58 protein-coding genes and 5 pseudogenes (1 of these 63 running past the window's edge) are annotated in these 54098 nt (G+C 69.6%); 33 read left to right on the top strand and 30 right to left on the bottom strand.

Features of this window, described 5'->3' with window-relative positions; translation table 11 throughout:
* Nucleotides 1-245, bottom strand: the 5' end (the start) of a protein-coding gene (locus ACIBB8_RS29560) for an HAD family hydrolase (RefSeq protein ID WP_398957236.1). The gene continues 712 nt to the left of window position 1, outside the view; 245 of the gene's 957 nt are visible here — the first part of the coding sequence; its start codon is at nucleotides 243-245; the stop codon falls past the left edge of the window.
* A gap of 158 nt (nucleotides 246-403) precedes the next feature.
* Here ACIBB8_RS29560 and ACIBB8_RS29555 point away from each other — a divergent pair, with 158 nt between their 5' ends.
* From ACIBB8_RS29555 to ACIBB8_RS29535, 5 genes are all read left to right on the top strand, one after another.
* Nucleotides 404-679 carry a glutaredoxin family protein gene (locus ACIBB8_RS29555; protein WP_398957233.1) on the top strand — a complete coding sequence of 92 codons (276 nt, stop codon included), beginning with the start codon at nucleotides 404-406 and terminating at the stop codon, nucleotides 677-679.
* Between the two features lie 272 nt (nucleotides 680-951).
* Entirely contained in the window at nucleotides 952-1725 is a 774-nt protein-coding gene (locus ACIBB8_RS29550) for a redox-sensing transcriptional repressor Rex (RefSeq protein ID WP_398957231.1), read from the top strand.
* On the top strand, nucleotides 1722-3224 hold the full coding sequence (locus tag ACIBB8_RS29545) for a glutamyl-tRNA reductase (RefSeq protein ID WP_398957229.1): 1503 nt from the start codon (nucleotides 1722-1724) through the stop codon (nucleotides 3222-3224). The genes ACIBB8_RS29550 and ACIBB8_RS29545 overlap by 4 nt, the downstream gene beginning before the upstream one ends.
* Entirely contained in the window at nucleotides 3221-4207 is a 987-nt protein-coding gene (gene hemC / locus ACIBB8_RS29540) for a hydroxymethylbilane synthase (RefSeq protein ID WP_398957227.1), read from the top strand. Before ACIBB8_RS29545 ends, hemC begins: the two co-directional genes overlap by 4 nt.
* Nucleotides 4204-5871, top strand: coding sequence for a uroporphyrinogen-III synthase (locus ACIBB8_RS29535; RefSeq protein WP_398957224.1), 1668 nt, complete (start codon nucleotides 4204-4206; stop codon nucleotides 5869-5871). The genes hemC and ACIBB8_RS29535 overlap by 4 nt, the downstream gene beginning before the upstream one ends.
* A 260-nt stretch (nucleotides 5872-6131) precedes the next feature.
* On the opposite strand, the gene ACIBB8_RS29530 is transcribed toward ACIBB8_RS29535, so the two are convergent.
* Nucleotides 6132-7316 (bottom strand): RNA polymerase sigma factor, encoded by a 1185-nt coding sequence (locus tag ACIBB8_RS29530; RefSeq protein ID WP_398957248.1) that lies wholly within the window; start codon nucleotides 7314-7316, stop codon nucleotides 6132-6134.
* Nucleotides 7317-7324: 8 nt separating this feature from the next.
* A complete protein-coding gene (locus ACIBB8_RS29525) occupies nucleotides 7325-7732 on the bottom strand; it encodes a YciI family protein (protein WP_398957222.1) in 408 nt (135 codons plus the stop codon).
* A 297-nt stretch (nucleotides 7733-8029) separates the two neighbouring features.
* Between ACIBB8_RS29525 and hemB the strand changes: the two genes are divergently transcribed.
* The gene (gene hemB / locus ACIBB8_RS29520) at nucleotides 8030-9028 is read left to right on the top strand and encodes a porphobilinogen synthase (RefSeq protein ID WP_398957220.1); all 999 of its coding nucleotides are present in this window, start codon (nucleotides 8030-8032) and stop codon (nucleotides 9026-9028) included.
* Nucleotides 9029-9055: 27 nt separating this feature from the next.
* Here the strand turns inward: hemB and ACIBB8_RS29515 are convergent, their stop codons facing one another.
* A complete protein-coding gene (locus ACIBB8_RS29515) occupies nucleotides 9056-9223 on the bottom strand; it encodes a hypothetical protein (RefSeq protein WP_398957218.1) in 168 nt (55 codons plus the stop codon).
* Nucleotides 9224-9278: 55 nt separating this feature from the next.
* Between ACIBB8_RS29515 and ACIBB8_RS29510 the strand changes: the two are divergent.
* A pseudogene (locus ACIBB8_RS29510) lies at nucleotides 9279-9392 on the top strand (MarR family transcriptional regulator); the annotation flags it as partial.
* A gap of 38 nt (nucleotides 9393-9430) precedes the next feature.
* On the opposite strand, the gene ACIBB8_RS29505 reads toward ACIBB8_RS29510, so the two are convergent.
* The 3 genes and pseudogenes from ACIBB8_RS29505 to ACIBB8_RS29495 all read right to left on the bottom strand — a co-directional run.
* Nucleotides 9431-9781 carry a hypothetical protein gene (locus ACIBB8_RS29505; protein WP_398957216.1) on the bottom strand — a complete coding sequence of 117 codons (351 nt, stop codon included), beginning with the start codon at nucleotides 9779-9781 and terminating at the stop codon, nucleotides 9431-9433.
* A gap of 219 nt (nucleotides 9782-10000) precedes the next feature.
* Nucleotides 10001-10129, bottom strand: a complete 129-nt coding sequence (locus tag ACIBB8_RS29500; protein WP_398957214.1) for a DUF4253 domain-containing protein — start codon at nucleotides 10127-10129, stop codon at nucleotides 10001-10003.
* A 103-nt stretch (nucleotides 10130-10232) separates the two neighbouring features.
* Nucleotides 10233-10301, bottom strand: a pseudogene (locus ACIBB8_RS29495) (transcriptional regulator); the annotation flags it as partial.
* 196 nt (nucleotides 10302-10497) lie between these two features.
* On the opposite strand from ACIBB8_RS29495, the gene ACIBB8_RS29490 reads away from it, so the two are divergent.
* The 3 genes and pseudogenes from ACIBB8_RS29490 to ACIBB8_RS29480 all read left to right on the top strand — a co-directional run.
* Nucleotides 10498-11727, top strand: a complete 1230-nt coding sequence (locus ACIBB8_RS29490; RefSeq protein ID WP_398957212.1) for an NAD(P)/FAD-dependent oxidoreductase — start codon at nucleotides 10498-10500, stop codon at nucleotides 11725-11727.
* 22 nt (nucleotides 11728-11749) lie between these two features.
* The gene (locus ACIBB8_RS29485; protein WP_398957210.1) at nucleotides 11750-12703 is read left to right on the top strand and encodes a sigma-70 family RNA polymerase sigma factor; all 954 of its coding nucleotides are present in this window, start codon (nucleotides 11750-11752) and stop codon (nucleotides 12701-12703) included.
* Between the two features lie 152 nt (nucleotides 12704-12855).
* Nucleotides 12856-12969: pseudogene (locus ACIBB8_RS29480) on the top strand (ATP-binding protein); the annotation flags it as partial.
* Here the strand turns inward: ACIBB8_RS29480 and ACIBB8_RS29475 are convergent.
* From ACIBB8_RS29475 to ACIBB8_RS29460, 4 genes are all read right to left on the bottom strand, one after another.
* Nucleotides 12960-13283, bottom strand: coding sequence for a HEAT repeat domain-containing protein (locus ACIBB8_RS29475; protein ID WP_398957208.1), 324 nt, complete (start codon nucleotides 13281-13283; stop codon nucleotides 12960-12962). The pseudogene ACIBB8_RS29480 and the gene ACIBB8_RS29475 overlap by 10 nt on opposite strands.
* Nucleotides 13284-13367: 84 nt before the next feature.
* A complete protein-coding gene (locus ACIBB8_RS29470; RefSeq protein ID WP_398957206.1) occupies nucleotides 13368-14012 on the bottom strand; it encodes a GNAT family N-acetyltransferase in 645 nt (214 codons plus the stop codon).
* A gap of 71 nt (nucleotides 14013-14083) precedes the next feature.
* Complete coding sequence (locus tag ACIBB8_RS29465) at nucleotides 14084-14797, bottom strand: hypothetical protein (protein WP_398957204.1); 714 nt, start codon at nucleotides 14795-14797, stop codon at nucleotides 14084-14086.
* Nucleotides 14798-14913: 116 nt separating this feature from the next.
* Complete coding sequence (locus tag ACIBB8_RS29460) at nucleotides 14914-15642, bottom strand: DUF4232 domain-containing protein (protein ID WP_398957202.1); 729 nt, start codon at nucleotides 15640-15642, stop codon at nucleotides 14914-14916.
* Nucleotides 15643-15955: 313 nt separating this feature from the next.
* On the opposite strand from ACIBB8_RS29460, the gene ACIBB8_RS29455 reads away from it, so the two are divergent.
* Nucleotides 15956-17449 (top strand): helix-turn-helix domain-containing protein, encoded by a 1494-nt coding sequence (locus ACIBB8_RS29455; protein WP_398957200.1) that lies wholly within the window; start codon nucleotides 15956-15958, stop codon nucleotides 17447-17449.
* A 44-nt stretch (nucleotides 17450-17493) separates the two neighbouring features.
* Here the strand turns inward: ACIBB8_RS29455 and argS are convergent, their stop codons facing one another.
* Nucleotides 17494-19269: an arginine--tRNA ligase gene (gene argS / locus ACIBB8_RS29450; RefSeq protein ID WP_398957198.1), complete on the bottom strand. Its 1776-nt coding sequence runs from the start codon at nucleotides 19267-19269 to the stop codon at nucleotides 17494-17496.
* A gap of 134 nt (nucleotides 19270-19403) precedes the next feature.
* Here argS and lysS point away from each other — a divergent pair, with 134 nt between their 5' ends.
* Nucleotides 19404-21167 carry a lysine--tRNA ligase gene (gene lysS / locus ACIBB8_RS29445; protein ID WP_398957196.1) on the top strand — a complete coding sequence of 588 codons (1764 nt, stop codon included), beginning with the start codon at nucleotides 19404-19406 and terminating at the stop codon, nucleotides 21165-21167.
* A 100-nt stretch (nucleotides 21168-21267) separates the two neighbouring features.
* Here lysS and ACIBB8_RS29440 read toward each other — a convergent pair whose 3' ends face one another.
* The 3 genes from ACIBB8_RS29440 to ACIBB8_RS29430 form a co-directional block, all read right to left on the bottom strand.
* Entirely contained in the window at nucleotides 21268-22623 is a 1356-nt protein-coding gene (locus tag ACIBB8_RS29440) for a DUF2637 domain-containing protein (protein WP_398957194.1), read from the bottom strand.
* Nucleotides 22624-22822: 199 nt separating this feature from the next.
* Nucleotides 22823-23692 (bottom strand): DUF3558 family protein, encoded by an 870-nt coding sequence (locus ACIBB8_RS29435; RefSeq protein WP_398957192.1) that lies wholly within the window; start codon nucleotides 23690-23692, stop codon nucleotides 22823-22825.
* Between the two features lie 152 nt (nucleotides 23693-23844).
* Entirely contained in the window at nucleotides 23845-24621 is a 777-nt protein-coding gene (locus tag ACIBB8_RS29430; protein ID WP_398957190.1) for a DUF3558 domain-containing protein, read from the bottom strand.
* 169 nt (nucleotides 24622-24790) lie between these two features.
* On the opposite strand from ACIBB8_RS29430, the gene ACIBB8_RS29425 reads away from it, so the two are divergent.
* Nucleotides 24791-25984, top strand: coding sequence for an RtcB family protein (locus tag ACIBB8_RS29425; RefSeq protein WP_398957188.1), 1194 nt, complete (start codon nucleotides 24791-24793; stop codon nucleotides 25982-25984).
* Nucleotides 25985-26063: 79 nt separating this feature from the next.
* Here the strand turns inward: ACIBB8_RS29425 and ACIBB8_RS29420 are convergent, their stop codons facing one another.
* The gene (locus ACIBB8_RS29420) at nucleotides 26064-26822 is read right to left on the bottom strand and encodes an SDR family NAD(P)-dependent oxidoreductase (protein ID WP_398957185.1); all 759 of its coding nucleotides are present in this window, start codon (nucleotides 26820-26822) and stop codon (nucleotides 26064-26066) included.
* Nucleotides 26823-27094: 272 nt separating this feature from the next.
* Nucleotides 27095-27430 (bottom strand): YnfA family protein, encoded by a 336-nt coding sequence (locus ACIBB8_RS29415; protein WP_398957182.1) that lies wholly within the window; start codon nucleotides 27428-27430, stop codon nucleotides 27095-27097.
* Between the two features lie 117 nt (nucleotides 27431-27547).
* Here ACIBB8_RS29415 and ACIBB8_RS29410 point away from each other — a divergent pair, with 117 nt between their 5' ends.
* A complete protein-coding gene (locus ACIBB8_RS29410; RefSeq protein ID WP_398957180.1) occupies nucleotides 27548-28072 on the top strand; it encodes a hypothetical protein in 525 nt (174 codons plus the stop codon).
* A 68-nt stretch (nucleotides 28073-28140) separates the two neighbouring features.
* Here the strand turns inward: ACIBB8_RS29410 and ACIBB8_RS29405 are convergent.
* Nucleotides 28141-28482 (bottom strand): annotated as a pseudogene (locus ACIBB8_RS29405) (hypothetical protein); the annotation flags it as partial.
* Between ACIBB8_RS29405 and ACIBB8_RS29400 the strand changes: the two are divergent.
* Nucleotides 28372-28875, top strand: coding sequence for a MarR family winged helix-turn-helix transcriptional regulator (locus tag ACIBB8_RS29400; protein ID WP_398957178.1), 504 nt, complete (start codon nucleotides 28372-28374; stop codon nucleotides 28873-28875). The pseudogene ACIBB8_RS29405 and the gene ACIBB8_RS29400 overlap by 111 nt on opposite strands.
* Nucleotides 28876-28932: 57 nt before the next feature.
* Here ACIBB8_RS29400 and ACIBB8_RS29395 read toward each other — a convergent pair whose 3' ends face one another.
* Both ACIBB8_RS29395 and ACIBB8_RS29390 read right to left on the bottom strand, forming a co-directional pair.
* Complete coding sequence (locus tag ACIBB8_RS29395; protein ID WP_398957176.1) at nucleotides 28933-29682, bottom strand: Mut7-C RNAse domain-containing protein; 750 nt, start codon at nucleotides 29680-29682, stop codon at nucleotides 28933-28935.
* Nucleotides 29683-29816: 134 nt separating this feature from the next.
* Nucleotides 29817-30656, bottom strand: coding sequence for an SDR family oxidoreductase (locus tag ACIBB8_RS29390; protein ID WP_398957174.1), 840 nt, complete (start codon nucleotides 30654-30656; stop codon nucleotides 29817-29819).
* A 332-nt stretch (nucleotides 30657-30988) separates the two neighbouring features.
* On the opposite strand from ACIBB8_RS29390, the gene ACIBB8_RS29385 reads away from it, so the two are divergent.
* Nucleotides 30989-31432: a GNAT family N-acetyltransferase gene (locus ACIBB8_RS29385; protein WP_398957172.1), complete on the top strand. Its 444-nt coding sequence runs from the start codon at nucleotides 30989-30991 to the stop codon at nucleotides 31430-31432.
* On the opposite strand, the gene ACIBB8_RS29380 is transcribed toward ACIBB8_RS29385, so the two are convergent.
* Nucleotides 31401-31997 carry a GNAT family N-acetyltransferase gene (locus ACIBB8_RS29380; RefSeq protein WP_398957170.1) on the bottom strand — a complete coding sequence of 199 codons (597 nt, stop codon included), beginning with the start codon at nucleotides 31995-31997 and terminating at the stop codon, nucleotides 31401-31403. The two genes, ACIBB8_RS29385 and ACIBB8_RS29380, sit on opposite strands and share 32 nt — an antisense overlap.
* A 29-nt stretch (nucleotides 31998-32026) precedes the next feature.
* Nucleotides 32027-32833: a DUF6597 domain-containing transcriptional factor gene (locus tag ACIBB8_RS29375; RefSeq protein WP_398957168.1), complete on the bottom strand. Its 807-nt coding sequence runs from the start codon at nucleotides 32831-32833 to the stop codon at nucleotides 32027-32029.
* Between the two features lie 88 nt (nucleotides 32834-32921).
* Between ACIBB8_RS29375 and ACIBB8_RS29370 the strand changes: the two genes are divergently transcribed.
* Nucleotides 32922-33494, top strand: coding sequence for a TIGR03086 family metal-binding protein (locus ACIBB8_RS29370; RefSeq protein WP_398957166.1), 573 nt, complete (start codon nucleotides 32922-32924; stop codon nucleotides 33492-33494).
* Here ACIBB8_RS29370 and ACIBB8_RS29365 read toward each other — a convergent pair.
* Together ACIBB8_RS29365 and ACIBB8_RS29360 are read right to left on the bottom strand one after the other, a co-directional pair.
* Complete coding sequence (locus tag ACIBB8_RS29365; protein ID WP_398957164.1) at nucleotides 33427-33789, bottom strand: hypothetical protein; 363 nt, start codon at nucleotides 33787-33789, stop codon at nucleotides 33427-33429. The genes ACIBB8_RS29370 and ACIBB8_RS29365 overlap by 68 nt on opposite strands.
* 243 nt (nucleotides 33790-34032) lie before the next feature.
* Entirely contained in the window at nucleotides 34033-34614 is a 582-nt protein-coding gene (locus ACIBB8_RS29360; RefSeq protein ID WP_398957162.1) for a hypothetical protein, read from the bottom strand.
* A gap of 129 nt (nucleotides 34615-34743) precedes the next feature.
* Between ACIBB8_RS29360 and hemL the strand changes: the two genes are divergently transcribed.
* From hemL to ACIBB8_RS29320, 8 genes are all read left to right on the top strand, one after another.
* The gene (hemL, locus tag ACIBB8_RS29355) at nucleotides 34744-36060 is read left to right on the top strand and encodes a glutamate-1-semialdehyde 2,1-aminomutase (RefSeq protein WP_398957161.1); all 1317 of its coding nucleotides are present in this window, start codon (nucleotides 34744-34746) and stop codon (nucleotides 36058-36060) included.
* Entirely contained in the window at nucleotides 36057-36770 is a 714-nt protein-coding gene (locus ACIBB8_RS29350; RefSeq protein WP_398957159.1) for a histidine phosphatase family protein, read from the top strand. Before hemL ends, ACIBB8_RS29350 begins: the two co-directional genes overlap by 4 nt.
* Before the next feature lie 209 nt (nucleotides 36771-36979).
* Nucleotides 36980-38230 carry a hypothetical protein gene (locus ACIBB8_RS29345; protein ID WP_398957156.1) on the top strand — a complete coding sequence of 417 codons (1251 nt, stop codon included), beginning with the start codon at nucleotides 36980-36982 and terminating at the stop codon, nucleotides 38228-38230.
* Nucleotides 38231-38297: 67 nt separating this feature from the next.
* Nucleotides 38298-38909, top strand: a complete 612-nt coding sequence (locus tag ACIBB8_RS29340; RefSeq protein ID WP_366689079.1) for a TlpA disulfide reductase family protein — start codon at nucleotides 38298-38300, stop codon at nucleotides 38907-38909.
* Nucleotides 38910-38955: 46 nt separating this feature from the next.
* Nucleotides 38956-39678, top strand: a complete 723-nt coding sequence (locus tag ACIBB8_RS29335) for a cytochrome c biogenesis CcdA family protein (RefSeq protein ID WP_398957246.1) — start codon at nucleotides 38956-38958, stop codon at nucleotides 39676-39678.
* 6 nt (nucleotides 39679-39684) lie between these two features.
* The gene (locus tag ACIBB8_RS29330; RefSeq protein WP_398957154.1) at nucleotides 39685-41430 is read left to right on the top strand and encodes a cytochrome c biogenesis protein ResB; all 1746 of its coding nucleotides are present in this window, start codon (nucleotides 39685-39687) and stop codon (nucleotides 41428-41430) included.
* The gene (ccsB, locus tag ACIBB8_RS29325) at nucleotides 41427-42515 is read left to right on the top strand and encodes a c-type cytochrome biogenesis protein CcsB (RefSeq protein WP_398957152.1); all 1089 of its coding nucleotides are present in this window, start codon (nucleotides 41427-41429) and stop codon (nucleotides 42513-42515) included. The genes ACIBB8_RS29330 and ccsB overlap by 4 nt, the downstream gene beginning before the upstream one ends.
* Nucleotides 42516-42566: 51 nt before the next feature.
* A complete protein-coding gene (locus tag ACIBB8_RS29320) occupies nucleotides 42567-43106 on the top strand; it encodes an SRPBCC domain-containing protein (RefSeq protein ID WP_398957150.1) in 540 nt (179 codons plus the stop codon).
* Between the two features lie 91 nt (nucleotides 43107-43197).
* Here the strand turns inward: ACIBB8_RS29320 and ACIBB8_RS29315 are convergent.
* Nucleotides 43198-43341, bottom strand: a pseudogene (locus tag ACIBB8_RS29315) (nucleoside deaminase); the annotation flags it as partial.
* An 83-nt stretch (nucleotides 43342-43424) separates the two neighbouring features.
* Nucleotides 43425-43829 (bottom strand): PLD nuclease N-terminal domain-containing protein, encoded by a 405-nt coding sequence (locus ACIBB8_RS29310; RefSeq protein ID WP_398957148.1) that lies wholly within the window; start codon nucleotides 43827-43829, stop codon nucleotides 43425-43427.
* A gap of 89 nt (nucleotides 43830-43918) precedes the next feature.
* On the opposite strand from ACIBB8_RS29310, the gene ACIBB8_RS29305 reads away from it, so the two are divergent.
* Both ACIBB8_RS29305 and mqnP read left to right on the top strand, forming a co-directional pair.
* Entirely contained in the window at nucleotides 43919-45376 is a 1458-nt protein-coding gene (locus ACIBB8_RS29305) for a menaquinone biosynthesis decarboxylase (RefSeq protein WP_398957146.1), read from the top strand.
* Nucleotides 45373-46290: a menaquinone biosynthesis prenyltransferase MqnP gene (gene mqnP / locus ACIBB8_RS29300; protein WP_398957144.1), complete on the top strand. Its 918-nt coding sequence runs from the start codon at nucleotides 45373-45375 to the stop codon at nucleotides 46288-46290. The genes ACIBB8_RS29305 and mqnP overlap by 4 nt, the downstream gene beginning before the upstream one ends.
* Here mqnP and ACIBB8_RS29295 read toward each other — a convergent pair.
* On the bottom strand, nucleotides 46280-46852 hold the full coding sequence (locus tag ACIBB8_RS29295) for a rhomboid family intramembrane serine protease (protein ID WP_398957243.1): 573 nt from the start codon (nucleotides 46850-46852) through the stop codon (nucleotides 46280-46282). The genes mqnP and ACIBB8_RS29295 overlap by 11 nt on opposite strands.
* Nucleotides 46853-47011: 159 nt before the next feature.
* On the opposite strand from ACIBB8_RS29295, the gene ACIBB8_RS29290 reads away from it, so the two are divergent.
* Nucleotides 47012-47683, top strand: coding sequence for a UbiX family flavin prenyltransferase (locus tag ACIBB8_RS29290; RefSeq protein WP_398957242.1), 672 nt, complete (start codon nucleotides 47012-47014; stop codon nucleotides 47681-47683).
* Nucleotides 47684-47706: 23 nt separating this feature from the next.
* Here the strand turns inward: ACIBB8_RS29290 and ACIBB8_RS29285 are convergent, their stop codons facing one another.
* Nucleotides 47707-47841, bottom strand: coding sequence for a hypothetical protein (locus ACIBB8_RS29285; protein ID WP_266984549.1), 135 nt, complete (start codon nucleotides 47839-47841; stop codon nucleotides 47707-47709).
* Between the two features lie 132 nt (nucleotides 47842-47973).
* Between ACIBB8_RS29285 and ACIBB8_RS29280 the strand changes: the two genes are divergently transcribed.
* The 5 genes from ACIBB8_RS29280 to ACIBB8_RS29260 all read left to right on the top strand — a co-directional run bounded on the left by ACIBB8_RS29280 (nucleotide 47974) and on the right by ACIBB8_RS29260 (nucleotide 52483).
* Nucleotides 47974-48429 (top strand): Lrp/AsnC family transcriptional regulator, encoded by a 456-nt coding sequence (locus tag ACIBB8_RS29280; RefSeq protein ID WP_366136140.1) that lies wholly within the window; start codon nucleotides 47974-47976, stop codon nucleotides 48427-48429.
* 103 nt (nucleotides 48430-48532) lie between these two features.
* Nucleotides 48533-49696 carry an aminofutalosine synthase MqnE gene (gene mqnE / locus ACIBB8_RS29275; RefSeq protein ID WP_366689086.1) on the top strand — a complete coding sequence of 388 codons (1164 nt, stop codon included), beginning with the start codon at nucleotides 48533-48535 and terminating at the stop codon, nucleotides 49694-49696.
* Between the two features lie 121 nt (nucleotides 49697-49817).
* The gene (locus tag ACIBB8_RS29270; RefSeq protein WP_398957139.1) at nucleotides 49818-50342 is read left to right on the top strand and encodes a GNAT family N-acetyltransferase; all 525 of its coding nucleotides are present in this window, start codon (nucleotides 49818-49820) and stop codon (nucleotides 50340-50342) included.
* Nucleotides 50343-50443: 101 nt separating this feature from the next.
* Entirely contained in the window at nucleotides 50444-50737 is a 294-nt protein-coding gene (locus ACIBB8_RS29265; RefSeq protein ID WP_398957137.1) for a DUF4229 domain-containing protein, read from the top strand.
* A 420-nt stretch (nucleotides 50738-51157) separates the two neighbouring features.
* On the top strand, nucleotides 51158-52483 hold the full coding sequence (locus ACIBB8_RS29260; protein ID WP_398957135.1) for a dicarboxylate/amino acid:cation symporter: 1326 nt from the start codon (nucleotides 51158-51160) through the stop codon (nucleotides 52481-52483).
* Between the two features lie 195 nt (nucleotides 52484-52678).
* Here ACIBB8_RS29260 and ACIBB8_RS29255 read toward each other — a convergent pair whose 3' ends face one another.
* Together ACIBB8_RS29255 and ACIBB8_RS29250 are read right to left on the bottom strand one after the other, a co-directional pair.
* Nucleotides 52679-53116, bottom strand: a complete 438-nt coding sequence (locus ACIBB8_RS29255; RefSeq protein ID WP_398957133.1) for a cytidine deaminase family protein — start codon at nucleotides 53114-53116, stop codon at nucleotides 52679-52681.
* A gap of 46 nt (nucleotides 53117-53162) precedes the next feature.
* Nucleotides 53163-54098 (bottom strand): IS110 family transposase (locus ACIBB8_RS29250; protein WP_398957131.1); only part of this gene is annotated, 936 nt, incomplete at its 5' end.

The raw sequence follows: 54098 nt of genomic DNA, 5'->3' as shown, positions 1-54098 counted from the left end.
ATCGCCGCGCCCTGCATGACGGTGTTGTCCAGGTCGAAGAAGGCGGCGGCTCGTTCGTCGCCGACGACCGGGAAGGCCGGTTCCGGCTCCTCGGTCCTGGCGGGGGCCGTGCCGGTGGATCTTCCGGCGGGCTGTCCGGCGGGGAGTGACGACTTCCGCGCTGCCTCGGCTGCTGCCTCGCCTGCCAGCACGCTCAGTGCTGTCGCGGAACGCCTGCGGGGTGTGAGCCATCCAAGAGCGGCCATGTCGTGAGCATAGCCAGTCCGTTCGGCCTTTCCCGACGTGCCGGGATGCGATGGCGTGAACTCTCGCGGACCGAATTGTTAAGCGGGCGATTCCGGACGTAACGGATCGGCGCCCGACAGGCTCCGGAAACGGCGGGCGGGCGGCGCAGAATAAAGGCATGAGTGCCTTGCTGCGTCGTACGAAGAAGAAGCCTGCGGACCGTGTCGTGACCCTGGTCGGGAAGCCCGGTTGTCACCTCTGTGACAACGCGCGGCTCGTGGTGAGGGAGGTCTGCGAGGAGACCGGCGCGTCCTGGGAGGAGAAGGACATCACCCAGGACGAGGAGCTGCACCGGGAGTACTGGGAGCAGATTCCGGTCGTCCTCATTGATAACGAACAGCACACGTTCTGGCGGGTGGACCCGGCGAGGCTGCGCAGGGCGCTGCTTTCCTGAGCGAAACCCGGTTACCATCATGGGCGTTTTGGGTGATCTCGGGGGTGTAGTTGTGAGGAGTGTGTACCGTCTTGCCCCCTTCGGGCCTGCAACGGGCTGATGCGATCCATGGTTCCGGGATCGCGCGACGCATGTGCGTGACGCCGGTCACTTTGACCGGACAAAACGGACACTATCTTTGTGCACACGTTCACAAAGACATAGCCTGCATTCGACGGGGCGGTCTTGGAACATGCGGCCGCCTGCAGCCCCGCTCATCCCGCAGGAGCACCGTGGCAACTGGCCGAACTCACCGACCGGCGACCCGTAGCCGAGGAATTCCCGAGGCCACCGTCGCCCGGCTTCCGCTGTATCTCCGCGCACTGACCGCGCTCTCCGAGCGCTCGGTTCCCACGGTCTCGTCCGAGGAACTCGCCGCGGCGGCGGGGGTCAACTCCGCCAAGTTGCGCAAGGACTTCAGCTACCTCGGGTCGTACGGGACGCGCGGCGTCGGTTACGACGTCGAGTATCTCGTCTACCAGATCTCCCGCGAACTCGGGCTCACCCAGGACTGGCCGGTCGTCATCGTCGGTATCGGTAACCTCGGCGCCGCGCTCGCCAACTACGGCGGCTTCGCCTCCCGTGGCTTCCGGGTTGCCGCGCTGATCGACGCCGACCCCGCGATGGCCGGTACGCCCGTCGCCGGGATCCCCGTCCAGCACGCCGACGAGCTGGAGAAGATCGTCAGGGACAACGGCGTGTCGATCGGTGTCATCTCGACCCCCGCCGGTGCCGCACAGCAGGTCTGCGACCGGCTCGTCGCCGCGGGCGTGACCTCCATCCTGAACTTCGCGCCGACGGTGCTCTCCGTGCCCGACGGCGTCGACGTCCGCAAGGTCGACCTCTCGATCGAGCTCCAGATCCTTGCTTTCCACGAGCAGCGGAAGGCGGTCGATGAAGCCCCCGGCGGGAACAGTGTCGACCCGGCCGAGCCGCCCGTGCGTGCCGCCACGGACAGCAGCCGGAAGGGACCCGACGGGGACGTTCCCGCCGTGATGCCGGCATGAGTCTTCTTGTCGTCGGACTGAGCCACCGCAGCGCCCCCGTCTCCGTACTGGAGCGGGCCTCCCTGGCTGCCGGGACGCAGGCCAAGCTGCTGCAGGACGTCCTTGCCGCGGAGCCCGCGGCCGAGGCCGCCGTGCTGGCCACCTGCAACCGCATCGAGCTGTACGCCGACGTGGACAAGTTCCACGCCGGTGTCGCCGAGCTGTCCACGCTCCTCGCCCAGCACAGCGGGGTCGGGCTGGACGAGCTCACTCCGTATCTCTATGTGCACTACGAGGACCGGGCCGTCCACCACCTCTTCTCGGTGGCGTGCGGGCTGGACTCGATGGTCGTCGGCGAGGGCCAGATCCTCGGCCAGATCAAGGACGCGCTCGCGCTGGGGCAGGAGCTCCACACCGCCGGCCGGCTGCTGAACGACCTGTTCCAGCAGGCCCTGCGGGTCGGTAAGCGTGCCCACAGCGAGACCGGGATCGACCGGGCCGGGCAGTCGCTCGTCACTTTCGGTCTGGAGCAGCTCGCCGAGGGCGCCGATGTCGCCGTCTGGGCGAAGGGCAAGCGCGCCCTGGTGATCGGCGCCGGTTCGATGTCCTCGCTGGCTGCCGCCACGCTGGCCCGTACCGGTGTCGCCGAGATCGTCGTCGCCAACCGGACCCGGGCCCGCGCCGACCGGCTCGTCGAGATCCTCCAGCAGCCCGGTGGAACGGGAGTGACTGCCCGCGCCGTGGAGATGGCCGCGGTTTCCGGCGAACTGACACGTGCCGATGTCGTCGTCTCCTGCACCGGTGCGACCGGTCTCGTGCTGACCGCCGAGGCCGTCGCCGGAGCGCTCGGGCTGCCCTTCGACGCGGCCGTCACCGCGCCCCCGGCGCCCGCCGTGCCCGCCGCCGACCTGGACCAGCACGCCGCGTGGGTGGAGAACGGCTCCGCCACCACGACCGCGCAGGTACAGGCCGTCCGCCGGGCCACCGTGCCCGCGCAGTCCCAGTCCGCCGGACCGGTCAGGCTCGCCCTGCTCGACCTCGCGATGCCGCGCGACATCGATGGCGCCTCGACGCGCCTCGACGGTGTCCGCCTCGTCGACATCGAGTCGCTCGCCGAGGCATCAGCGGATGCGCCGATGGCCGCCGATGTGGACCAGGTGCGCACCATCGTCGCCGACGAGGTCGCCGCGTTCGGTGCCGCCCAGCGCGCCGCCCACATCACACCGACCGTCGTCGCCCTGCGCACGATGGCAGCCGATGTGGTGGCCGGCGAGATCGCACGGCTCGACGGGCGCCTCCCCGACCTGGACGAGAAGCAGCGCGCCGAGATCACGCAGACCGTGCGCCGCGTCGTCGACAAGCTCCTGCACGCGCCCACCGTGCGGGTCAAGCAGCTCGCCAGCGAGCCCGGCGGCGCCGGGTACGCCGATGCGCTGCGGGAACTCTTCGACCTCGACCCGCAGACGGTCGCCGCCGTCTCCCGGGCAGACCTGAACGACCCGAATAGAGGGCGGTCATGACCGACAACTCATCCCAGCGCGCGCAGTCCGACGCGCCGCTCCGGCTGGGCACCCGGCGCAGCAAACTCGCCATGGCGCAGTCCGGCCTCGTCGCCGACGCGGTCAGTGAGGTGACCGGGCGCGCCGTCGAGCTCGTCGAGATCACCACGTACGGAGATGTCTCCCGCGAGCACCTCGCGCAGATCGGTGGCACCGGTGTGTTCGTCGCGGCGCTGCGCGAGGCGCTGCTGCGCGGCGAGGTGGACTTCGCCGTCCACTCGCTGAAGGATCTGCCGACCGCACAGCCCGAGGGCCTCGTCCTCGCCGCCGTGCCGGTGCGCGAGGACCCGCGCGACGCGCTGGTGGCGCGGGACGGGCTGACCTTCGAGCAGCTGCCGTCCGGTGCCCGCGTCGGCACCGGTTCGCCGCGCCGCATGGCGCAGCTCAACGCGTACGCCCGCAGTCACGGCCTCGACATCGAGACCGTGCCGATCCGTGGCAACGTCGATACGCGTATCGGATTTGTACGAAGCGGTGAACTGGACGCGGTGGTTCTCGCCGCGGCCGGGCTCAGCCGCCTCGGCCGGACCGGTGAGGTGACCGACTTCCTGTCGGTCGACACCGTTCTGCCCGCTCCCGGCCAGGGAGCACTGGCGATCGAATGCGCTGCAACCAGCGCGGACCTCGCCGCAGCACTCGCCGAGCTCGACGACCCGTACACCCGGGCCGCCGTGACCGCCGAGCGCGCCCTGCTCGCCGCCCTGGAGGCCGGCTGCTCCGCACCTGTGGGTGCGCTGGCCGACCTCCTGGTCGACGGACAGGTTGTCAACGAACTGCGCCTGCGCGGTGTCGTCGGTTCCACCGACGGTTCCTCGCTCGTACAGATGTCCACCACCGGTCCCGTCCCCACGTCGCCCGACGACGCGGCGGCCCTCGGTCGCGAGCTCGCGACCGAGATGCTTGCCAAGGGTGCGGCCGGTCTTATGGGGGAGCGAGCACTTTGAGCCCCACCGGCCCCGCCGCATCCGACTTTCCGGTCCTGTCCGCAGGGCACGTCACCTTCCTCGGCGCCGGTCCCGGCGATCCGGGACTGCTGACTCTGCGCGCTGTCGAGGCGCTCGCGAGCGCGGACGTCCTTGTTGCCGAGCCGGACGTTCTCGGCGTCGTCCGCGGCCACGCGCGGGCAGGCGTCAGCACGCCCGAACTGACTGTTGTTGACATGACGTCAACAGCCGCCGGGGTACCCGTTCTCAGGGACGCGGCCAATCTTGTCATGGAGGCCGCGAAGGGCGGCAGGCGGGTCGTCCGTGCCGTCTCAGGGGACCCGGGCCTGGACGGGAACGCAGGCGCGGAGATGCTCGCCTGTGCCGCCGCCGGCATTCCCTTCGAGGTCGTGCCGGGTGTCGCGAACGCCGTGGGCGTGCCCGCGTACGCCGGCGTGCCGCTGCGTGATACGCAGGGGGCCGACGTCCGGTTCGTCGACGCCCGGACCGCCTCGGACCGCTGCTGGACCGAGGTCGGCGCGAGCGACGCCACGGCGGTCGTCTCGACGACGCTGGACTCGGTCGCGGCCGCCGCGGGCGAGCTGGTCTCTGCGGGCCGCAAGCCCGACACCCCGCTGACCGTGACGGTCGCCGGCACGACGACGCGCCAGCGCACCTGGACGGCGACCCTCGGGACGATCGCTCAGGTCCTGAAGCAGGCGAAGGTGCTGCCGTCGCCGGACGGGCACCAGCCGGTCATAGCCGTGGTCGGTGAGTGCAGCTCCGCCGCCCAGCGCGACCAGCTCTCGTGGTTCGAGTCCAAGCCGCTCTTCGGCTGGAAGGTGCTCGTGCCGCGGACGAAGGAGCAGGCGGCGTCGCTCTCCGACCAGCTGCGTTCGTACGGCGCCGTGCCGCACGAGGTCCCGACGATCGCCGTCGAGCCGCCGCGTACGCCCCAGCAGATGGAGCGCGCGGTCAAGGGCCTCGTCACGGGCCGCTACGAGTGGATCGCCTTCACCAGCGTCAACGCGGTCAAGGCGGTCCGGGAGAAGTTCGAGGAGTACGGGCTCGACGCCCGTGCCTTCGCCGGGATCAAGGTTGCCGCGGTCGGCGAACAGACCGCCGCCGCACTGATCGATTTCGGTGTGAAGCCGGACCTGGTGCCGTCCGGTGAGCAGTCCGCCGCCGGTCTGCTGGAGGACTGGCCGCCGTACGACCCGGTCTTCGACCCGATCGACCGCGTCTTCCTGCCGCGCGCCGACATCGCCACGGAGACGCTCGTCGCCGGCCTCATCGACCTGGGCTGGGAGGTCGACGACGTCACCGCGTACCGCACGGTCCGCGCTTCGCCGCCGCCGTCCGACACCCGTGAGGCGATCAAGGGAGGCGGGTTCGACGCGGTGCTCTTCACCTCGTCGTCGACCGTCCGGAACCTGGTCGGTATCGCGGGCAAGCCGCACAACGTGACCGTCATCGCGTGCATCGGCCCCGCCACGGCGAAGACCGCGGAGGAGCACGGCCTGCGGGTCGACGTGCTCTCCCCGGAGCCGTCGGTGCACAAGCTGGCCGAGGCGCTCGCAGAGTTCGGCGCGCAGCGCCGGGAGGCGGCGAAGGAGGCCGGTGACCCGGTGACGCGGCCGAGCGAGCGGCGTCCGGGTGCGCGCAGGCGTCGTACGACTACCTGACCGGCCGGGTCGGGAGTGTTCAGGGGTCCGGTTGCTTCGGCAGCTGGGCCCCTGCCCGTACTCCGGTCCGATTTTCCGGCTCTTGGTAGACCAGCCCGGGTGAGCCGCTTTTCGGGCAGCCGAACCGTCGCAGATGGCTCACCTTCACCGCACCGGGCACTTCAGCGGGCAGCCGGTCTCGACCTGCCTACTCACTGTGAGGTGACCGCTCCGGCCATGGGGCCGAGCCAAGTAATGCGGGAAAATCCGAGCGCGATCCGTCAGCGACACCGGCGGGCGTTGAGCCGGGCGGCCTGGCGCGTCAGGTAATCGCGCTCGGCGAGGTTGGGTGCCTTTCGGGCCGCCTCGGCGTACAGCCGTGCCGCTGTCGCCAGGTCGCCGTCGCGCTCGTGGAGGTACGCCGTCACCGCGGCGTGACGGGGCAGTGAGTCGTTCAGCGCCGCGAGCGCCGCCAGCCCGGCGCGCGGTCCGTCGGCCTCGCCGACGGCCACTGCGCGGTTGAGCCGGACGACCGGGCTGTCGGTCAGGCGCGCGAGCTCGTCGTACCACTCGACGATCTGCACCCAGTCGGTCTCCTCGGCGGTGGGCGCGTCGGCGTGGAGTGCCGCGATGGCGGCCTGGGCCTGGAACTCGCCCAGCCGGTCGCGGGCGAGGGCCGCCTGCAGGATCTCGACGCCCTCGGCGATCGCCCCGGTGTCCCACCGGCCGCGGTTCTGCTCGGCGAGCGGCACCAGGCTGCCGTCGGGCGCGGTCCGGGTGGCGCGCCGGGCGTGGTGGAGCAGCATGAGGGCGAGCAGCCCCGCCACCTCGGGGTGGTCGATCGCGGCCGCGAGCTGCCGGGTGAGCCGGATGGCCTCGGCGGCGAGGTCGACGTCGCCGGAGTAGCCCTCGTTGAAGACCAGGTAGAGGACGCGCAGCACGGTGGCGACGTCGCCGGGCCGGTCGAACCTTCCCCGAGCTCTCGGCTTCGCTCGAGCAGGGGATACCCCATTGCCGGAGACGGTGCGCTTGGCACGGCTGATGCGCTGCGCGATGGTCGCCTCGGGCACCAGGTAGGCCTGGGCGATCTGGCGGGTGGTCAGCCCGCCGATGGCGCGCAGCGTGAGCGCGACCGCGGACGACGGCGTCAGCGACGGGTGCGCGCACAGGAAGTAGAGCTGGAGCGTGTCGTCGGCTGCGGGCGCGGGCCCGGGCGCCGGCTCCTCGTTGACGAGGTCCTCACGCCGGCGGCGGGCGGCGTCCGCCCGGGTCGCGTCGAGGAACCGGCGCCAGGCCACGGTGACCAGCCAGCCCTTCGGGTCCTGCGGCGGGTCGGCCGGCCAGACGCGGACCGCCTCGACCAGCGCGTCCTGCACGGCGTCCTCGGCCGCCGCGAAGTCGGCTCCGCGGCGGACGAGGATCCCGAGCACGCTCGGCGTGAGGCTCCGGAGCAGGGCCTCGTTCATCGATGAGGTCACTCCGTGATGGTGGGCGGACAGGCCAGGAACGGGCGCACCTCGAGCCACTCGTGGATCGGCTCTCCGCCGGCCCCGGGGGCGGCCGACAGCTCCCCGGCCAGCTCGACGGCGCGCTCGTAGCTGTCGACGTCGATCACCATCCAGCCGGCGATGAGGTCCTTGGTCTCGGCGAACGGGCCGTCGGTGACCGGCGGGCGCCCCTCACCGTCGTACCGGACGAACGTCCCCTCGGGGGCGAGCGCCTGACCGTCGACGAACTCGCCGGTCTCCTCGAGCCGGGCCGCGAAGTCGTGCATGTACTGCACGTGCGCCGAGATCTCCTCCGGCGTCCACTGGTCCATGCACACGTCGTTGACCGGAGCCGGGGCGCCGCGGTAGTGCTTGAGAAGCAAGTACTTGGCCATCGTGTTCTCCTCGGTGCTGGTGCGACCCATTGTGGTCGCGTTCACCGCGGGGACGGAGCCAGTCACGGGTTCTCGACATCGCCGTCCGTTTTTTGGCTCTCGTGGGTGAGCCCGGGTGAGCCGTCCCGTGGTGTCCGGGTCCACGGCGTGGCGCGCGGGCGAGACGGAACGAGGCCTTCCAAGATCAGCAGCGACCAGTCAACTGGATCAACGCCGACCAGGGCTGATCCACGAAGAGCCGTTTTTCCGGCACGGGTGTCGGTAAGACGGTGATGTGTACGGGTCTATCGTCGAAGGATGACTGTGTACGGAAACTTCCCCGGCTCCCGCCCCCGGCGGCTGCGGACGACCCCCGTGATGCGACGGATGGTCGCCGAGACACGGCTCGACCCGGCAAACCTGATCCTGCCCGCGTTCGTACGCGAGGGCATCACGGCGCCCGTCGCCATCTCGGCCATGCCCGGTGTCCAGCAGCACACCCTGGACACCCTCCGGAAGGCCGCGGTCGACGCGGTCTCGGCCGGGGTCTCCGGGATCATGCTCTTCGGTGTCCCCGCGGACGAGAAGAAGGACGCCCGGGGGACGGCGGGCACTGATCCGGAGGGCATCCTTCAGGTCGGTCTGCGCGCGGTGCGCGAAGAGGTCGGTGACGACCTCGTCGTCATGTCGGACCTGTGCCTGGACGAGACCACGGACCACGGTCACTGCGGCGTCCTGACCGCTGACGGCCGCGTCGACAACGATGCGACGCTGGAGCGGTACGCCGAAATGGCCCAGGTCCAGGCGGATGCGGGCGCCCATGTCGTCGGCCCCAGCGGCATGATGGACGGCCAGGTCGGCGTCATCCGTGACGCGCTCGACCAGACGGGCCACGAGGACGTCTCGATCCTCGCCTACACGGCGAAGTACTCGTCGGCGTTCTACGGGCCGTTCCGTGAGGCGGTCGGCTCCTCGCTCAAGGGCGACCGCAAGACGTACCAGCAGGACCCGGCGAACAGCCGTGAGTCCCTGCGCGAGCTGGCGCTCGACCTCGAAGAGGGCGCCGACATGGTCATGGTCAAGCCGGCCGGACCGTACCTGGACATCCTGGCGAAGGTCGCCGACTCGGTGGACGTGCCGGTCGCCGCGTACCAGATCAGCGGCGAGTACGCGATGATCGAGGCCGCCGCCGAGAAGGGCTGGATCGACCGCGACGCGGCGATCATGGAGAGCCTGACCGGGATCCGGCGCGCGGGTGCGCAGATGATCCTGACGTACTGGGCGACGGAGGTCGCGCAGCGGCTGCGCCGTTCGTAGCAGCGGACACCTGGAACCCGCGCCGACTCAGGCCGCGGGTTCCAGGCCCCAGGACGCGAGGATGCGGGCCGCTTCATGGCCCAGCGTCGTGTCGTCGGACAGCCGGTGCAGTACCTCGATCCGCTTGTCGCTGGGGCCCGTCTCGTTGAGCGCCGCCAGGGCGTTGTCCCGTACGAGCTGGTCGAAGTCGCGCACCAGGCCGGAGTCTCACCCCAAGATCGACAGTGGGGCGATTTCGTGGCTACCCAGAATTTTTAGCCCTGCCCTGTCCGCGCCCGCATCCTCGTCCTCGTACCCGATGGCCAAACCCGGCTACGGCAAGCGATCCGTGCCGGACCAACTTCCCCGAAGCGCCGACGACTACCTGCGCGATCTGCTCAAGGCGTCTTGACAGGACCCGGGTCAGGGCCAGTCGACGAGGGCCAGGAACGCCACGAAGGCGACACACACGACGGCCGGCGCGACCACGGCCAGGAAGACGCGAGTTGCGGCGTGTTGTTGGCGTCGCGGGAGGAACCAGCTCACGGCCAGCACCGCCAGAGACAGCAGCAGGCCGGTGCAGAGCACCGTCCACGCCGGATCGAAGCCGGCATCGAAGCGGTCGGAATCGGCTTCCGAGCAGGAGTCGCAGGCCATGGGGGCCAGTGCACCGCCGCCCAGGGCGAAGAGCGCCAGCGGCAGTGTGACGAACGTGGAGATCAGCGGGGCGACCCAGGCGTGCGGGGTGCGAGCGTTGGAGGCGTCATCGGTCATGGGTGTGATTGAAGTCAACTGCCCGATGATGCACATGAGTTCCCGTACTTAGAGTGCCCGGCAGTAGGCGGCGCGGGTGAAGGAGCGGGGCTGGGGTGCGTGCATCGCAAGGCGGAGGATTGAGCCAACGCGGAGCGTTGGTGATTGACGACAACGCCGCGAGGTGCGTGCGCCGGCCCCGCGACGCCGCGAAGCCTCCTGCCGGGCACTCTTACTTGGTCAGTCCCACCAGGACGGCCAGGACTTCTCGCCCAGCACGTACCGGTCCGCGTAGCCGCGCAGGGTGTCCGGGGCGTTGTGGGCGATGTTGTCCGGGCAGAACGTGACGTGCTCGGCGGCGACCGCCACCGCCTCGTCGACGGTGCTGGGCGGTGTTGGTCACCGAGACGGTCAGGTGGTCGAGGCCGAGCGCCACGCCCCGTATGCCGAAGCCGTCCTCCCAGGGCCGGAGCACCTTGGCGGGTGTGATGCCGACGCGTTCGGCGAGTTCGCCCACGGACGTCTTCCGCTTGGCGAGCATGACGTCGATGCCGACGGTGATCGTCTTCAGAACACCTCGTTCAGCTCGGCCCGCATCTGCGCGGCCTCGGCGTCGCGGGCATCGCCGGGCGACGCCCCCGCCGCTCTGTGACTCAGGTCACATGCGTTTCCTGTCAGTAATCGGGGCGCTGTTCCGCTCAAGTCTCCGGGAGCAAGCGAACCGACAGGAGCATCACATGAAGCACCGCATCGTCGTCCTCGGCGCCGGCTACGCCGGGACCTACGTGGCCGGGAACCTGACCCGCCGGCTGTCCCCGGCGGACACCGAGATCACCGTGGTCAACGCTGAGCCGGTCTTCGTCCAGCGGCTGCGGGGGCACCAGTTGGCGGCCGGCCAGAAGATCGAGGCTCCACAGCTCGCCGACGTGTTCGCGGGCACGGGGATCCGGCTGCGCCTGGCCCGTGTCACCGCCGTCGACCCCGAGCGCCAGGTCGTCGCCATGGCCGACGCCGACGGCGGCGGCGAGCTCGGCTACGACACGCTTGTCTACGCGCTCGGCAGCCACGTCGCCGACCACGGCGTCCCCGGCGTGGCCGAGCACGCCTTCGACGTCGCCGGCCGGCCTTCGTCGCTGCGCCTGCGCGAGCGCCTGGACAACCTGGACAGCCAGGGCGGGCGGGGCGGAGGTGGGAGTGTGCTGGTCGTCGGCGACGGGCTGACCGGCATCGAGACCGCCACCGAGTTCGCCGAATCCCGGCCCGGCCTGTCGGTGGCGCTGGTCGCCCGCGGCGAGCTGGGCGCCCGGCTCTCCGCCGGAGCCCGCAGCCACCTGCGCCGGGCCTGCGACCGGCTGGGCATCACCGTCCTGGAGCACACCAGCGTCGAAGCCGTCGAAGCGACGCGGGTGCTGTGCGCCGACGGCACCGCCCTGGCGTCCGACGCGACCGTGTGGACGGCCGGGTTCGTGGTCAACCCCATCGCCGCCGCCGCCGGGCTGGAGGTCACCGAGAACGGCCAGATCGTCGTCGACCGCACCATGCGGTCGGTCTCGCACCCGAACGTCTACGCCGTCGGCGACAGCGTCCACGCCATCGGCGACAACGGCCGGCCGCTGCCGATGTCCTGCGCTTCGGCCGGCTACACCGGCATGCAGGCAACGGTCGCGATCGTGGGAGGCCTGACCGGCCGCAAGATCCCGAACACCAAGCTGGTCTACACGTTCAACCACATCAGCCTCGGGCGGCGGGACGGGATGCTGCAGCCGGTCGACGACGAAGGGCTGGCGAAGCCGAAGTACATGGGCGGCCGGAAGGCCGCGCGGATCAAGTCGGGCATCCTCAAGGGGTCGCTGTGGGCCACCTCGCACCCGACCTTCGGTCTGCCCAAGCGCCAGCGCCACCTGGCCGCCGCGCCGGACGCGTCCGCCGGGAAGGCCGCCGCGTCAGGCGAGAAGGCCGTCGCGTAGACGCCTGACTAGGGTGGTCCGCGTGGACAGCACCGCCACTGATCGCTTCGACACCAGTCGGTTCGAGGCCAGCCGGAACCGGCTGGCCTCGCTGGCCTACCGGCTGCTGGGCTCCGCCGCCGACGCCCAAGACGCCGTGCAGGACGCGTTCCTGCACTGGCAGGGTGCCGACCGGCAGCGGATCAAGGTGCCGGAGGCATGGCTGACCAAGGTCGTCACCAACCTGTGCCTCGACCGGCTCCGCTCGGCACAAGCCCGCCGCGAACGCACCGTCGGCGCCTGGCTGCCCGAACCGCTCCTCGACGGCGACCCGATGCTCGGCCCGGCCGACACCTTCGAGCAGCGCGAATCGGTCTCCCTGGCCGTGCTGACTCTCATGGAGCGCCTGTCACCCCTCGAGCGGGCCGTCTACGTCCTGCGCGAAGCGTTCTCCTACAGCCACGCCGAGATCGCCGGGATCCTCGACATCACCGCGTCCGCGAGCCAGCAGCACCTGCACCGGGCCCGGCGCCGCATCACCGCCGCGCGCCGCCGCGGCGGCGAAGTCGACCCGGCATCCGCCCGCAGGATCGTCGAGGAATTCCTCGCCGCCGCCTCCTCGGGCCGCACCGAACGCCTGGTGGCGCTGCTCACCGACGACGCGACCGCGATCTCCGACGGGGCCGGCCTGACCGAGAAGCTGTTGCGGTACGACACTGCGGAGCGCATCGCCGCTGTCGCACGGGCCGGCTTCAAATCCACACCCGCGAAGCGGCGACTTGCCGGCGGCACGTCCGCCGTCCACTACGCGCTCGTCAACGGCGCCCCGGCCATGCTCTTCGTGCTCGGCGACCGGATCGCCGGCGCCGTGACGTTCGACATCGCAGGCGGCAGGATCGCGACCGTGCGCGGCATCGCCGCCCCCGCCCGCCTCGTCCGCCTCACCGAAGCCTGGCGGCAGCACGAACCGGACACCCCGCTCATCACCCAGTGGTGACCCGACGCCGACCGCGGCCAGGCGCAGCACCCGGGTTTCATGGGTGGTCGCCTGTGAAACACGCGATCGTCTGTGCGGAAGACGCCGACCAGTCTGCCTACGAGTTTCATGGCCGACGTGTTCCTGCGCTGCCGCTTCCTGGAGTGCGGGAGCCGGAGGGGGAGTCGGGGCGGGGGCTGCTGATCGTGGAGGCGCTGGCGGATCTCTGGGGTGTGGGGGAGCGGGAGCCCGGCAAGGTGGTGTGGTGCGAGTTCGGTCAGGGCTGATCGGGCCGGGTGAGCTCGACGGCCTCGCGGACGTCCGGGTGCGGATCCTGTCCGAGCCGGTGGAGGAGTTCCTGGACGCCGGGCGTCGACCATCCGGCGACTGCTTCGACCAGCGCGACGCGGACCTGTGGGTCCGGGTGGCCGGCGAGGTGTGCCAGTTGGTCGACCGATCCTCGCCGGCGGGGGCCGAACCAGTGCAGCGTCTCGCAGAGCTTGGTGGCTTCGCCGGGGTCGCCCGCCGCGGCGATCTGCCGCAGGAGGACCAGGGCGGCGGGGGCCGGACCGTCGAGGGGGTGCGGGCGGCGTTCGCGCAAGCGTTGCGAGCCGTACTCCCCGCGCACTCTGCAGCGAAGATCACGCTGCCCAAGAGTGAACCACCAAGGCATCCCTGACTCAGGTCACTGGCCGGTGACAGGCACGTCCCAGGACCGGGGTCGAGTGAGCGCCTGCCACTCGTCCCGGAGCAGGGCAAGCACCGCGACGTCGTACCGTTGGCCCCGATGCAGGCAGGCGGAGCGGCGCACCCCCTCCTGGACGAACCCGGCCCTGGCCAGGACGTCGAGGGCCGCGGTGTTGGTGGTGTGGGTGACAGCCTGGACGCGGTGCATGGGCAGTTCACCGAAGGCGAAGTCGACCAACGCGTCCACGGCGTCCGCGCCATAGCCCCGGCCCCGGTGGTCGGGGTCCAGCATCAGCATGATCTCGGCTGTGCCGTCGACCATGTCCTGGTCCGTCAGGGCGATGTGGCCGATCGGCGTGCCGTCGGGGAGCAGAACGAGGAAGTCATCGCGGTCGTGCTCGTCGCGGTCACGCTCGATGCGCTCGCGCACGGCAGAGAGGGAACGCGGCCAGATGCCGACCTCGTGGGCGGCCACGGGGTCGGCGCGCCAGACATGGACCAGCTCTGCGTCGTCGACGTCGAGCGGCGCGAAGGCGACACCCCTACCCCGCCAGCAAACCTCCCGGGGCGATCCCGCGTTCCCGTCCTCCGATTCCTCCCCGGCAACGCGCCCAGTCACAGCTTCGGTCGTGTCCTCGATCATGGGCGGATGTTACGGCCGCTGGGACCGGTGGACCAGTCAATTCTGCCCCCCCCGGACGGCCTGCTCACCAGCTAGAGCTTGGTGGCGCAGAGTACCTTGTCGTTCTTGACCGGGTCCGAGTCGTACATCGAGTTGATGGTGATCACCGCCTCGTCGTACTCGCAGGGGTTGCCGAGACCACCTGGCACCGCGGCGATGTCGAGGAGGATCTTGCGGACCCTGTGCGTGGCTCGGTCCTTGCCCTTCTCCGTGCAGGCGACTTCGTGCACCGCGTTGTCGGCCTTCGGATCCGTGTGGACACAGTCGCCCACCTGGATGCCGGGGCCGCCGCCCCCGCCGGGATCGCCGGGGTGCGGCGGCCTGAGATTGCGCATACAGGCGTAGCCCTCGCCGCTCGGCGGGGTGCCCTCCAGCGCCGCGAGGCCGGCCGACACGTCGATGGCGAAGTCGGATTTCTCCGGGCACGAGGTGGCTTCGAAGGGGTCGGCGTGACCGTCATGGAAGCGGCCGGCGACCTTGGCGACGGCCTGGGAGTCGCCACACGCCACTTCCCGGTAGATGCCCTTTCGGCCGGACTCCGGAGCCGCGCATTCGTGCAGGGCGAGGTACTCCACGCCGTAGGAAGGGGTCGCCGAGGGGCTGGGACCGGAGGAGGGCGACGTGTCGGGTCCGGGTTCGGCGTAATCCTTGGCCTTCCCGCAACCGGTAAGCAGCAGCAGGGATGTTGCGGCTGCCGTGAGCCACACCGCCGTTGCCGTCGAGCTGCTGCCGTACGGATTCCGCACGTCGTCCCCTTCGTCGAGATGTCCTCCGATTCTATGATCAACTGCCCTTCCTGGAAGGGGAGATCGCAGGCTTCGTGCGGCCCGTGCGGCCCGTGCGGCCAGTCCGCTCAGTCCGCTCAGTACGTGAGGGCGTCGGCCATGTCGCTCTGCCAGTAGGTGACGAAGCCGTTGTCGCCCCAGGAGGTGCCGGCGGGGAGCGTCAGCTCGGCGGGGGCGCCCGTGGAGCCTTGGTTGCTCTTGCCGGTGAAGTACACCGTGAGGCGGGTGCCCTTGTGCAGCTCCTGCCCGTCGGGCTCACCGGACAGCCCGATGGAGGCATAGGCGGACTGGCCCGGCGCAAGGGTGACCACGGCCTGCGGGATGCTGTCGCGGAGGACCGGGAAGGCGGCCTGGGCGTCGTCGAAGCGGAGCGCCGGCGCGTGGTACGCGTAGCAGGGGCGGTTGCCCGTGTTGGTCGCGGTGAGCAGCAGGTGGTTGATGGGGCGGCTCACCTTGCTGACGGTGACCTTGGTGTTCTCGCCGATGCAGGTGACGGGGGAGCTGTTGCCGGTGCCCTTGTTGCCGGTGTTCCTCTTCTGGCCGCCCGTGCCGGAGGTGGAGCCCTTGGAGTGGGCCGCCGTGTTGTCGGCAGGGGCGTCGGACGTGCTGTCGGTGTCCTTGGCGTCCTTGCCCGAGTCCGGCGCGGCGGCCGCCGGGGACTGCTGGTCGGCGGTGCTCCCTGCCGGAGCCGCCGCTCCCGCCTTGCCGTTTTCACCGCCGTTGTTGTCGCTGCACGCGGTGAGCGAGAGGGCGGCCAGGAGGGCGGTCGCGGCGAGGGCGGTGGTGCGGATGCGGTTGCTGCGCATGATGGTGGTACTCCCCGTGTGCGTTGGTGAGGCTGTTCAGTCAGTGCCGGCAGATCAGAACCGTGAGGATCGCGGTCGACAGGATCACTACGACGATCGCCACGGCATCGATCAGCTCGATGCGGAAACGGGTTCGCACTGCGTCGTCCCGATGGTCTCTGCGGTGTGATCACAGACTGTGGGACGCCGGAATTCGGACGCAACGCCGACTGGCCCATTAGGGAAGCCGGAATGCTTGCGCGTACCGTGACCTGGGCAGATTCCACGTCCCTGGAACGGTGTTCCGGGACGGACCAGGAGGGGGAACGCCGCAGTGGCGACGCCGGAAGCCGTGGAATTCGCGGCTCTGCTGAAGGAACTGAAGGACCGTTCAGGGCGCAGCTACGGGGTTCTCGCCGGAAGACTGCACGTCAGCACCTCGACGCTCCACCGGTACTGCAACGGTGATGCCGTGCCCAATGAGTACGCCCCGGTGGAACGGCTGGCGCGGCTGTGCGGGGCGAGCGCGGATGAGCTGGTGGAGCTGCACCGGCGGTGGATCGTGGCCGATGTGGCCCGACGGCGCCGCGCCGCCGCTGCGGAGCCGGTCCCGGAGCCGGTCCGGGGCGCCGTTTCGGGCGTGGCTGCGGAGTCGGTTCGGGATGCGGTTTCGGACATGGTTCCGGGTGCGGTTCGTGGCTCCGAGGTGGGGGACGGGGTCAGGGCCGGGGCCGGGGATTCGCCCGAAGGCCGGGACGTGGAAGCGGGCGGGCACGGTGGCGGCACGCCCGCGACGGTGCCGGCGTCGATGCCCACGCCCGCACCTGTGCCCGCTTCCGAAGCCGCGATCGTGGCCGGTGGGGCGAGCCGGCCCCGGCGGTTCCTGTCCTCCCCGCGGGCGCGTGTGCTGCTCGCGGCCGTCGCCGTCGTCGCGCTGGCCGTGCCCACCTCGATCGTCGTCAGCAAGATGTCGGGCACGGACGCCGACGAGCTCAGCAACGCCGCCGTGGACGGCAAGGAAGCGGACGAGCCCGCGTCCGCCCTGCCCCGCCTCGGTGCGAGAGTCACCGCCTCGCCCGGCGGGGCGAAGAAGTCAGGTAAACCCGTACCGTCCGGCTCGGCGAGCGCTTCGTCCCCGGCGCGCGGCGATGCCTCCGCCCCGTCCGGCGGACACGGCGCGGGAGCCGGGCCGGGTGGGCAGCAGAGCGGGGGCGTGCCGCTGACCGCCACCATCAGCTCGTACAACTGGGAAGAGCCCTGCGGCCAGTACTACGTACTGGACCAGCAGCCGGACGACGTACCTCCGCCCCCCGCACCGCAGGACACCCGTGGCTGGGCCAGGGCGCTCGGCGGGGTGGACGGCGGCAGCATGCTGCTCGAACTCACCGTGCAGGGGAAGTCGGGGCAGGCTGTCGTGCTGAACGGACTGCACGTGCGGACGCTGTCCCGGAAGGCGCCGCTGCCGTGGTCGGCGTACTCGATGGGGGATGGCTGCGGGAGCGGCATCACGCCGCAGTCCTTCGACATCGACCTCGACGACAGCCGGCCGATCCTCACCCCGGTGGCGGGGCAGCAGAGGGACGAGCGGGTGCCGCCGAAGGACTTCCCGTTCCGGGTGTCCTCCACAGATGTGGAGGTGTTCGACCTCGACGCCCATGTCGAAGGGCACGACGTCAGCTGGTACCTGGAGCTGGAGTGGAGCAGCGGCGGCCGGGAGGGGACGCTGCGCATCGACGACGGCGGGAAGCCGTTCCGTACCAGCAGCATCAAGGTGCGGCCGCAGTACGTGTACCGGCACGACACGGCCCAGTGGGTGACCAAGGAGTAACGGGTCACAGCCACCGGGCCGGTGCGTACGGGCGGGTGTCCCGGTCAGAGGCGCTCGGGGGTCCGGATGCCGAGCAGCGCCATGCCCCGGTGGAGGGTGCGGGCGGTCAGGTCGCAGAGGAAGAGCCGGTTCTCGACCACCTCGGCGGGGTTGTCGTCGCTCAGCACATGGCACTGGTCGTAGAACGTCGTGTAGAGCGAGGCCAGCTGGTAGAGGTACGCGGCCAGCTTGTGCGGCTCGTACGTCGACGCCACCTCGGCGAGGTTCTCGCCGAACTGGTCCAGGTGCAGCCCCAGCGCCCGCTCGGCCGGGGCCAGCGCCAGCTCCGGGTGCGCGACCGGCCGGGTCTCGCCCGCCTTGCGGAGGATGGACTTGATCCGGGCGTATGCGTACTGGAGGTACACGGAGGTGTCGCCGTTCAGCGACACCATCTGGTCCAGGTCGAACTTGTAGTCCCGGACGGCGGACGTGGAGAGGTCGGCGTACTTCACCGCGCCGATACCGACGTACTCGCCGTTCTCGACGATCTCCTGCTCGGTCAGGCCGACCTTCTCGGCCTTCTCGCGCACGACGGCCGTCGCCCGCTCGATCGCTTCGTCGAGCAGGTCGACCAGCCGGACCGTCTCGCCCTCACGGGTCTTGAACGGCTTGCCGTCCTTGCCGAGGACCGTGCCGAACGCCAGCTGGTGCGCCTTCACGTCCTCGTTCAGCCAGCCTGCCCGGCGGGCCGTCTCGAAGACCATCTTGAAGTGGAGCGACTGCCGCACGTCCACGACGTACAGCAGGGTGTTCGCCTTGAGGTTCTGGACCCGGTCACGGATCGCGGAGAGGTCGGTCGCCGCGTAGCCGTAGCCGCCGTTCGTCTTCTTGACGATCAGCGGGACCGGGTTGCCGTCCGGGCCCTTCACGTCGTCGAAGAACACGCACAGCGCACCTTCGGAGCGGACGGCGACGCCCGTCTCCTCCAGGATCCGGCAGGTCTCCTCGAGCATGTCGTTGTAGCCGGACTCGCCGACGATGTCGGGGTCGCGGACCTCCATGTCGAGCTTGTTGAAGACCGAGTAGAAGTAGATCTTCGACTCGTCGACGAACCGCTGCCAGAGCGTGACCGTCTCCTCGTCACCGGCCTGGAGCGCCACCACCCGGTCCCGGGAGCGGGCCTTGAACTCCTCGTCGGAGTCGAAGAGCGCCCGCGACGCCTTGTACAGCCGGTTGAGGGAGGACATGGCGGCCTCGCCGTCCGCCTCGTCGGCGCCCTTGTGGTCCAGCTCGTGCGGGTGCTCGATCAGGTACTGGATGAGCATGCCGAACTGGGTGCCCCAGTCGCCGATGTGGTGGCGCCGGACCACGCTCTCGCCCGTGAACTCCAGGACCTCCACCATCGAGGCACCGATCACCGCGGAGCGGAGGTGCCCGACGTGCATCTCCTTCGCCACGTTCGGCTGCGCGTAGTCGACGACCGTCGTGCCGGCGTTCTGCGCGTACGGCACACCGAGCCGGCCCTCGTCGTCCGCGGCGCGCGCGGCGAGGGTCTCCATGATGGCCCTGTCGCTGAGCGTGATGTTCAGGAAGCCCGGGCCGGAGACCTCGATCTCCTTGATCAGGTCGCCCGCCGGGATCGCGGCCGTCACCTGGGACGCCAGCTCGCGCGGGTTGCCCTTCAGCTTCTTGGCGAGGGCCAGGATCCCGTTGGCCTGGAAGTCGGCCCGGTCGCTTCGGCGCAGCAGCGGGTCCGCGGTGCCGGCATCCGGCAGTGCTGCCGTCAGGGCGTCCGCGAGCTGCTGCTGGAGCGTGGAAGCGAGGGAATTGACCGAGGCCATGGGATGGCTGCCGTTTCCGTAGGGGTACAAGGGATCACGCCCAGTATCCCACGCACCGTAAAGCCGTTTTCGCACTGCCGGGTGGACCTGGGAGAATGGGTAGTGCCCCTACGAGCCCTACCAGAGAGAAGGACGTGCCGACCGTGGCTCAGAGTCAGAGCAGCACCGAGGCCGACTGGGTCTCCCGCTTCGCGGACGATGTCATCGCCGAATCGGAGCGTCGTGCGCCTGGCAAACCGGTCGTCGTCGCGTCCGGTCTTTCCCCGTCGGGCCCGATCCACCTCGGCAACCTCCGCGAGGTCATGACCCCGCACCTGGTCGCGGACGAGATCCGCCGCCGCGGGTACCAGGTCCGCCACCTGATCTCGTGGGACGACTACGACCGGTACCGCAAGGTTCCGGCCGGCGTCCCCGGCGTGGACGAGTCGTGGGCCGAGCACATCGGCAAGCCGCTGACGTCCGTGCCCGCACCGGCCGGGTCCGCGTACCCGAACTGGGCGGAGCACTTCAAGGCCGCGATGACGGCTTCGCTGGACGAGCTCGGTGTCGAGTACGACGGCATCAGCCAGACGGAGCAGTACACGGCGGGGGCGTACCGCGCGCAGATCCTGCACGCCATGAGGCACCGCGCCGACATCGACGCGGTCCTCGACCGGTACCGCACGAAGAAGGACCCGGCGGCAGGCGCCGCGGGCGGCAAGAAGCCGCAGCAGCAGAAGAAGGTCGACGAGGCCGAACTGGAGGCCGAGGCGGGTTCCGGCGCCGCGAGCGAGGACGACGGCAGCGGCGGCTCGGCCGGCTACTTCCCGTACAAGCCCTACTGCGGCAACTGCGAGAAGGACCTGACCACGGTCACGTCGTACGACGACGGCACGACCGAGATGAACTACACCTGCAATGCCTGCGGCTTCGCCGAGACCGTCCGGCTCAACGAGTTCAACCGCGGCAAGCTGGTCTGGAAGGTCGACTGGCCGATGCGCTGGGCATACGAAGGAGTGATCTTCGAGCCCAGCGGCGTGGACCACTCCTCGCCCGGTTCGTCGTTCGTCGTCGGTGGCCAGATCGTCCGTGAGGTCTTCGACGGTGTGCAGCCGATCGGCCCGATGTACGCCTTCGTCGGCATCTCCGGCATGGCGAAGATGTCCTCCAGCAAGGGCGGCGTGCCGACCCCGGCCGACGCGCTGAAGATCATGGAGGCACCGCTGCTGCGCTGGCTGTACGCGCGCCGCAAGCCCAACCAGTCCTTCAAGATCGCCTTCGACCAGGAGATCCAGCGGCTGTACGACGAGTGGGACTCGCTGGCGCGCAAGGTCGCCGACGGCTCCGTGCTGCCCGCCGACGCCGCCGCGTACGCGCGTGCCATCGGCACGGCCGCCGGTGAGCTGCCGAGCACGCCGCGCCCGCTGCCGTACCGCACGCTCGCGTCCGTCGTCGACATCACCGCCGGCCACGACGAGCAGACGCTGCGCATCCTGAGCGAGCTGGACCCGGAGAACCCGATCGGCTCGCTCGACGAGGCGCGGCCGCGCCTCGACCGCGCGGAGAACTGGATCACCAACCAGGTCCCCGCCGACGCCCGCACCATCGTCCGCAGCGAGCCGGACAAGGAACTGCTCGGCTCGCTGGACGACCAGGGGCACCGGTCGCTGCGGCTGCTCCTGGACGGGCTGGACACGCACTGGTCGCTGGACGGGCTCACGACGCTCGTCTACGGGGTGCCGAAGGTCCTCGCGGGGCTGGAGCCGGACGCCAAGCCGACGCCCGAGCTGAAGGCCGCGCAGCGGTCGTTCTTCGTGCTGCTGTACCAGCTCCTGGTCGGCCGTGACACCGGTCCGCGACTGCCCACGCTGCTGCTGGCCGTCGGCGCGGACCGGGTGCGGAAGCTGCTGGGCGCGTAGGAGCCGGTCGTACAGAGGGCCGTCACCCGGTGATGCGGGTGACGGCCCTTTGTTCTGCCGGTCCAGGTCCGTTCCCGTGCGGCGGACGGACTGGGGGCGGTTACGCGATGTGGTTCTCGGCCATCTCGTTGTCGAAGCGCTGCTTGAAGCCCGGCAGCAGGCGCCGGAGCAGGGCCGTGCTGCGCGGGTGACTGACGCCGTGGACGTCCGAGAGCGTTATGTCGAGGACCTCGACGCTCGGGTGGACCTGGTGCTCGTGCGTGAGGTCGGAGAACACCTTGTACGCGATGTTGCCGAACTCGACCTCCGCCTCGGCCCACTCCGCCGGATCAGCTTCCTGCTGGGGCTGCGGCTCCTCCTGGGGCGGGCCCTGCGGCTGCTCCAGCTGCTGCGGCAGGGGTTGCTCGCCGCGGGGACGAGGAACCGCGCCGATCGTGCCCACGTCGCCCAGGGGACGGGTGCGGCCGCCCGGGCCCGACGGGATCATGACCGGGGCGGGCTCCGGGTCCTCGGCGTACGTGGGGTCGTAGGCGCCCTCGTACGTGCCCTCCGCGGCCTGCGGCGCCGCGAACCAGGGGCTCTCGTGCGCGCCGGGGCCCTCCAGGGGCCACTCCTCGGCGGGCGGTTCGGAGGGGTGTGCGTACTGCTGTTGGGGCTGCTGCGAGTGCTGCCGGGGCTCGGCGTACTGCTGCTGTTGTGCGGCGTACGGCAGCTCGGGCTGAGCGTGCACCGTCTCGACGGCTGCCGCAGCCGGTGGCAGCAGGGCCGGTTCGATGCCTGCCGCGGCCAGCCCGGCCGGGCCGGTGTCGGCCAGCGGGACACCGAACTTCGCCAGCCGCAGCGGCATCAGGGACTCGACGGGCGCCTTGCGGCGCCAGTTGCGCCCGAAGCGGGCCTGGAGCCTCGCCTGGTAGATCAGCCGGTCCTGTTCGAGCTTGATGACCTGCTCGTACGACCGCAGCTCCCACAGCTTCATCCGGCGCCACAGCTTGAACGTCGGGACCGGGGAGAGCAGCCAGCGGGTGAGGCGGACACCCTCCATGTGCTTGTCGGCCGTGAGGTCGGCGATCCGGCCGACCGCGTGCCGGGCGGCCTCGACGGCGACCACGAACAGCACCGGGATCACCGCGTGCATGCCGACGCCCAGCGGATCCGGCCAGGCCGCGGCGCCGTTGAAGGCGATCGTCGCGGCGGTCAGCAGCCAGGCCGTCTGGCGCAGCAGCGGGAACGGGATCCGCATCCAGGTCAGCAGCAGGTCCAGCGCCAGCAGTACGCAGATGCCCGCGTCGATGCCGATGGGGAAGACCAGGGAGAAGTTCCCGAAGCCCTTCTGTTCTGCGAGCGCGCGCACCGCGGCGTACGAGCCCGCGAAGCCGATCGCGGCGATGACTGCCGCGCCGGCGACGACGACCCCGATGAGTATCCGGTGGGTGCGTGTCAGCTGAATCGCGGCCACCCGCGATCCCCTCTCTGTGTTCCCGACTTCAACTTCTGGCGGGCACAGCCTGGCACATGCGCGTGGGGTGCGGTGCGCGGGGAGGGGCGAAGCCCGGCTCTCGGGGGAGGGCCGGGCTTCGTAAAACTGCTTCTGCGCAGGGGTGTTGGGGTACCTGCCGTGGGCCTCGCGGGAATGGCCGGCGGGCGGTGGTCCGGTGTTACGACGTGTGCGACGCGGACTTCGTCGACTTGGGGGAGCTCGCCGACGCTGTCGACTTCGGAGACGCCCCGGACTTCGCGGACGCCGCGGACTTCGTCGCCGTCGGAGACTTCGACGTGCTCGCGGACGGGCTCGACTTCTTCTCGTTGGCATTGGCGACCGCCGAGACGGTCTCCTTGGCGGCCTTCTCGGCGCCCTTCAGGATGTCGTCGCCGGACGGCGTCTTCGCGCCCGCGTAACCCGCGCCGTTGTAGGTCAGGGTGATGACGACGTTCCCCGTACGGGCCACAAGCGTCGCGTACTTGAAGTCCTCTTTTGTCTTGGTGAGGTCGTACGTGACCACGGTGGCCTGGTCGCCGATACCGCTGACGGGGGCTTCGGCGACCTTCTGGGCGCCCTCGGTCGCCTTGGTCTTGGCGACCTGGTTCGCGAGGTCCTCCTGGGCGCGCTTGGCGCCGCTGCCGAGCGCCTGGTCCGATTCGAAGCGGGTGAAGCCGACGTCGAGCCAGCGGTACTGCGAGCCCTTGACGCCGTTGTCGTCGAGGCCGTTCCAGGAACAGCCGGCGCGCGCCGACGTGTCGCTGGACCGGGCCGGCGTACCGGCCTTGCTCTTGGCCTTGGGCACCAACGAGGTGATCGTCTTCGAGGTGATCGCGTCGCACGGGTCGGGCAGCTCGGCGAACTTCGCCGGCTCGACCGTCGCCTCCGTCTTCTGTGCGCTCGGATTCTGTGCGTTCGGAGCGGAGGACGAGGACGAGCCCGACTTCTCCTTGCTGTCGGAGTCCGACGAGCAGCCGGAGGCGACGAGCATCACCGGAACGGCGGCGCAGGCGAGTATGCGGGTGAGTCGCGGGGCTGATCGGTGCATGGTTCCTTCACTCGGGTGGCGCGACGGGCGGGTGGCAAGGTGCTCGGCAGGTGTTCCGGAGGGCCACGGTACGACGGACGGCGACCGGATGCCGCCTCGGCCGGACGCTCCGCCGACCGGCGCGGTGCGGGTCGGGGGCGCCCGGCGGCGGGCTATTCGCTGAACTTGTCGACCAGCTTCCGGGCCAGTGCCTGGGCCTTCTCCTGCAGTTCCTTGCTGTCCGGGACCTGGCTCGCGAAGGCGGGCTGCTCGGTGTACCGGACGGTCACGATGACGTTCGATGTGCGGAATACCACGCTCACCGTGCGGTGTTGTGCGCTGGATCCTGCCCGAGTGAGCAGATCGTCCAGAAATGCGGCATCTCCGAGGTTGTCGAGGGTGCGCGGACGGAGGTCCTCGGAGCCCGCGCCCGTGTCGCCGCCGGTGTCCTGTGCCGAGCCGGAGGGGGAGTCCGACGGTGAGGCCGTCACCTTCTCCGCGTCGCCGGGGGCGAAGGTGCCGGACGGCAGGTGGGCCGCGGTCTCCTTCTTCCCGTACACCTCGCGGGCGCGGTCCTCGTCGCTGACCGAGGTGTCGTACGAGACGATGCGCTCGAAGTCGAGCACGACGGAACGGGACGACGCCGCGGTCTCCGACTTCCACTGGCAGCCGACCCGGCGGTCGGTGTCATAGGTGACGGCGGCCGTGCCTGTGAACGCTTTCTCCTGCTGGTTCTCCGGCAGTTCGGCGATGCCCGGAAGCAGGTCTTTCAGCGTGGATCGCGTGATGGAGCGACAGGGTTCGGGAAGCGTACGGTACTTGCCCGCCGGAGCGGCGGAGCTGCTCGGGCTGCCGGGTTTGCTGTCGGCGGCGGGGTCTTCGGTGCCGGTGCCACCGGTGCAGCCGGCGGTCAGCACTCCGAGAAGTGCGACGCCGGGTACGTACGCCATGCGTCGCACGATCCGGGCTCCCTTCGAGCGAAAAGAAGTTGCCGCTCGATGGCGGCCGGTGGACACAATGTGTATCGCACGCGCCGCTGTGATTGCCGATCGGCCGACTCTTTTGCCGATCTTGGCACCGGTTTTGCGCTTTCAGACTTTTCGGGGGAATCGAGGAGCTATGTCGTACGTAGAGGTACCTGGGGCGAAGGTCCCCATCCGCATGTGGGCCGACCCGGCTTCGGTCGAGGACGGTGCGATGCAGCAGTTGCGGAATGTTGCCACGCTGCCCTGGATCAAGGGGCTGGCCGTCATGCCCGACGTGCATTACGGCAAGGGCGCGACCGTCGGTTCGGTGATCGCGATGAGTGGTGCGGTCTGTCCGGCGGCGGTGGGAGTGGACATCGGGTGCGGCATGTCCGCGGTGAAGACCTCTCTGACGGCCAATGACCTTCCGGGCGACCTGTCGCGGCTTCGGTCGAAGATCGAGCAGGCCATTCCGGTGGGCCGGGGCATGCATGGCGACGTCGTGGACCCCGGCCGGCTGCACGGCTTCCCGACGGCGGGCTGGGACGACTTCTGGGGGCGGTTCGACGGGATTGCGGATGCGGTCAAATTCCGTCATGAACGTGCGACCAAGCAGATGGGAACGCTTGGATCCGGAAACCACTTCATTGAGTTCTGCCTCGACGAGTCGGGTTCGGTGTGGCTGATGCTGCACTCCGGGTCCCGGAACATCGGCAAGGAGCTCGCCGAGTACCACATCGGGGTGGCGCAGAAGCTGACGCACAACCAGGGTCTGATCGACCGTGACCTGGCGGTCTTCGTCGCGGACACCCCGCAGATGGCGGCGTACCGGAACGACCTGTTCTGGGCCCAGGAGTACGCGAAGCACAACCGCGCGATCATGATGGGGCTCTTCCAGGACGTCGTCCGCAAGGAGTTCAAGAAGGCCCGGGTCAGCTTCGACCCTGTCATCTCCTGTCACCACAACTATGTGTCGGAGGAGCGGTACGAGGGCATGGATCTGCTGGTCACCCGCAAGGGGGCGATCCGTGCCGGTTCGGGTGACTTCGGCATCATCCCGGGGTCGATGGGTACCGGCTCGTACATCGTGAAGGGTCTCGGGAACGCGAAGTCGTTCAACTCGGCCTCGCACGGGGCCGGCCGGAAGATGAGCCGCAACGCGGCCAAGCGGCGCTTCTCGACGCGGGACCTGGAGGAGCAGACACGGGGTGTGGAGTGCCGTAAGGACTCCGGCGTCGTGGACGAGATCCCGGGTGCGTACAAGCCGATCGAGCAGGTCATCGAGCGGCAGCGGGACCTGGTGGAGGTCGTCGCGAAGCTGAAGCAGGTGGTGTGCGTGAAGGGCTGAGTGCTCTTGACGCCGCTACGAAGACGAGCCCCGGACCCTGTGGTGGTGGTCCGGGGCTCTTCCGTGCGGGCCGATGGCTTCAGAGCGTGCGGTGGACCTTGGTGTTGGACGCCTGGGCGCGGGGGCGGACCACCAGGAGGTCGATGTTGACGTGGCTGGGGCGGGTGACGGCCCAGGTGATCGTGTCGGCCACGTCGTCGGCGGTGAGGGGGGCGTCGACGCCGGCGTAGACCTTGGCGGCCTTCTCGGTGTCGCCGCGGAAGCGGGTGGTGGCGAACTCCTCCGTCTTGACCATGCCGGGAGCGACCTCGATGACGCGGACCGGGGTGCCGACGATCTCCAGGCGGAGGGTTTCGGCGAGGACGTGTTCGCCGTGCTTGGCGGCCACGTAGCCGCCGCCGCCCTCGTACGTGGACAGGCCTGCCGTCGAGGAAAGGATCACGATCGTGCCGTCGCCGCCCGCAGTGAGGGCGGGGAGCAGGGCCTGGGTGACGTTGAGCGTGCCGATGACGTTCGTCTCGTACATCTGGCGCCAGTCGGCCGGGTCGCCGGTGGCGACCGGGTCCGCGCCGAGCGCGCCGCCCGCGTTGTTGACGAGGACGGCGAGAGAGCGGAAGGCGGTGGCGAAAGCGTCGACCGCCTCGCGGTCCGTGACGTCCAGGGCGTACGCCGTGGCCTCGTGGCCCGCCTCGTTGATCTCGGCGGCGAGCGCCTCGATGCGGTCCTTGCGGCGGGCGGTCAGGACGACCCGGTAGCCGGCGGCGGCGAGCTGCCGGGCGGTCGCGGCACCGATGCCGCTGCTCGCTCCGGTGATGACGGCGATGGGGGTGGCGGCCATGCGGACTCGACTCCTCGGACAGCTGATCGGTACGGGGTCAGGATAGGCAGGCGGCGCGAGGTCCCGTTCGGCGGCCGCGTTGTACGGGGCGTCCGGGGGCCGCGTTTCCCAAGGCGGCCGGGGCGAGGGGAGCGGCGCCGCCCGAGTCCGCGGGAGTCCGCTCGTTGTCGGCGGTCGGCGCCCGGTCGGTGGGGCTGCCGGCCCGGTGGGGCTGTCGGTGTGGTCGGCCGTCGGCCGGTGGTGGGTGTCGACGAAGCCGGTGGGGGCGCTTTTCAGTGGTTGCGGGGGGCGTACATGATCACGGCCATACCGGCCAGGCAGATCAGCGCGCCGGTGACGTCCCAGCGGTCGGGGCGGTAGCCGTCGGCGACCATGCCCCAGGCGATCGAGCCCGCGACGAAGACACCGCCGTACGCGGCGAGGATGCGGCCGAACTCACCGTCCGGCTGCAGCGTGGCGACGAAGCCGTACACACCCAGGGCGATGACTCCGACGCCGATCCAGATCCAGCCCCGGTGTTCCCGCGCGCCCTGCCAGACGAGCCAGGCGCCGCCGATCTCGAAGAGCGCGGCAACGGCGAAGAGTGCGACAGAGCGGGCGACGACCATGGGAGCAGCGTTTCATGCGGGGCGGGTGGGTTCGGATGGGTGGGGCAAGCGGGTGGACTGGAGCGCGGAAGTGGTGTGTAAATACGGATAATTCGGGGTGATCGGTATCTTCGGGGCATGGTAGTCACGCGTAAGGCTCGGCTGGCGGTCTCCGCCGTGGTGGCGATGGCGGCAACGGTGTCGACGACGGCATGGGGGGCGGGGCAGGCGGTCGCGACGGGGCCTGTGCCCGCGCCGGTGGACCGGCGGGTGGCGCGGGAGGCGGACGTCGCGCACCACGGGCATGTCTCGCTGTGGGGCAGGGGGCTCGGGATCTGGCTGCACAGCGAGAACCACGGCCCGTCGAATCTGGCGAGCGTGACCGTACGGTTCCGCTTCTCGGTGCCGCTCAGTGGCCGGCAGGAGATGCCGGTCGAGTGTCTGCAGGCGAGCGCCCGATCCGTACTCTGCCGGACGGGCTCGCTGAGGGCGGACGGGTGGGCGGGCCGCCAGCTCGCGCTCGAGCTGCAGCTCGCGGGACGGCCGAACGAGGTGGTCGTACGGATCGACACCGTCTGGAACGGTGGTGCGACCGACCGGAACCCTGGCAACAACCGGCATGAGGTGCTGGCGCCCGCCACCGATGACGAGTATGTCTTCTGACGCCTGGTGGCGCGAGGGGCCGGTGTGACGTGCGCGGTGTGCGGGCCGGCCGGTGGCCATCGGGTGAGAGCGGCCTGCAGCGCCGCCGGGTCGGGCCGGTTACTCGCCCAGGCGACATTGCCGTCGGGGCGGACGAGCGGCGTGGTCGCACGGTCGCTCGTCCAGTGGGCGTGCACCAGCGGGGTCCGGGACGTCGGTGTGGGGGTGTCGGCGGGGGTGACGAGGACGAATGCGCCGTCGGGGGTGTCGGGGCCCGTGGGGATGACGCAGGGGCAGTGTCTGCTTCGTACACTCTCTGTATGCCGCAGAAGTCCCCGGTCCGGCGCAATGCTCTGCTGGCCGAGCTGTCCACCGAGTCGCGCCGCTATATGGCTGCGTACGCCCTCTTCAATCAGGCCGTCGCCGACCATCTGCGGATCCACCCGACCGATCTGCAGTGCCTCAACCTGCTCGGCCTCGAAGCGGACCCCGTCACTATCGGGCGTATCGCGGAGCTGACCGGGCTCACCACCGGGTCGGCGACCCGGCTCGTCGACCGGCTGGAACGGGCCGGCTATGTGACACGCGAGCGCGACAGGGCGGACCGACGGCGGGTGCTCGTCGCGACCGTGCCGGAGCGGATGGCGGAGTTCGGCGCGGTCTGGGAGAGGCTGAGTGGGGACTGGGCGGCGATGTTCGAGGCGTACGACGACGACGAGGTGGCACTCCTCATCGCTCATATGCGGCGGACGGTCGAGCTCGGTGCGGGCCAGATCGCGCGGCTGCGGAGCGGAGAGTTCGATGCGGCGCAAGGCGGGCTGTAGGGCGATTCGTCAGGTGTGTCGCGCGGATGGTGCCAGGCCGTGCCCTGCCGCACAGCCCTACCGGACCGGACCGGACTGATCCCGGGCGCCGAACTCGAGCACCGCGTCGGCGACGATGGTCTCCAGGTGGGAGTGGTGGGCGCCGCGCCAGTACACCCGGCCGCACTCCGTGCACTGCGCGAAGACGTCGTACGACTGCTGTGTGCCGTGCTCCAGCTGCTCCCGGACGGATTCCTTGTCCGCGTCGGTCAGCGGCCCATTGCAGGCCGTGCACCGGGTCCACGGGGCCAGCTCCGGTGCGAACCGCTCCAGCACGTCCCGCAGCTGATCGTCCGGACGGTCGCTGTAGACGTACGCCCCCGCCCAGATCTCCCGCCGCCGCAGCAGTCCCCGGTCCCGGGAGAGAAGTACCCGCTGCTCCCTCGCCGACAGGGCGGCCAGCGCCGGGTCGCCGAGGTCCTCGCTCTCGTACGCCGCGTCGACGCCCAGCAGCCGCAGCCGCCGGGCGAGCGTGCCGAGGTGGACATCGAGCAGGAAGCGCAGCGGCGCGCCTTCGACGCGCTGGGGGCGCGCCACCGCGCGCACCTCCACCAGTTCGCCCGCGCCCGGGATGTGCGAGACGGGGACGGGGCGGCCGTCCACGAGCAGTTGACCGGCCTCGGTGAGCGGGACGCCGAGCGATTCCACGACATGGCCGAGCGTCGAGGCGCCGTCGGTGGTCACTGACGTGCGGCCGTTGCGGCGTTCATGGGCAACGAAGAGCCGCAGTTCAGGGTCGACTTCGAGGTGGATCTCCGGTCCGTTCACTTCGTCAGCATGACACCGGGCGGTCTGCGTGAGCCAGGGAATTCACGGGCGAGGGGCAGCCGGAGGCGGGTGGGCCGGCTCAGAGGCTGTCGGGCTGCCTCTGATCGGGCGATCGAAGGCAGCCCGACAGCCTCTCAGGCACGGAACGCGTCGGCGTGCTCCTCGGCCCAGGCGGCGAACGTACGGGCAGGGTGGCCGGTCAGCCTCTCGGTCTCGCCGGTCACCTCGGCGGGTGAACCGTCCGTTGACGCCCAGTAACTGAGCAGCCCCTCGGCGACCTCCTCGGGGAGGTACGGGGTCACGGATTCCTTCCAGGCCGACCGGCTCACGGTGTTGACCGTGACGGGGCGTCCCGAAGCCGCCGCCAGCAGGCCGATCTGTTCGGCGGCTGTGAGCGATTCGGGGCCGGTCAGGTGATACGCCGAGCCCTGCAGCCGGTGCTCGGTGAGCACCGCGAGGGCGGCCTCGGCGATGTCCGCCTCATGGATCGGGCTGGTGTGGCTGCGCGGGTAGGGCAGGTCCACGACGCCGTGACTCTGTACCGCCGCGGACCACTGGTACGCGTTGGCCGCGAAGGCGCCCGGGCGCAGGAAGGTCGTGGTGAGCGGTGAGGCGGCGAGCGCCTGCTCGACCGCGTGGTGGGGGCGGGCGATCGGGTTCTCCTGCGCGTCCGGGTCGAGTACCGAGCTGGAGGAGAGCAGCACGATGTGCCGGACTCCGGCTGCTTCCGCCCGGGTGAGGAACGAGTCGATCCCGGCCGGTTCGGCGTACAGGAAGACGGAGCCGACGCCGTCCAGCGCGGGGGCGAAGGTGGCGGGATCGGTGAGATCGCATGCCGCGGCCGCCACTCCGGCGGGCGGGTCGAGCCGGGCGGGGTCACGGGAGGCGGCGCGCACGGCGTGGCCGTCGCGGTGCAGGCGCGAAACGAGTGCGGAACCGACGCGGCCGCGGCTTCCGGTGACGAGAGTGAGCATGACGGGGTGAGCTCCTTCAATCATTTTATGCGTGACGCATAAGCTGCGTCGCGCAGATGAATATCCATGAGGAGGGCCCGCCCGTCAAACGTTTTGGGCGGGCCCGCGGGTCACACCAGGCTGAGGGCTGCCGGTTTCGGCGCGACACGGTAGTGCGGGGTGATGCGGCCACCCGCGCGGGTCGCCTTCGTTCAGGACATGGAAGGCGACCCCGGGCGGCGCCTCCGGATCGATCAGCCCCTCGCAAGCCCCCCGGGGCTTGTGCCCGGTGCCGTGACCGGCAATGTTTGCGACCGGGCAAAGCTTGCCGGGAGGGGCACTACAGTTCCCGAATGAAGATCACCGACCTCGAACCCGGCGACCCCCGACTGACCACAGACCTTCTTCCCGTGCTGCGCGAATTGCGTCCGCATCTGACGGAGGATCTCTTCCGCGAGGTGTACGACAAGGGGTACCCGCAGGGGCTCCGCTTCACCGCCGTCCACGACGGCGACGGCGCATGCGTGGGCGTGGCCGGATGGCGGATCGTCGACAACACCAGCCAGATCCGCAAGCTGTACGTCGACGATCTGGTCACCGCCGAGCACGCCCGGTCCACCGGTGTCGGCCACCGGCTCCTGGGGTATCTGGAGCAGCGTGCCCGGGAGACCGGCTGCCTGGACCTGAGTCTGGACTCGGGCACGCATCGCACCGATGCCCACCGCTTCTATCTGCGGGAGCGACTGGACATCGTCGCGTTCAGCTTCAACAAGCCGCTGGCCCGGAATTCGGACTGATCCCGGGGCCGGACCCGGAACCGAGCTCCGGAGTGAGGTCCAGTCGCCAGTCGTTCGTCAGCAGCGCATGGCCGGGCGGGTACTCGAAGTCGCACTCGCCGATCAGGATGAAACCCGCCCTGCGGCACACCGCGTTCGACGCGCCGTTGTCGACGGACGGGTAGGCGTGCAGATAGCGGTGCTTGCGCTCGGCCCGCGCCTGCTCGACGACGGCCCTGGTCGCGGCCGTGGCGATGCCCCGCCCCTGGTGGCCGGTGAGGACGGCCCACCCCGTCTCGTACACCTTCTGGCCCTGCCAGGTGCGCTCCCAGAAACCGATCGTCCCCACAGCCTCGCCCCCGCTTCCGTCGGCCAGGGTGATCCGGAACATCCTGCCCCGGCCCGTCCGGTCCGCGCTCAGCTCCACATAGCGTCCGTGGCGCACCATGAGCTGCTCCTCCGACTCGGGACCGCCCAGATGATCCATCAGTTCAGGCGCGTTGACCCGGCGCAGGAGCTCCAGGTCGCCGTCCGACCAGGGCTCGATCCGCACGGGAGACGCCGATGACGGGGGAGTGTGCTCCATACGGCAACAGTAGGACGCGGCACTGACCATCAGCGCCCGGCGAGTGCCGTCGGCGGCACTCCGAGCGTCGTCGTGAAGTCCCTGACCAGGTGCGCCTGGTCGCTGTAACCGAGTTCCGCCGCGAGCGTGGCCCAGTCCACCCCGGGGTCGGTCTCGGCGCGTTCCAGCGCCTCGTGGATGCGGTAGCGCAGGATGACCCACTTGGGGCCGACGCCCACATAGGTGGCGAAGAGCCGCTGCAGCGACCGCGCCGACACCCCTTCGGTGCGGGCGAGTTCGTCGACGCGGCGGATCGTGCGGTCGGTGCGGACGCGCTCGACCAGCGCCATCACGCGCTCGGCCTGCGGGTCGGGTTCCGGGGCGAGCGCCAGCAGGTACGCGTCCAGCGCCGCGACCCGTGCGTCCTCCTCGGCCGGGTCCAGCACGGCCGCCACGGGCGCGGGTGCGGCGAGGACCTCGTCCGCCATGAGCCGTCGGCCCGACCACCGCGACACCGGGTGGTCCGGTGCGAACGGCCGGAAGCCGCCCGGCCGGAACTTCACCCCGCAGACCCGTCCCCGGCCCTCCAGCTTCTGGCTGAAGAGCTGGAGCCCGATACCCGCGACCTCCGCGAAGGCGGGCTCGCCGGTGCTCTCGTAGCGCTGGAAGACCAGGTTCACCGAAGGGTGCGGCACCACGTGCGAGATGTACGGCTCCGGCAGGTCCCAGTCGATCAGCCAGTAGTTGGCCACCTGTGTCCGCAGCCCGGGGGCCGGCTCGCGCCGGCGGAAACGCACGTGTGAGAGGAGTTCGTGGGCGTCGACGATGCCCCGGTAGTCGCGTCGAGGACCTGACATGGCGGCGATTCTATGCCGAACAAAAGTTCGAGTCATCCGTGTCGCGTTTCTTCAAGACGCGGGCGATTGCCGGATGCATGGTTGAAGGATGAAGAAGATCACTGATCTGCTGGACGTGGCCGCGCAGCGGGCGATTCCGGTGGTGCGCGGGATCGACGACGCCCAGCTGGGCGACCCCACCCCGTGCACGGAGTACGACGTGCAGGCACTGGTCGACCATCTCTTCCAGGTGGTCGTCAACTTCCAGGCCCTGGCGGCCAGGGAGGAGCCGGACTTCGGCGCGAAGCCGACCGCGGTCACCGGCGACTGGCGCAGCCGCTTCGGCGAGGAGACGGCCAAGCTGGTGGCGGCGTGGGGCGCGCCGGGTGCGGACGAGGGAACCGCGGGTTCCATGGGGTTCCCCGCCAGAACCGTCGCGCAGATGGTCCTGGGCGATCTGACCGTGCACGCATGGGACTTGGCGCGCGCCACCGGGCAGGAATTCGTTCCGGACGAGGCCGTGGTGCGCGAACTGGGGCCCGGCGTCGCCGACATGGCGCCGAACGCGCGGAAGGCGAAGGTGTACGGCGAACCCTTCCCCGTACCGGACAGTGCTAGCCCTTTTGAGCGGATGCTGGGTACGACCGGCCGCGACCCGGGCTGGCAGCCGCCCCGGGCGTGACCCCGGGGACGTCCGGGGCGTCTGGGGCGCCGATGGTTTCCGACGGCGTCGGCCCCTGCGCGGCCGGTTCCGGTGCTCCCGTGGCGTCGTAGAGCGCACCGAGCGTCGCGTACGCCTCGTCGACGATCTCCCTCGCCGCCTCGGTCATCTCGCGCTCGGCGAGGCGGGCCGCCTGATGGGTGTACGGCGACGGCGGCGCCGGGTGCCGGCGCCGCCACCAGCTCTCGCAGCCTGCGTAGATCCCGCCGGCGAAGACCAGCAGGGGGATGGACAGGGCCAGCAGCGTGTCACCCATGGCAGGCCTCCTCGATGTCGATGCCCTGTACGCGACCGCGTGGGCTGTAGGGGGCATCGGCAGGCCCGGCGGGCCGGCTGAAGATCATTCTTCGGCCAATGAATGGCCGGATGCGGGCGTCAATCGGACACCCTCCGGTTGTCCGGAGTCCACACGTGCAGGGCATCCCCGTCCCTGGACACCGTGTACCAGGTGCCGTCGCTGAGCGCCGTGGGCGTGCCGCAGACCGGCCCCGACAGGCCCTCAGGGCCAGACCAGGCAGTACGCCTGATGCCCCGCGTCATGCAGACGATGGCTGAAATCCTGCCACTCGTGCAGCAGTTGGTAGACGTTGAACGCGTCGCGCGGGCCGCCGCGGTCCGGGACCGTGGACCAGATGAAGGCCGCGGCGCCGACCGATTCCTCGCCGACGCCGCGCAGCGGGTCGACGACCGTCATGGGGAGTTTGACCACGGCGTAGTCGGGGTGCAGGACGACCAGTTCCAGCGGGGGGACCCTGTGCAGGGGTATGCCCTGGATTCCGGTGAGGACCATGGCCGCCACCGTCTCCGGTTTGATCTTGGTGAACATGCCGCCCATGCCCAGCTCGTCGCCGCCGAGCTCCTCGGGGCGCATGGAAATGGGCACCCGTGCGGCCGTGGCCCCGTCGGGGGCCCCGAAGTATTTGTACGTCACCCCCACCCGGCCACCACTCCCGCTTCCGGACTGCGCACTGCCGGCCTGTATGCCCTGCCGGCGCTCGGCCTTACGCCGGTGCCGACCCCGGCGGGCAGGCTCGGGCCCCAGGTCGCCGGTCCCTTCGCCCACTTCGCCACCGCGATGCATATCTCATCCACCCGACTACTACTTAGGAGACACAGCCCCCGCCGCGCAACCCGATCATCGTGCCAGTGACCTCCCCCGCGGGCTTGGTGTGAAACACCTGTCCGCAAGATCGCCGGAGGCTCTGACACCATGGCTTGTGTGAGCTTTCCCTATGACGCCCCAGTTTCGCAGACGCTTTTCGACCGCGCCTCCCTCGTGACGCCCGGCGGCGTGAACTCTCCGGTACGCGCCTTTCGGGCCGTGGGCGGTACGCCCCGCTTCATGGTGTCCGGCAGCGGCCCGTACCTCACCGATGCCGACGGCCGTGAGTACGTCGACCTCGTGTGCTCGTGGGGGCCGATGATCCTCGGCCACTCCCACCCCGAGGTCATCGCCGCAGTTCAGGAGGCTGTCGCCCGCGGCACCTCGTTCGGTACGCCCGGTGAGGGCGAGGTCGCGCTCGCCGAGGAGATCGTGGCCCGGATCGAGCCCGTGGAGCAGGTGCGGCTGGTGTCCTCCGGCACCGAGGCGACCATGTCCGCGATCCGGCTGGCCCGCGGGTTCACCGGCCGGGCGAAGGTCGTGAAGTTCGCCGGCTGCTATCACGGGCACGTCGACGCGCTGCTTGCCGCCGCCGGGTCCGGGGTCGCGACCTTCGGTCTGCCGGACACCCCGGGCGTCACCGGCGCGCAGGCCGGGGACACGATCGTGCTGCCGTACAACGACCTGGAGGCCGTGCGGGCCGCGTTCGCCGCGCACCCCGGTGAGATCGCCTGTGTGATCACCGAGGCCTCGCCCGGCAACATGGGCGTGGTGCCGCCGCTGGACGGTTTCAACGCCGGGCTCAAGGAGCTCTGCGCCGAGGGCGGCGCGCTGTACATCTCCGACGAGGTCATGACCGGATTCCGTACCTCGAAGGCCGGCTGGTTCGGCGTCGACGGCGTGCGGCCCGACCTGATGACCTTCGGCAAGGTCATGGGCGGGGGCTTCCCGGCCGCGGCCTTCGGCGGGCGCGCCGACGTGATGGCGCACCTCGCCCCGGTCGGCCCCGTCTACCAGGCGGGCACCCTCTCCGGGAACCCGATCGCCACCGCCGCCGGTCTCGCCCAGCTGCGGCTGCTCGACGACGCGGCGTACGCGAAGGTCGACGCGGTCTCCGCGGAGATCCGGTCCCTGGTGAGCGAGGCGTTCACCAAGGAGGGCGTCGCGCACACGGTGTCCGCGGCGAGCAACATGTTCTCCGTGTTCTTCACGGAGCAGCCGGTGCGCAACTACGAGGACGCCAAGAAGCAGGAAGCTTTCCGCTTCACCGCCTTCTTCCACTCGATGCTGTCGCAGGGCGTCTATCTGCCGCCGTCCGCGTTCGAGTCCTGGTTCGTCTCCACCGCCCACGACACGCAGGCCGTCGAGCGGATCGCCGCGGCCCTGCCCGCCGCCGCCCGCGCCGCCTCGGAGGCCACCTCATGAGCGAGACCAGCAGTACCAGCCGTGCAGACAGCGCGCGTCAGGACATCACGGTCGTTCATCTGATGCGGCACGGGGAGGTGCACAACCCCGAGGGCGTGCTCTACGGACGCCGTCCCGGCTACCACCTCTCCGAGCTCGGCCGGCGGATGGCCGACCGGGTGGCCGAGCACCTGGAGAAGCGCGACATCACCCATGTCGTCGCCTCCCCGCTGGAGCGCGCCCAGGAGACGGCGATGCCGATCGCCAAGTCGCACGGCGTCGACCTGGCCACCGACGAGCGGCTGATCGAGGCGGCCAATGTCTTCGAGGGCAAGACCTTCGGGGTCGGCGACGGTGCACTGCGCAAGCCGGACAACTGGAAGCACCTCACCAACCCCTTCCGCCCGTCCTGGGGTGAGCCGTACATCGAGCAGGTCGTACGGATGATGGGTGCCCTCGACGCCGCACGCGACGCGGCCCGTGGGCACGAGGCGGTCTGCGTCAGCCACCAGCTGCCGATCTGGATCGTCCGGAGCTTCGTCGAGCGACGACGGCTCTGGCACGACCCGCGCAAGCGGCAGTGCACGCTGGCCTCGCTGACCAGCTTCACGTACCAGGGCGACAAGATCGTCTCGGTCGGCTACACCGAGCCGGCCCGCGACCTGGTTCCTGCGCACCTGCTGGCCGGAGCGAAGCCGGTGAAGGGGAAGTCCAAGGCGTTCGGCGCGTAGCCGGGACTTCTCGACCCGCACGGGCCCCTGCCGATGTGTCGGCCGGGGCCCGTGGTGCGTTCGGGTCAGGAACAAGGTCACGTCAGGAGTGGAGTCTGGTCACGCACAGAATTGTGTGTGAGCCAGCGGAACCCCCGCGTTGTTTCGCGCATCTAAGCCTTCGTTAGTTTGTGTGCAGTTGGGTCGGAACGACCGCAGATGGGGACGCCATGCGCGACATCAGCCGAAGGAGTCTGCTCGGAGCCGGACTGGGGGGCGCGGCTGCCATCGGGATGGCGGGCTGCGGTTCCCGCCACTCTTCCGAACGGGGCCGGCCGGAACCCGGCCCCAAGGAGAGGGCGGACGGCAAGGCCGAGGGGGACGGCGCCAAGGACGAAGAGGTCCGCGAGATCGGGGACGGTTCCACCGCGGACACCGGGGAGCAGCCGAACCAGCCTTCGGCGCCGGTCCCGCTGGAACCCGGCCAGACCCCGCCGCAGTTCGTGATCTTTTCCTGGGACGGGGCGGGTGAGGTCGGCACCGGGCTCTTCCCGCGCTTTCTCGAACTCGCCAAGGAGCACGACGCGGCGATGACCTTCTTCCTCTCCGGGATCTACCTGCTTCCCGAGTCGAAGAAGTCCTTGTACCGGCCGCCCAACAACCGCGTCGGCGCCTCCGACATCGGCTATCTCACCGATGCTCACATCAAGGAGACGCTGGGCCACATACGCAGGGCCTGGCTCGACGGTCATGAGGTCGGCACGCATTTCAACGGGCATTTCTGCGGCGGTTCCGGATCGGTCGCCCACTGGACGTCCGCCCAGTGGGAGAACGAGATCGATCAGGCGGTCTCCTTCGTCACCGAATGGCGCACCCATACCGGCTGGACCGACCTCGACCCGCTGCCCTTCGACTACCGCAAGGAACTCGTCGGCGGCCGCACCCCCTGTCTGCTCGGCCAGAACAATCTGCTGCCCACCGCGCGCAGACTGGGCTGGCGCTACGACGCGAGCTCGCCCGGCGGCACCCAGGTCTGGCCCAGGAAGCGCCAGGGCATATGGGATCTTCCACTGCAGGGCATGCCGTTCCCCGGGCACACCTTCGAAGTGCTGTCGATGGACTACAACATCCTCGCGAACCAGTCACGGAACACCACCCGGGGAATGACCTCGCGCTATCCGGAATGGCGCACCCAGGCCACTCGGTCGTACCTCGCCGCTTTCAACCGCGCGTACGGGTCGAATCGCGCACCCTTCTTCATCGGCAACCACTTCGAGGAGTGGAACGGCGGCATCTATATGGATGCGGTGGAAGAGACCCTCAAAAGGATCGCCGGGAAGCCGGATGTGCGGCTCGTGTCCTTCCGGCAGTTCGTCGACTGGCTCGACGTGCAGGATCCGGCCGTGCTCGCGAAGCTCCGCACGCTGGAGGTCGGCCAGTCGCCCGACGGTGGCTGGAACACCTTCTTTAAACGGGCCTGACAACGGGCTTTACGGGCACCGAGGGGGGTGAACAAGATCCCCGAAACAGCCATGCGAAACTTTTCACATGAGCTCTGGCCGCGCACCCCGACGCCGCTTCACCCTGCTCGCCGCCCCCGCAGCGGCCGCTGCACTGGCGCTGACCCTGACTGCCTGCGGCGGTGACGGCAACAAGGCCGGCGGTGGCGGTAATTCGCACTTCGTCACCGGTAGTGGCGGGATCTCCACCGTGGCCAAGGCGGACCGCCAGGACGCGCCGAAGCTCGACGGAACGACTCTGGACGGCAAGCCCCTCGACGTCGCCGACTACAAGGGCAAGGTCGTCGTGCTGAACGTATGGGGCTCGTGGTGCGGCCCCTGCCGGCTGGAGGCCAAGCACTTCGCGAAGGTGTCGAAGGAGACCGCGAGCCAGGGCGTCCAGTTCATCGGGATCAATACCCGGGACGCCGAGAAGGGCCCGGCGGTGAACTTCGAGAAGGACAACGACATCACCTACCCGAGCTTCTTCGACCCGATCGGGAAGCTCATCCTGCGCTTTCCCAAGGGCACGCTGAACCCGCAGGCCATTCCTTCGACCGTGGTCATCGACCGGGACGGGAAGATCGCGGCCCGCACCCTCGTCGCCCTCGACGACGTCAAGCTCCACAAGATGATCGACCCGCTGATCGCGGAGAAGTGATTCCGTGCTCACCCTTGCCGCGCTTCCGGGGCAGAACGAGACCGTGATGAACGGGGCGCTGATCGTCGCCCTGCCCATCGCCGTACTCGGCGGGCTCGTCTCGTTCTTCTCGCCGTGCGTCCTGCCTCTCGTGCCCGGCTATCTCTCGTACGTCACCGGCGTCAGCGGCACCGATCTGGCGCAGGCCAGGCGGGGGCGCATGGTCGCGGGAGCCTCGCTCTTCGTGCTCGGCTTCACCGCCGTGTTCGTCTCCGGCGGCGCGCTCTTCGGCTTCTTCGGCCAGACGCTCCAGGCTCACAGCACCACGCTCTCCAAGGTCCTCGGTGTGCTGATGATCCTGATGGGGATCTTCTTCATGGGCCTGATGCCGTGGATGACGCAGCGCGAATTCCGTATCCACAAGAGGCCGGTGACCGGACTGGCGGGCGCACCGCTGCTGGGCGCCCTCTTCGGGATCGGCTGGACCCCGTGCCTCGGACCGACGCTCAGCTCGGTCAGCATCCTCGCGATGGACCAGGGCACCGCCGGACGCGGGGCGATACTGACCATCGCCTACTGCCTCGGGCTCGGTGTGCCCTTCGTGCTCGCCGCGGTCGCCTTCCGCAAGGCGCTCGGCGCGTTCGGCTGGGTCAAGCGCCACTACGCATGGGTCATGCGGATCGGCGGCGTCATGATGATCGCGACCGGGCTGCTCCTGCTGACCGGTGTGTGGGGCAGCATGATGCAGGAATTGCAGGGCTGGTCCGACGGCTTCACGGTGGGGATCTGAGTTCCAATGAGCAACACCAAGTCCAACGCGGCCGAAGAGCGCGCGAACGAGCGCGAGCGTGAGAGCCGGCAGGAGCGGGAGAACGCGGCCGAACTCGGCGCGGCCGGCTCGCAGCTCTCCACCGCCCCGCGTGAAGAGGCCCTGGCCACGCTGCCCGCCATGGGCGTCATCGGCTGGGCGCGCTGGTTCTGGCGCCAGCTCACCTCGATGCGGGTCGCGCTGATCCTGCTCTTCCTGCTCTCGCTCGGCGCCATCCCCGGCTCGCTGATCCCGCAGAACAGCGTGGACGAGCTGAAGGTGCAGACCTTCAAGGAAGCCCACACCACCGTCACGCCGATCTACGAGAAGCTCCAGTTCTTCGACGTATACAGCTCGGTGTGGTTCTCCGCGATCTACATCCTGCTGTTCATCTCCCTCATCGGCTGCATCGTGCCGCGCACCGGCCAGTTCATCGGCCAGCTGCGCAGCCGGCCGCCGGGCGCCCCCAAGCGGCTGACCCGGCTGCCCGCCTACACGACGTGGCGCACCGACGCCGAACCCGAGCAGGTCCGCGAGGCCGCGCTCGCGATGATGCGCAAGCGGCGCTTCAGGGCGCACGTGGACGGCGATGCGGTCGCCGCGGAGAAGGGCTATCTGCGCGAGGCCGGGAACCTGATGTTCCATATCGCGCTGATCGTCATGCTGGTGGCCTTCGCCACCGGGCAGCTCTTCAAGTCCGAGGGCGGCAAGCTGATCGTCCAGGGCGACGGCTTCTCCAACACGCTGACGCAGTACGACGACTTCAAGTCCGGTTCGCTGTACGACCCCGACTCGCTCGCCCCGTTCAGCTTCACCCTCGACAAGTTCGTCGGCACGTACGAGCGCAGCGGCCCGCAGATCGGCACGCCCCGCACGTACGAGGCGCACGTCACGTACTCCGAGGGTGCGTACGGCAAGCCGAAGAAGGCGGTCATCAAGGTCAACGAGCCGCTGGTGGTCGACGGTTCCAAGGTCTATCTGATCGGGCACGGCTACGCCCCGGTCGTCTCCGTCAAGGACGGCAGGGGCAAGGAGGTCTACAAGGCCGCCGTGCCGCTGCTGCCGATCGACTCGAATGTCACCTCGACCGGTGCGATCAAGGTGATGGACGGCTACAAGGACGGGACCGGCAAGAGGGACCAGCTGGGCTTCCAGGCGTTCTTCGTGCCGACGTTCGCGGGCAACGGCAAGGGGACGATGTTCTCCCAGTTCCCGGCCGCCGACTTCCCGGTACTGGCCCTCAACGGGTACCACGGCAGCCTCGGTGTCGACTCCGGACTGCCGCAGAACGTGTACCAGCTGAACACCTCGAAGATGGAGCCGTTCGAGGACAGCAAGGGCGACAAGCTGAAGCAGCGGCTGCTGCCCGGCGAGACGATGAAGCTGCCGGACGGCGCCGGATCGATCACCTTCGAAGGCGTCGAGCAATGGGCCAGCTTCCAGATCTCGCAGCAGCCCGCCAGCGGCTGGGCGCTCACCGGAGCCATCGGGGCCATCGCCGGTCTGGCCGGGTCGCTGTTCATCCAGCGGCGCCGGGTCTGGGTCCGGGCCGTACGGGGAGCGGACGGCGTCACCGTCGTGGAGATGGCGGGGCTGGGCCGCAGCGAGTCCGCGAAGCTTCCCGAGGAGCTGGCCGATCTCGCGGTCACCCTCCATGACGTGGCGCCCACCGCGCCCGACGACGCATCTGCCGAAGCACTTTCCGAAGAACCTGCCGAAGGGGCTGAGAAGTGAATCTCGCCGCCGCAACCAACGAGAATCTGGCACACACCAGCAATGTGCTGATCTATTCGTCGATGGCCGTCTACACCCTGGCCTTCTTCGCGCACATCGCGGAGTGGGTGTTCGGCAGCCGCAGCAAGGTCGGCCGCACCGCCGCCGCGCTGACCGGGGACGGTGCCGCCGCCTCCCCGGCGAAGATCCAGGTCCAGGTCGCGCAGAAGGGCGGCGCCACCGCCGTACTGGACCGGCCGAAGATCATCACGAGGTCCGCCGCCGGCTCGCGGGACGTCCCGGACGGCCCCGGCGCCGCCGGGGGCACGTTCAAGGGTGACCTGTACGGGCGGATCGCGGTCTCCCTGACCGTCGTCGCCTTCCTCGTCCAGGCCGGTGGTGTCATTGCCCGCGCGATGTCCGTGCAGCGTGCCCCCTGGGGCAACATGTACGAGTTCTCGATCACCTTCTCCACGGTGGCCGTCGCCGCGTACCTGATCCTGATGGCGCTGAAGAAGAACGTCCGCTGGATGGGCCTGCTGCTGGTCACCACCGTCCTGCTGGACCTCGGCATCGCGACCACCGTGCTGTACACCTCCAGCGACCAGCTGGTGCCCGCACTGCACTCGTACTGGCTGTGGATCCACGTCTCCACCGCCATCATCTGCGGCGCCGTCTTCTACATCGGCGCGGTCGCCACGCTGCTCTACCTGTTCCGCGACAGCTACGAGAGCAAGCTGGCGAACGGCACCGAGCCCGGCTCCTTCGCCCAGTCCGTGCTGTCCCGGCTGCCCGCCGCGGCGACCCTCGACAAGTTCTCGTACCGCATCAACGCCGCCGTCTTCCCGCTGTGGACGTTCACGATCATCGCGGGTGCGATCTGGGCGGGCGACGCCTGGGGCCGCTACTGGGGCTGGGACCCCAAGGAGGTCTGGTCCTTCATCACCTGGGTCGCGTACGCCTGCTACCTGCACGCCCGCGCCACCGCGGGCTGGAAGGGCCGCAAGGCCGCCTACCTGGCGCTGATCGCGTTCGGCTGCTGGCTCTTCAACTACTACGGCGTGAACATCTTCGTCACCGGCAAGCACTCCTACGCCGGCGTCTGACCGTTCCCGCGTACGGGTGCGGAACGCGCCCCACCGGGCCACGCTGGAACCATGACCGACGCGCTCCCCGTGATCGAACGTGGTACCGCCGAGACCCACGGTGACCATCACCTCCTGCGGTTCGTGCTCCGGCTGCCCCACCCCGTCCCACGGGTGTGGGCAGCCGTTGCCAGTTCCGAGGGGCTGCGGGGCTGGCTCGCCGCCGCCGACCCGTTCGAGCCACGCATCGGCGGGGCGATCACACTGCGCTGGCTCAATACCGACCCGGACGGGAACGCCACGGTCGCCTCCGGCACCGTCACCGCCTGGGACATCGAGCGCGTCGCCGAGTACACCCTCGCAGGGGTGCATGGCCGGATCCGCTTCCACTTGGAGCCGCCGCGCGGCGACCACGTGCTCCTGCGCTTCAGCAACGAGTTCCACGGCGACGACGCGCTGCGGCTGGACTGCCTCGCGGGCTGGCACAACCACTTCGAGTACCTGGTGGACGCCCTGGACGGGCACCCCGCCGACTGGTCACGGTGGACCCTGAACCGATGGCGGGAACTGCGTGAGAGCTACGGTGCGGACGACGGCGGCAAGCAGTTCTGAGCCGGGGGCTTCCCCTCCGGCCAGGCGATCGCCGCGAACCGCTGGGAGTCGGCCCCGGGCGCCAGTTCCACCACCGGCACCGCTGTTCGGTACCGATGTCCTCGTTCCACAGGTCGGGGTGGTCGCGGATGAACTCTCGCATCAGGGCGGTGCATTCGGGGTCGTCGAGCAGTACGACCTGGACGCCGTGCTCGGCCAGCCAGCCGTGGCCGCCGTGGAAGGTGGCGGCCTCGCCCTCGAAGCGCCCCGCAGGAGCGGACAGCGCGGCTGCCCCGGCCCGAACGGCCGGGGCAGCCGCTGTATCCGTGAGCCTGCGCGCTACGAGGCGGGCGGAGCGGACTCCTCGGGACCGGCCCCGCTCTCCCGGCGCTTGAGCTCCTCCTCGCGGCGGCGCAGATCCGCCTCCCAGTTCTTGAGGAGCGACTCGTCCTTCTTGTTCTCTTCCTTCAGCGTCCTCAGGAATTCCGGATTGTCGTCCGGTGCCACCCATTCGTGGCGGTGATTGCGGTGCCATTCGGAGGGCGTACGGCCTCCGGCGGGCACCTGACGCAGCTTGCCGGCGGCCAGCCACACGATCGGGCCGACGATCCAGAAGAGCAGGATGATGAAGACCCAGGCGATCTTCGGCAGGTGCTTGGCCTCGTCCTCCGGGGTGTTCAGACAGTCGATGAACGCGTAGATCGTCAGCGCCAGAGGCAGGAGATAGATCAAGGCCCGGAACATGGTGGAAGGTTCCCCCCGCGGAGAGATGGCGGGGCACTGTCCCGCCCCGGTGACGGGCCCAGGGTAGCCCGTGGCCGATACTGGATCGCATGGCTTACGACGATCTTCGTTCCCTCCTCCGGGCGCTGGAGCGCGAGGGCGAGCTCAAGCGCATCAAGGCCGAGGTCGACCCCTACCTGGAGGTCGGCGAGATCGTCGACCGCGTGAACAAGGCGGGCGGCCCGGCGCTGCTCTTCGAGAACGTCAAGGGCTCGTCGATGCCCCTGGCCATGAATGTCTTCGGGACCGACCGGCGGCTGCTGAAGGCGCTCGGGCTGAAGTCGTACGCCGATATCAGCGACAAGATCGGCGGCCTGCTGAAGCCGGAGCTGCCGCACGGCTTCGTCGGAGTGCGCGAGGCGTTCGGCAAGCTCGGCTCGATGGTGCACGTGCCGCCGAAGAAGGTGAAGTCGGACAGCGCCCCCGTGCAGGAGGTCGTCTTCACCGGGGACGACGTGGACCTGGACCGGCTGCCCGCACTCTTCACCTGGCCCGAGGACGGCGGCTCCTTCTTCAACCTGGGGCTCACCCACACCAAGCACCCGGAGACCGGCGTACGGAACCTGGGGCTCTACCGGCTCCAGCGCCACGACCGGCGCACCATCGGGATGCACTGGCAGATCCACAAGGACAGCCGCAATCACTACCAGGTCGCCGCCAAGCGCGGGGAGCGGCTGCCCGTCGCGATCGCGTTCGGGGCGCCGCCCGCGGTGACGTACGCGTCCACCGCCCCGCTGCCCGGGGACATCGACGAGTATCTGTTCGCCGGGTTCATCCAGGGCAAGCGGATCGAGATGGTCGACTGCAAGACCGTGCCGCTGCAGGTCCCGGCGCAGGCGGAGGTCGTCATCGAGGGGTGGCTGGAGCCCGGGAAGATGCTTCCCGAGGGGCCGTTCGGCGACCACACCGGGTTCTACACGCCGCAGGAACCGTTCCCCGCGCTGACCATCGACTGCGTGACCATGCGGAAGCGTCCGCTGCTCCAGTCGATCGTGGTGGGCCGGCCGCCGACCGAGGACGGGCCGCTGGGGCGGGCCACCGAGCGGTTCTTCCTGCCCCTGCTCAAGATCATCGTGCCGGACATCGTGGACTACCACCTTCCGGAGGCGGGCGGCTTCCACAACTGCGCGATCGTCTCGATCGACAAGAAGTACCCGAAGCACGCCCAGAAGGTGATGAGTGCCATCTGGGGCGCGCACATGATGTCGCTGACCAAACTGATCGTCGTCGTGGACTCCGACTGCGACGTCCACGATCTGCACGAGGTCGCCTGGCGGGCGCTCGGCAACACCGACTACGCCCGGGACCTCACTGTCACCGAAGGCCCGGTCGATCATCTCGACCACGCCTCCTACCAGCAGTTCTGGGGCGGCAAGGCGGGCATCGACGCGACGAAGAAGTGGCCCGAGGAGGGCTACACCCGGGACGGGGGCTGGCCGGACATGGTCGAGTCCGACCCGGAGACGGCGGCGAAGGTCGACCGCCGATGGAAGGAGTACGGGCTGTGAGTGCGGCCGAAGCGACGCTGGGCCCCGGGCCCGCGCAACCGACCGGCAGGGTCAAGGCGTTCTTGCGGCTCGTGATGATCGAGCACTCGGTCTTCGCGCTGCCCTTCGCCTACATCGCCTCGCTGACCGCGATGTTCCACCTCGACGAGAACATCCACTGGGTGCGCCTGCTGCTCGTCACCGTCGCGATGGTCGGGCTGCGCACGTTCGCGATGGCCGCGAACCGGATCATCGACCGCGAGATCGACGCCCGTAATCCGCGTACCGCCGGCCGTGAGCTGGTCACCGGTGCCGTCTCCGTGAGGTCGGCGTGGACGGGCGCGCTCGTCGCGGTCGTCGTCTTCCTCGGCGCCGCCGCGCTGCTGAACCCGCTGTGTCTGGCGCTCGCGCCGATCGCCGTCGTGCCGATGGTCGTCTATCCGTACGGCAAGCGGTTCACGCACTTCCCGCACGCCATCCTCGGCATCGCGCAGGCCATAGGGCCCATCGGGGCCTGGCTGGCGGTCACCGGGAGCTGGTCGTGGGACGCGGTGATACTCGGCCTCGCGGTCGGCGTCTGGATCGGCGGCTTCGACCTGATCTTCGCCTGCCAGGACGTCCAGGCGGACCGCGCGCACGGGGTGTTCTCAGTCCCGGCCCGCTTCGGGATCCCGGCCGCGCTGTGGGGGGCGCGGGTCTGCCATGCGGTGACGACCGGGCTGCTGGTCTGGTTCGGCCTGGCGACGGGTGCTGAGCTGCTCTACTGGATCGGGATGGTGATCGTCGCCGTGGCGTTCGTGTACGAGCACCGCGTGGTGCGGCCGCACGATCTGTCCCGGCTGAACCGGGCGTTCTTCTCCGTCAACGGATTCATCGGAATCGCGCTGTTCGCATGCGCCCTGCTGGACCTGCTGGTGCGCGGCCTCACACCGTGAAGGCGGGTGGTACGGGGCGGGGGGTACGGCGCGGGCGGCGGAACGCGAACGCTGCGCCCACCCCTCCGATCAGCCCGAACAGATGCCCCTGCCAGCTGATCCCGGAGTCGGTCGGCAGGACTCCCCACAGCAGTGAGCCGTAGACCGCGGCGATCACGACGCCCACCACGATGTCGAGCGGCCTCCGGTCGACGAAGCCGCGGACCAGCAGATAACCGAAGAGGCCGAAGACGACGCCGGACGCGCCGAGCGTGACGGTGTGCGGCGGCGCGGTCAGCCAGACGCCGAAGCCGCTGACGACGATGACGGTGAGGACGACGGCGGCGAACCGGCGTATCCCGCCGAGGGCGGCGATGAAGCCGAGGACCAGCAGCGGGACGGTGTTGGAGGCGACATGCTCCCACCCGCTGTGCAGGAACGCGGCGGGCACGATGTCGAGGAGTTCCGCCGGCTCGCGCGGGGTGATGCCATACGTGTCGAGTGCCTGGCCGGTCGCCGTGTCGATGCCTTCGAGCACCCACAGCAGTGCGATCCAGCCCAGCATCAGCGCGCCGGCCGTCATCGCCCGCGCGGAGGTGCCTGTACGGGTACCGGTCACGGCCGCCCCCTGTCCTTGGCCGTCGACGGCCTGTCCTTCATCTGTCGGAACGCGCGAAGCCCCTCGCTCGGTTCCGCAACTCCCGGGCCGGATAGGCTCGGGGGTGTGGAATCCGGGACTTCAGTGAGTCAGCAGCGGCGGCAGCCTTGGATTGTCGGGGTTTCGGGCGCCTCAGGTACACCGTTCGCCGCTGCTGTGCTGCGTGGTCTGCTGGCCGCGGGCGAGAGCGTCGACCTGGTGGTGAGCCGGGCCTCGCGGCTGACGCTGCTGGACGAGACCGGGATCGCCTTCCGCGACGCACGCTGGCAGGAGGACCTGCGGAGCTGGCTGGCGCGCGGCGCGGACGGGAAGCCGGACACCTTCGAGGTGGGCGATGCGGAGCTCGACGGGGTGCGGCACTGGGCGGCCGGTGATCTCGCGGCCGGGCCGTCCTCGGGGTCGTACCCGGCGAAGGGGATGCTGATCGTTCCCGCCTCGACGGCCTGTGTGGCCGGAGTGGCGCTCGGGCTCTCGAAGGATCTGCTGCAGCGGGCCGCGAGCGTGACGCTCAAGGAGCGGCGGAAGCTGGTCGTCGCGGTGCGCGAGACTCCGCTGAACGCATCGACGCTGAAGCATCTGGTGGCCCTGGACGAGGCGGGCGCCGTGGTGCTGCCCGCCTCTCCGGCGTTCTATGCGGGCGCGACGCACATCCAGGATCTGGTGGACTTCGTCGCGGGGCGGGTGCTGGACGCGGCAGGGGTGCCGCACCAGCTGTACCGCCGGTGGGAGGGGAAGCTCGGTGGCTCCCGTGACTGAGGCCGGGTTCGTCCCGGCGGGACTCAGCGCTTCTTCGGGGCGCGCGGGGTGCGGGTCTTGTCGATCCGGTGCGCGGCGGCGGGCTGGTGGGCACGCGAGCGGTTGGCCAGGTCCTGCAGCTCGCGCATCCGGGCGTAGGCCATCTCGATCGTGTACACGGTGTTTTCACTCCTGAGGATTCGAAAGCACTTTTTGAAATATCTGGAAGATTTACAGGGCGTGGGCCCTGTATGCCTTAGATTCTACACGTAAACTCGCGGTACTGCTGAACAATGGAAGGTTTCAGTCATATGGACGCGGTGGACAGGCAGCTCATCCAGGCCCTGAGGGAGAACGGCAGGGCCTCGTACGCCGAGCTGGGACGGCTCGTCGGGCTCTCCGGGCCCAGCGTCACCGACCGCATCAACCGGCTGGAAACCGCCGGTGTCATCACTGGTTACCGCGCCACTGTCGACGCCGCCTCGCTCGGGCTCGGGGTGACGGCCCTGATCGGCATCTCGCTCTCCGACGCCGCCGACCACGAGGACGTGGCGCGCCGGCTCAAGGACCTCGCCGAGATCGAGGACTGCTGGTTCATCGCGGGCGACGACTCGTTCATGCTCAAGGTGCGAGTCGGTGACGTCGACGGCCTGGAGAAGACCATCCGCCGGCTCAGCGGCACGAAGGGCGTCTCCCGGACCCGTACGACGATCGTGCTCTCCACCAAGTGGGAGAACCGGGTCGGGGAACTCCCCGAGGAGCCGTAGGCGTAACGTGGTGGAGCCCCCGGGGGACCGGGGGTTTCTGCCGGTGTCACGGCGGAATCCGGTGGAACGCACAGCACGTCAGAGACATCTGGGAGGCAGCCGCATGGACGTTGGGCTCAAGCGCGAGCTGGAGGAGAAGGTCCGCGCGGGGGAGCGGCTGACCCGCGAGGACGGCATCGCTCTCTACGAGTCGGACGACCTGGCCTGGCTCGGCGGCCTCGCCCACGAGGTGCGCACGCGCAAGAACGGCGACGTCGTGCATTTCAACGTCAACCGGCACCTCAACATGACGAACGTGTGCACCGCGTCGTGCGCGTACTGCTCGTTCCAGCGCAAGCCGGGCGAGAAGGACGCGTACACGATGCGCATCGAGGAGGCCGTCCGCCTCGCGAAGGCGATGGAGGGCGAGAACCTCACCGAGCTGCACATCGTCAACGGGCTGCACCCCACCCTTCCGTGGCGCTACTACCCGCGCTCTCTCAGCGCGCTGAAGGAAGCCCTGCCGCAGGTCTCCCTCAAGGCGTTCACCGCAACCGAGATCCACCACTTCGAGACCATCTCCGGGCTCTCCGCCTCCGAGATCCTCGACGAGCTGATCGAGGCCGGTCTGGAGTCGCTGACCGGTGGCGGCGCGGAGATCTTCGACTGGGAGGTCCGCCAGCACATCGTGGACCACAACACCCACTGGGAAGACTGGTCGCGCATCCACCGCCTCGCGCACGAGAAGGGGCTGAAGACCCCGGCGACGATGCTGTACGGGCACATCGAGGAGCCGCGTCACCGCGTCGACCACGTGCTGCGACTGCGCGAGCTGCAGGACGAGACCGGCGGCTTCCAGGTCTTCATCCCGCTCCGCTACCAGCACGACTTCGTGGACATGAAGGACGGCAAGGTCCGCAACAAGCTCCAGGCGCGGACGACGATGGCGACCGGCGCCGAGGCGCTGAAGACCTTCGCGGTCTCGCGTCTGCTCTTCGACAACGTCCCGCACGTCAAGGTCTTCTGGGTGATGCACGGCGTGCAGACCGCCCAGCTCGCGCTGCAGCACGGCGCGGACGACATGGACGGCTCGGTCGTCGAGTACAAGATCACGCACGACGCGGACAACTACGGCACGCCGAACAAGCTCGGCCGTGACGACCTGCTGGACCTGATCCGGGACGCGGGCTTCCGCCCCGTCGAGCGCAACACCCGGTACGAGATCATCCGCGAGTACCCGGGGCCGGACGCGGACCGTCGTGAGGCGCCGCAGCCGATGCGTGTCTGACGCCCGGCACGTCTCTGCGTACCGCTCCGTACGAAAGCCCCGGCCGCCGTCCCCGGCCGGGGCTTTCTCGCGTACCGGACGGATCTTCAGCCACCCATTCGGTAATAGATAGTCTGCCCTTATGGCGCTTACTTTCGAGCTCGATCCCAAGTTCGACGGCACGCTGCGGGACGGCATCATCGCGCTCTGGGCCGATGTCTCCAACGCGGGCGGAGCTGTCGGCTTCATACCGCCCGTCACCACCGAGGAGATCCGGCCCGAACTGGTCAAGCACCTCGTCTCGATGGCCGAGGGGCACACCCGGCTGCTGGTCGGGTACGACGAGGAGGGGGCCGTCGCCGCCACCGCCTTCCTCACCCGCAACACGCACCGGCTGATGACCCACTGGCTCTGGATCTACACGGTGATGGTCCACCCGCGACACCAGGGCAAGGGCTACGGCCGCGGCCTGATGTCCGCCGTGGCGGAGGCGGCCCGCGGGTTCGAGGGCATCGAGGCGATCCGGCTGACCTGCCGGGGCGGCACCGGCGCCGACCGTTTCTACATGTCGTGCGGTTACCAGGAGGTCGGGCGGGTGCCGGGCGCGATCCGGGTCGCCGACGGGGACGACCGCGACGACATCATCATGCTGCTCCCGCTGGGCTGACAGCAGGAGTCCTCGGGCTGAACCTGCCCGCCGAAGCGATCGATATCGGGGCATGCTTCACTGGTCGGGCAGGATTGTCGTACGTAGAGAGAAGGCCAGCCGTGCCCGCTGCCAAGCCGAGCGCAACGATCCGGTACACCCTGATGCGCCTCAGCATCTTCGTCGGCTGCCTCGTCGTCGTCGCCGTGGCTGTCACCTACGGTCTGCTGCCCTCCGGACTCGGCGGGTCCAACGCCCTCTGGATCGCCTTGCTGGCCCTGGTTCTCTCCGCGCCCCTCAGCTACGTGCTGCTGCGCAAGCAGCGTGACGAGATGTCCGCGCAGATCGCTCCCAGGATCGACCGTGCCAAGGCGCGGCTGGCGGCGAACCAGGGCCAGGAGGACGACGTCGCGTAGCGCGCGCGTGGAGCCCGTGAGGGCCGCGTGCGTATCGGGTAGGGGGATACGTAAGGTTCCTCACAGCCGCAGAGATCTTCTTCGGGCCCCAGTACCGAGCTTCCCGCTCATGTACTGGGGTTTCGTCATTTCCCGGGGCCGGGCAGGTCATGGTTCCCCAAAGAAGATCTTTGAGGCTCTCAAAGTTCAAGTGTTAACGTGTTCGGCATGAAGACAGCTGTGCGCCCCCGCCGTTCGGCGAGCATTCCGCTCGTGGCGCGCCTGCATGTCGATCTCTGCCGCTGTATGTCCGCGGTCTGTTAGCCGCAACGTCGAACCGGCACCATGCAGCGGCGCCGCCCCTGACGCGGGCGCCGCACCCCCGTCCCCCCCCCCGTCTCGCCCCCGTGCGCCCCGATGCGTCACATCAGGAGTGTGTCCGTGTCCGCGAATCCCGCGTCCGCCACCGCCGGCAAGCCGTCCGGCTCCGGATTCCGTATACCCAAGGTCCCGTTCTGGGCCCAGATCATCGCCGGTCTCGTCCTCGGCGTGCTGCTCGGGTGGCTCGCCCGCAGCCAGGACATCAACTGGCTCTACACCACGCTCGACAAGGTCGGCCACCTCTTCGTCCAGCTGCTGAAGCTGGCCGTCGCACCCCTCGTCTTCTTCGCGATCCTGGTGTCGATCACCAACCTGCGCAAGGTCAACAACGCTGCCCGGCTGGCCACCCGGACCCTGCTCTGGTTCATGATCACCTCGCTGATCGCGGTCGCCATCGGCCTCGCGATCGGTCTGATCACCAACCCGGGCTCCGGAACCGGCCTCACGCCGAAGGACGGCAAGCTGCCGGAGCACGCCGGCTCCTGGCTCGACTTCCTCACCGGCATCATCCCGGAGAACGTGATCACCCCGTTCACCGAGCTGAACGTCCTGCAGATCGTCTTCATGGCCGCCGTCGCCGGTATCGCCGCGCTCCAGCTCGGCGAGAAGGCCCAGCCGATCCTCACGCTCAGCGAGTCGATCCTGGAGCTCCTCCAGAAGGCCCTGTGGTGGGTCATCCGGCTGGCCCCCATCGGCACCATCGGCCTCATCGGCTATGCGATCGCCGACTACGGCTGGGACCTGATCGGCAAGTACGCGACGTTCACCGCCGACGTCTACATCGGCTGCGCCCTGGTGCTGTTCGGTGTGTACCCGCTGCTGCTCGCCACCGTCGCCAAGGTCAACCCGGTCCAGTTCTTCAAGGGTGCCTGGCCCGCGATCCAGCTGGCCTTCGTCTCCCGCTCCTCGGTCGGCACGATGCCGGTCACCCAGAAGGTCACCGAGCGTCTCGGCGTCCCGAAGGAGTACGCGAGCTTCAGTGTCCCGTTCGGGGCGACCACGAAGATGGACGGCTGCGCCGCGATCTACCCGGCGCTGGCGGCGATCTTCATCGCCCAGATCTTCGACGTGCAGCTGGGTGTCGGTGACTACGTCCTGATCGCGTTCGTCTCGGTGATCGGCTCGGCGGCCACCGCCGGTCTCACCGGTGCGACGGTCATGCTGACCCTCACGCTGTCGACGCTGGGTCTGCCGCTGGAGGGTGTGGGTCTGCTGATGGCCATCGACCCGATCCTGGACATGATGCGCACGGCCACCAACGTTGCTGGGCAAGTTGTCACGCCGTTGATTGTGGCCTCGCGGGAGAAGATCCTCGACCGCGACCAGTACAACACGGCGACGTCGTCCCCTGTGGACGAGCCGCAGGCTGTGGTTGCCGCCGCCTGACGTCCCCTGGCTCGTCCGGAACGTGTCCTGCACCCTTGGTTGGGTGTGGGGCACGTCCCGTTGACGGAGCTACTCAACTGGATGAGACCGTTCACCATGCGGTGGGGAGCCGGTGAACCTCCCCGGGAGTAAACGCGTCTGCCTGCCTGCTCGTGCCGCATCAGGCAACGTTCGCCCTGTTGTCGTCGGGCGGTGTCAGCTTGGGCTGAGTGGCTCGGTTTGCTCAACGTCGAGCTGGTGATCGGCCCAGACGTAGCTTTCGGGAAGCAGGTCGATGACGGAAAGGGTCCGGAGGCGGTCGTCTGCACCGACGATGACCTTCAGGGCAGGGAAGTAGTCGAGCAGGACCTGTCGGCACCGGCCGCAGGGGGGAACGACGCCCCGGTCACGGTCGCCCACGGCGACGATCGTGTCCAGCTCGTAGGCGCCTTGGGCGGCTGCCGCGCCGATGAGGACCAGCTCAGCACAGGGGCCTCCAGTGAAGTGGTAAGCGTTCACCGCGGTGATGATCCGGCCGTCCTGGGCGCGGGCCGCAGCCGCCATGGTGTGGTTGTCGCCCCGGCAGCGAGTGCGCGCGACGTGGGCCGCGGCCCGAATGAGTTCGTGGTCGACGTGGTGGGTTTGCGTGGTCATCGTCTCTGCCTTCGTAAGGTGTCAGACACCCCATGTCGTTGGGGTGTCAAGCGGGCTGGGGGTAGGCGTGGTGTGACCACGCAGTGGCTTCGTCGTAGGTGGTGCGGGTCTTGAGGCAGCCGTGGAGGATGCCGACGAGGCGGTTGCCGAGCTGGCGGAGGGCGGGGTTGTAGCCGGCCTCGCGGGCTCGTTGCTTGTCGTAGTAGCGACGGGCTCCTGGCGAGGCCCGCAGTGCGCAGAAGGCTTGGGTCTGGAGCGCGTCGGCCAGGCGGTTGTTGCGGACGTAGCGGGCCTGGACGGTGCGGGTCTTGCCGGAGGCCCGGGTGACGGGGCTGGTGCCGGCGTAGTTCTTGCGGGCCTTCGCAGAGGTGTAGCGGGTGGGGTCGTCCCCGAACTCGGCGAGCACCCGGGCGCCGGTGATCTCACCGATGCCGGGCATCGAGAGGTAGATCTCAGCGTCCGGGTGCGCGAGAAAATGCGCTTTCACCTGTACTTCCATCGCGTCGATCTGCTCGTTCAGCGCGATGATCAGGCGGGCGTGGGCGGTGGCTGCGGCCGCGTAGGCGGCGGTGACCGGCTCGGGCAGGCCGAGCTGCGGCTCGCGCAGGGCGGTCTGGACGGTGGCCGCTTTCGCGTCCCGGTTGCGGCGGCAGTGCCGGGCCAGGACGGCCGTGATCTGGGTGCGGGTCAGCTTCGCCGCTGTTGCAGGTGTGGGTGCCTTGATCAGCAGTTCCAGCGCGTCTGTGCTGGTCAAGGCCAGGTCAGCGTAGGCGGTCAGCGCGGCGGGGAAGTACTCCCGCAGCGTGGAACGCAGCCGCTGGAAGGTGCGGGTGCGTTCCCAGATCAGGGTCTGGTGGGCGCGGGCGACGACCTTGACGGCCTGGGCCGCCTCGCTGTCGCCGGCCACCGGCCGCAGCTGGGCCCGGTCGATCCGGACCATGTCCGCCAGCGCGTGAGCATCGCCCTTGTCGCTCTTGGCGCC

This window comes from Streptomyces sp. NPDC051286 (genome assembly GCF_044455345.1).
Classification (GTDB): Bacteria; Actinomycetota; Actinomycetes; order Streptomycetales; family Streptomycetaceae; genus Streptomyces.
This window is presented reverse-complemented; position numbering and strand designations above follow the sequence as displayed.

Excerpts from the sequence above, each read along its gene's own strand:
- ACIBB8_RS29555 (WP_398957233.1), top strand. The coding sequence starts at position 404 with ATGAGTGCCTTGCTGCGTCGTACGAAGAAGAAGCCTGCGGACCGTGTC.
- ACIBB8_RS29545 (WP_398957229.1), top strand. The coding sequence starts at position 1,722 with ATGAGTCTTCTTGTCGTCGGACTGAGCCACCGCAGCGCCCCCGTCTCC.
- hemC (WP_398957227.1), top strand. The coding sequence starts at position 3,221 with ATGACCGACAACTCATCCCAGCGCGCGCAGTCCGACGCGCCGCTCCGG.
- ACIBB8_RS29530 (WP_398957248.1), bottom strand. The coding sequence starts at position 7,316 with ATGAACGAGGCCCTGCTCCGGAGCCTCACGCCGAGCGTGCTCGGGATC.
- ACIBB8_RS29525 (WP_398957222.1), bottom strand. The coding sequence starts at position 7,732 with ATGGCCAAGTACTTGCTTCTCAAGCACTACCGCGGCGCCCCGGCTCCG.
- hemB (WP_398957220.1), top strand. The coding sequence starts at position 8,030 with ATGACTGTGTACGGAAACTTCCCCGGCTCCCGCCCCCGGCGGCTGCGG.
- ACIBB8_RS29505 (WP_398957216.1), bottom strand. The coding sequence starts at position 9,781 with ATGACCGATGACGCCTCCAACGCTCGCACCCCGCACGCCTGGGTCGCC.
- ACIBB8_RS29490 (WP_398957212.1), top strand. The coding sequence starts at position 10,498 with ATGAAGCACCGCATCGTCGTCCTCGGCGCCGGCTACGCCGGGACCTAC.
- ACIBB8_RS29470 (WP_398957206.1), bottom strand. The coding sequence starts at position 14,012 with ATGATCGAGGACACGACCGAAGCTGTGACTGGGCGCGTTGCCGGGGAG.
- ACIBB8_RS29460 (WP_398957202.1), bottom strand. The coding sequence starts at position 15,642 with ATGCGCAGCAACCGCATCCGCACCACCGCCCTCGCCGCGACCGCCCTC.
- argS (WP_398957198.1), bottom strand. The coding sequence starts at position 19,269 with ATGGCCTCGGTCAATTCCCTCGCTTCCACGCTCCAGCAGCAGCTCGCG.
- ACIBB8_RS29435 (WP_398957192.1), bottom strand. The coding sequence starts at position 23,692 with ATGCACCGATCAGCCCCGCGACTCACCCGCATACTCGCCTGCGCCGCC.
- ACIBB8_RS29430 (WP_398957190.1), bottom strand. The coding sequence starts at position 24,621 with ATGGCGTACGTACCCGGCGTCGCACTTCTCGGAGTGCTGACCGCCGGC.
- ACIBB8_RS29425 (WP_398957188.1), top strand. The coding sequence starts at position 24,791 with ATGTCGTACGTAGAGGTACCTGGGGCGAAGGTCCCCATCCGCATGTGG.
- ACIBB8_RS29420 (WP_398957185.1), bottom strand. The coding sequence starts at position 26,822 with ATGGCCGCCACCCCCATCGCCGTCATCACCGGAGCGAGCAGCGGCATC.
- ACIBB8_RS29415 (WP_398957182.1), bottom strand. The coding sequence starts at position 27,430 with ATGGTCGTCGCCCGCTCTGTCGCACTCTTCGCCGTTGCCGCGCTCTTC.
- ACIBB8_RS29410 (WP_398957180.1), top strand. The coding sequence starts at position 27,548 with ATGGTAGTCACGCGTAAGGCTCGGCTGGCGGTCTCCGCCGTGGTGGCG.
- ACIBB8_RS29400 (WP_398957178.1), top strand. The coding sequence starts at position 28,372 with ATGCCGCAGAAGTCCCCGGTCCGGCGCAATGCTCTGCTGGCCGAGCTG.
- ACIBB8_RS29390 (WP_398957174.1), bottom strand. The coding sequence starts at position 30,656 with ATGCTCACTCTCGTCACCGGAAGCCGCGGCCGCGTCGGTTCCGCACTC.
- ACIBB8_RS29385 (WP_398957172.1), top strand. The coding sequence starts at position 30,989 with ATGAAGATCACCGACCTCGAACCCGGCGACCCCCGACTGACCACAGAC.
- ACIBB8_RS29380 (WP_398957170.1), bottom strand. The coding sequence starts at position 31,997 with ATGGAGCACACTCCCCCGTCATCGGCGTCTCCCGTGCGGATCGAGCCC.
- ACIBB8_RS29375 (WP_398957168.1), bottom strand. The coding sequence starts at position 32,833 with ATGTCAGGTCCTCGACGCGACTACCGGGGCATCGTCGACGCCCACGAA.
- ACIBB8_RS29370 (WP_398957166.1), top strand. The coding sequence starts at position 32,922 with ATGAAGAAGATCACTGATCTGCTGGACGTGGCCGCGCAGCGGGCGATT.
- ACIBB8_RS29365 (WP_398957164.1), bottom strand. The coding sequence starts at position 33,789 with ATGGGTGACACGCTGCTGGCCCTGTCCATCCCCCTGCTGGTCTTCGCC.
- ACIBB8_RS29360 (WP_398957162.1), bottom strand. The coding sequence starts at position 34,614 with ATGCATCGCGGTGGCGAAGTGGGCGAAGGGACCGGCGACCTGGGGCCC.
- hemL (WP_398957161.1), top strand. The coding sequence starts at position 34,744 with ATGGCTTGTGTGAGCTTTCCCTATGACGCCCCAGTTTCGCAGACGCTT.
- ACIBB8_RS29350 (WP_398957159.1), top strand. The coding sequence starts at position 36,057 with ATGAGCGAGACCAGCAGTACCAGCCGTGCAGACAGCGCGCGTCAGGAC.
- ACIBB8_RS29345 (WP_398957156.1), top strand. The coding sequence starts at position 36,980 with ATGCGCGACATCAGCCGAAGGAGTCTGCTCGGAGCCGGACTGGGGGGC.
- ACIBB8_RS29340 (WP_366689079.1), top strand. The coding sequence starts at position 38,298 with ATGAGCTCTGGCCGCGCACCCCGACGCCGCTTCACCCTGCTCGCCGCC.
- ACIBB8_RS29335 (WP_398957246.1), top strand. The coding sequence starts at position 38,956 with ATGAACGGGGCGCTGATCGTCGCCCTGCCCATCGCCGTACTCGGCGGG.
- ACIBB8_RS29330 (WP_398957154.1), top strand. The coding sequence starts at position 39,685 with ATGAGCAACACCAAGTCCAACGCGGCCGAAGAGCGCGCGAACGAGCGC.
- ACIBB8_RS29320 (WP_398957150.1), top strand. The coding sequence starts at position 42,567 with ATGACCGACGCGCTCCCCGTGATCGAACGTGGTACCGCCGAGACCCAC.
- ACIBB8_RS29310 (WP_398957148.1), bottom strand. The coding sequence starts at position 43,829 with ATGTTCCGGGCCTTGATCTATCTCCTGCCTCTGGCGCTGACGATCTAC.
- ACIBB8_RS29305 (WP_398957146.1), top strand. The coding sequence starts at position 43,919 with ATGGCTTACGACGATCTTCGTTCCCTCCTCCGGGCGCTGGAGCGCGAG.
- ACIBB8_RS29295 (WP_398957243.1), bottom strand. The coding sequence starts at position 46,852 with ATGACGGCCGGCGCGCTGATGCTGGGCTGGATCGCACTGCTGTGGGTG.
- ACIBB8_RS29280 (WP_366136140.1), top strand. The coding sequence starts at position 47,974 with ATGGACGCGGTGGACAGGCAGCTCATCCAGGCCCTGAGGGAGAACGGC.
- mqnE (WP_366689086.1), top strand. The coding sequence starts at position 48,533 with ATGGACGTTGGGCTCAAGCGCGAGCTGGAGGAGAAGGTCCGCGCGGGG.
- ACIBB8_RS29270 (WP_398957139.1), top strand. The coding sequence starts at position 49,818 with ATGGCGCTTACTTTCGAGCTCGATCCCAAGTTCGACGGCACGCTGCGG.
- ACIBB8_RS29255 (WP_398957133.1), bottom strand. The coding sequence starts at position 53,116 with ATGACCACGCAAACCCACCACGTCGACCACGAACTCATTCGGGCCGCG.